This is a genomic window from Aliikangiella aequoris (genome assembly GCF_053709105.1).
The window spans coordinates 2,678,772-2,736,442 of record NZ_CM132298.1 but is presented as its reverse complement, the minus strand read 5'-3'; the positions used below and the strand labels follow the sequence as shown (position 1 = coordinate 2,736,442).

At 40.3% G+C, this 57,671-nt stretch carries 51 protein-coding genes and 1 other RNA gene (2 of these 52 cut by a window edge); 38 read left to right on the top strand and 14 right to left on the bottom strand.

Annotation, left to right across the window (positions count from 1 at the left end; all coding sequences use genetic code 11):
- The 17 genes from rnpB to lpxC form a co-directional block, all read left to right on the top strand.
- An RNA gene (rnpB, locus tag ACUR5C_RS11810) (RNase P RNA component class A) lies at positions 1-202 on the top strand; it begins 157 nt to the left of the window's first position.
- Positions 203-616: 414 nt separating this feature from the next.
- Entirely contained in the window at positions 617-1,072 is a 456-nt protein-coding gene (gene mraZ, locus ACUR5C_RS11805) for a division/cell wall cluster transcriptional repressor MraZ (RefSeq protein ID WP_454465334.1), read from the top strand.
- 10 nt (positions 1,073-1,082) lie between these two features.
- The gene (gene rsmH, locus ACUR5C_RS11800) at positions 1,083-2,006 is read left to right on the top strand and encodes a 16S rRNA (cytosine(1402)-N(4))-methyltransferase RsmH (RefSeq protein ID WP_454465333.1); all 924 of its coding nucleotides are present in this window, start codon (positions 1,083-1,085) and stop codon (positions 2,004-2,006) included.
- Between the two features lie 24 nt (positions 2,007-2,030).
- Positions 2,031-2,372 (top strand): cell division protein FtsL, encoded by a 342-nt coding sequence (gene ftsL / locus ACUR5C_RS11795; protein ID WP_454465332.1) that lies wholly within the window; start codon positions 2,031-2,033, stop codon positions 2,370-2,372.
- Complete coding sequence (locus ACUR5C_RS11790) at positions 2,369-4,105, top strand: peptidoglycan D,D-transpeptidase FtsI family protein (RefSeq protein ID WP_454465331.1); 1,737 nt, start codon at positions 2,369-2,371, stop codon at positions 4,103-4,105. The genes ftsL and ACUR5C_RS11790 overlap by 4 nt, the downstream gene beginning before the upstream one ends.
- Positions 4,098-5,609 (top strand): UDP-N-acetylmuramoyl-L-alanyl-D-glutamate--2,6-diaminopimelate ligase, encoded by a 1,512-nt coding sequence (locus ACUR5C_RS11785; protein ID WP_454465330.1) that lies wholly within the window; start codon positions 4,098-4,100, stop codon positions 5,607-5,609. Before ACUR5C_RS11790 ends, ACUR5C_RS11785 begins: the two co-directional genes overlap by 8 nt.
- Entirely contained in the window at positions 5,606-6,994 is a 1,389-nt protein-coding gene (locus tag ACUR5C_RS11780) for a UDP-N-acetylmuramoyl-tripeptide--D-alanyl-D-alanine ligase (RefSeq protein WP_454465329.1), read from the top strand. Before ACUR5C_RS11785 ends, ACUR5C_RS11780 begins: the two co-directional genes overlap by 4 nt.
- Complete coding sequence (gene mraY, locus ACUR5C_RS11775) at positions 6,994-8,076, top strand: phospho-N-acetylmuramoyl-pentapeptide-transferase (protein WP_454465328.1); 1,083 nt, start codon at positions 6,994-6,996, stop codon at positions 8,074-8,076. The genes ACUR5C_RS11780 and mraY overlap by 1 nt, the downstream gene beginning before the upstream one ends.
- A gap of 24 nt (positions 8,077-8,100) precedes the next feature.
- Positions 8,101-9,462, top strand: a complete 1,362-nt coding sequence (gene murD / locus ACUR5C_RS11770) for a UDP-N-acetylmuramoyl-L-alanine--D-glutamate ligase (protein ID WP_454465327.1) — start codon at positions 8,101-8,103, stop codon at positions 9,460-9,462.
- The gene (gene ftsW, locus ACUR5C_RS11765; RefSeq protein WP_454465326.1) at positions 9,459-10,649 is read left to right on the top strand and encodes a putative lipid II flippase FtsW; all 1,191 of its coding nucleotides are present in this window, start codon (positions 9,459-9,461) and stop codon (positions 10,647-10,649) included. The genes murD and ftsW overlap by 4 nt, the downstream gene beginning before the upstream one ends.
- Complete coding sequence (gene murG, locus ACUR5C_RS11760) at positions 10,649-11,746, top strand: undecaprenyldiphospho-muramoylpentapeptide beta-N-acetylglucosaminyltransferase (protein WP_454465325.1); 1,098 nt, start codon at positions 10,649-10,651, stop codon at positions 11,744-11,746. Before ftsW ends, murG begins: the two co-directional genes overlap by 1 nt.
- Positions 11,743-13,194: a UDP-N-acetylmuramate--L-alanine ligase gene (gene murC / locus ACUR5C_RS11755; protein WP_454465324.1), complete on the top strand. Its 1,452-nt coding sequence runs from the start codon at positions 11,743-11,745 to the stop codon at positions 13,192-13,194. Before murG ends, murC begins: the two co-directional genes overlap by 4 nt.
- 12 nt (positions 13,195-13,206) lie before the next feature.
- Positions 13,207-14,184, top strand: a complete 978-nt coding sequence (locus tag ACUR5C_RS11750) for a D-alanine--D-alanine ligase (protein ID WP_454465323.1) — start codon at positions 13,207-13,209, stop codon at positions 14,182-14,184.
- A 4-nt stretch (positions 14,185-14,188) separates the two neighbouring features.
- Positions 14,189-14,986, top strand: coding sequence for a cell division protein FtsQ/DivIB (locus tag ACUR5C_RS11745; RefSeq protein WP_454465322.1), 798 nt, complete (start codon positions 14,189-14,191; stop codon positions 14,984-14,986).
- 31 nt (positions 14,987-15,017) lie between these two features.
- Positions 15,018-16,250: a cell division protein FtsA gene (ftsA, locus tag ACUR5C_RS11740; protein ID WP_454465321.1), complete on the top strand. Its 1,233-nt coding sequence runs from the start codon at positions 15,018-15,020 to the stop codon at positions 16,248-16,250.
- A 74-nt stretch (positions 16,251-16,324) separates the two neighbouring features.
- Positions 16,325-17,464 carry a cell division protein FtsZ gene (ftsZ, locus tag ACUR5C_RS11735; protein WP_454467876.1) on the top strand — a complete coding sequence of 380 codons (1,140 nt, stop codon included), beginning with the start codon at positions 16,325-16,327 and terminating at the stop codon, positions 17,462-17,464.
- Positions 17,465-18,150: 686 nt separating this feature from the next.
- Complete coding sequence (gene lpxC / locus ACUR5C_RS11730) at positions 18,151-19,065, top strand: UDP-3-O-acyl-N-acetylglucosamine deacetylase (RefSeq protein WP_454465320.1); 915 nt, start codon at positions 18,151-18,153, stop codon at positions 19,063-19,065.
- A gap of 125 nt (positions 19,066-19,190) precedes the next feature.
- Here lpxC and ACUR5C_RS11725 read toward each other — a convergent pair whose 3' ends face one another.
- Positions 19,191-19,496 (bottom strand): DciA family protein, encoded by a 306-nt coding sequence (locus tag ACUR5C_RS11725; RefSeq protein ID WP_454465319.1) that lies wholly within the window; start codon positions 19,494-19,496, stop codon positions 19,191-19,193.
- A 192-nt stretch (positions 19,497-19,688) separates the two neighbouring features.
- Here ACUR5C_RS11725 and ACUR5C_RS11720 point away from each other — a divergent pair, with 192 nt between their 5' ends.
- The 7 genes from ACUR5C_RS11720 (at position 19,689) to ACUR5C_RS11690 (ending at position 27,210) form a co-directional block, all read left to right on the top strand.
- The gene (locus ACUR5C_RS11720) at positions 19,689-20,624 is read left to right on the top strand and encodes a M23 family metallopeptidase (RefSeq protein ID WP_454465318.1); all 936 of its coding nucleotides are present in this window, start codon (positions 19,689-19,691) and stop codon (positions 20,622-20,624) included.
- 471 nt (positions 20,625-21,095) lie between these two features.
- Positions 21,096-22,310, top strand: coding sequence for a 2-isopropylmalate synthase (locus ACUR5C_RS11715; protein WP_454465317.1), 1,215 nt, complete (start codon positions 21,096-21,098; stop codon positions 22,308-22,310).
- Positions 22,304-23,707, top strand: a complete 1,404-nt coding sequence (gene leuC, locus ACUR5C_RS11710; RefSeq protein WP_454465316.1) for a 3-isopropylmalate dehydratase large subunit — start codon at positions 22,304-22,306, stop codon at positions 23,705-23,707. Before ACUR5C_RS11715 ends, leuC begins: the two co-directional genes overlap by 7 nt.
- On the top strand, positions 23,704-24,285 hold the full coding sequence (leuD, locus tag ACUR5C_RS11705; RefSeq protein ID WP_454465315.1) for a 3-isopropylmalate dehydratase small subunit: 582 nt from the start codon (positions 23,704-23,706) through the stop codon (positions 24,283-24,285). Before leuC ends, leuD begins: the two co-directional genes overlap by 4 nt.
- Positions 24,282-25,337, top strand: a complete 1,056-nt coding sequence (leuB, locus tag ACUR5C_RS11700; RefSeq protein WP_454465314.1) for a 3-isopropylmalate dehydrogenase — start codon at positions 24,282-24,284, stop codon at positions 25,335-25,337. The genes leuD and leuB overlap by 4 nt, the downstream gene beginning before the upstream one ends.
- Before the next feature lie 74 nt (positions 25,338-25,411).
- Positions 25,412-26,206 (top strand): hypothetical protein, encoded by a 795-nt coding sequence (locus tag ACUR5C_RS11695; protein WP_454465313.1) that lies wholly within the window; start codon positions 25,412-25,414, stop codon positions 26,204-26,206.
- Positions 26,207-26,268: 62 nt separating this feature from the next.
- Positions 26,269-27,210 (top strand): hypothetical protein, encoded by a 942-nt coding sequence (locus tag ACUR5C_RS11690; RefSeq protein WP_454465312.1) that lies wholly within the window; start codon positions 26,269-26,271, stop codon positions 27,208-27,210.
- Here ACUR5C_RS11690 and ACUR5C_RS11685 read toward each other — a convergent pair.
- Positions 27,207-28,613 carry a S8 family serine peptidase gene (locus ACUR5C_RS11685; protein WP_454465311.1) on the bottom strand — a complete coding sequence of 469 codons (1,407 nt, stop codon included), beginning with the start codon at positions 28,611-28,613 and terminating at the stop codon, positions 27,207-27,209. The genes ACUR5C_RS11690 and ACUR5C_RS11685 overlap by 4 nt on opposite strands.
- Positions 28,614-28,737: 124 nt before the next feature.
- Here ACUR5C_RS11685 and ACUR5C_RS11680 point away from each other — a divergent pair, with 124 nt between their 5' ends.
- The 3 genes from ACUR5C_RS11680 to ACUR5C_RS11670 are packed head-to-tail and all read left to right on the top strand — an operon-like array spanning position 28,738 to position 30,559.
- Complete coding sequence (locus ACUR5C_RS11680) at positions 28,738-29,259, top strand: RNA polymerase sigma factor (RefSeq protein WP_454465310.1); 522 nt, start codon at positions 28,738-28,740, stop codon at positions 29,257-29,259.
- Complete coding sequence (locus ACUR5C_RS11675) at positions 29,256-29,996, top strand: anti-sigma factor family protein (protein ID WP_454465309.1); 741 nt, start codon at positions 29,256-29,258, stop codon at positions 29,994-29,996. Before ACUR5C_RS11680 ends, ACUR5C_RS11675 begins: the two co-directional genes overlap by 4 nt.
- A gap of 35 nt (positions 29,997-30,031) precedes the next feature.
- Positions 30,032-30,559 (top strand): CC0125/CC1285 family lipoprotein, encoded by a 528-nt coding sequence (locus ACUR5C_RS11670; protein WP_454465308.1) that lies wholly within the window; start codon positions 30,032-30,034, stop codon positions 30,557-30,559.
- An 823-nt stretch (positions 30,560-31,382) separates the two neighbouring features.
- On the opposite strand, the gene ACUR5C_RS11665 is transcribed toward ACUR5C_RS11670, so the two are convergent.
- A complete protein-coding gene (locus ACUR5C_RS11665; protein ID WP_454465307.1) occupies positions 31,383-32,576 on the bottom strand; it encodes an aminotransferase class V-fold PLP-dependent enzyme in 1,194 nt (397 codons plus the stop codon).
- Between the two features lie 217 nt (positions 32,577-32,793).
- Between ACUR5C_RS11665 and ACUR5C_RS11660 the strand changes: the two genes are divergently transcribed.
- The 3 genes from ACUR5C_RS11660 to mutT all read left to right on the top strand — a co-directional run bounded on the left by ACUR5C_RS11660 (position 32,794) and on the right by mutT (position 36,465).
- Positions 32,794-32,964 carry a hypothetical protein gene (locus tag ACUR5C_RS11660; protein WP_454465305.1) on the top strand — a complete coding sequence of 57 codons (171 nt, stop codon included), beginning with the start codon at positions 32,794-32,796 and terminating at the stop codon, positions 32,962-32,964.
- Between the two features lie 320 nt (positions 32,965-33,284).
- Entirely contained in the window at positions 33,285-35,990 is a 2,706-nt protein-coding gene (secA, locus tag ACUR5C_RS11655) for a preprotein translocase subunit SecA (protein ID WP_454465304.1), read from the top strand.
- 82 nt (positions 35,991-36,072) lie between these two features.
- Entirely contained in the window at positions 36,073-36,465 is a 393-nt protein-coding gene (mutT, locus tag ACUR5C_RS11650; RefSeq protein WP_454465303.1) for an 8-oxo-dGTP diphosphatase MutT, read from the top strand.
- 155 nt (positions 36,466-36,620) lie between these two features.
- Here mutT and ACUR5C_RS11645 read toward each other — a convergent pair whose 3' ends face one another.
- Positions 36,621-37,058 (bottom strand): hypothetical protein, encoded by a 438-nt coding sequence (locus ACUR5C_RS11645; protein ID WP_454465302.1) that lies wholly within the window; start codon positions 37,056-37,058, stop codon positions 36,621-36,623.
- Between the two features lie 106 nt (positions 37,059-37,164).
- Here ACUR5C_RS11645 and prfB point away from each other — a divergent pair.
- Both prfB and lysS read left to right on the top strand, forming a co-directional pair.
- A protein-coding gene (gene prfB / locus ACUR5C_RS11640; protein ID WP_454465301.1) for a peptide chain release factor 2 occupies positions 37,165-38,263 on the top strand; the annotation gives its coding sequence in 2 pieces (ribosomal slippage) (positions 37,165-37,239 and positions 37,241-38,263; 1,098 coding nt in all).
- A gap of 102 nt (positions 38,264-38,365) precedes the next feature.
- Complete coding sequence (gene lysS / locus ACUR5C_RS11635; protein WP_454465300.1) at positions 38,366-39,931, top strand: lysine--tRNA ligase; 1,566 nt, start codon at positions 38,366-38,368, stop codon at positions 39,929-39,931.
- Positions 39,932-40,000: 69 nt separating this feature from the next.
- Here the strand turns inward: lysS and ACUR5C_RS11630 are convergent, their stop codons facing one another.
- Positions 40,001-42,172 (bottom strand): choice-of-anchor X domain-containing protein, encoded by a 2,172-nt coding sequence (locus tag ACUR5C_RS11630; protein WP_454465299.1) that lies wholly within the window; start codon positions 42,170-42,172, stop codon positions 40,001-40,003.
- A gap of 370 nt (positions 42,173-42,542) precedes the next feature.
- Here ACUR5C_RS11630 and ACUR5C_RS11625 point away from each other — a divergent pair, with 370 nt between their 5' ends.
- Positions 42,543-43,043, top strand: a complete 501-nt coding sequence (locus tag ACUR5C_RS11625; protein WP_454465298.1) for a hypothetical protein — start codon at positions 42,543-42,545, stop codon at positions 43,041-43,043.
- Here the strand turns inward: ACUR5C_RS11625 and ACUR5C_RS11620 are convergent.
- The 4 genes from ACUR5C_RS11620 to ygfZ form a co-directional block, all read right to left on the bottom strand.
- Positions 43,040-43,570, bottom strand: a complete 531-nt coding sequence (locus tag ACUR5C_RS11620) for a hypothetical protein (RefSeq protein ID WP_454465297.1) — start codon at positions 43,568-43,570, stop codon at positions 43,040-43,042. The genes ACUR5C_RS11625 and ACUR5C_RS11620 overlap by 4 nt on opposite strands.
- Positions 43,571-43,715: 145 nt before the next feature.
- The gene (locus tag ACUR5C_RS11615; protein ID WP_454465296.1) at positions 43,716-47,543 is read right to left on the bottom strand and encodes a LamG-like jellyroll fold domain-containing protein; all 3,828 of its coding nucleotides are present in this window, start codon (positions 47,541-47,543) and stop codon (positions 43,716-43,718) included.
- A gap of 157 nt (positions 47,544-47,700) precedes the next feature.
- Positions 47,701-48,537: an HDOD domain-containing protein gene (locus tag ACUR5C_RS11610; protein ID WP_454465295.1), complete on the bottom strand. Its 837-nt coding sequence runs from the start codon at positions 48,535-48,537 to the stop codon at positions 47,701-47,703.
- 6 nt (positions 48,538-48,543) lie between these two features.
- On the bottom strand, positions 48,544-49,446 hold the full coding sequence (gene ygfZ, locus ACUR5C_RS11605; protein WP_454465294.1) for a CAF17-like 4Fe-4S cluster assembly/insertion protein YgfZ: 903 nt from the start codon (positions 49,444-49,446) through the stop codon (positions 48,544-48,546).
- A 181-nt stretch (positions 49,447-49,627) separates the two neighbouring features.
- On the opposite strand from ygfZ, the gene ACUR5C_RS11600 reads away from it, so the two are divergent.
- Positions 49,628-49,897: an FAD assembly factor SdhE gene (locus ACUR5C_RS11600; RefSeq protein WP_454465293.1), complete on the top strand. Its 270-nt coding sequence runs from the start codon at positions 49,628-49,630 to the stop codon at positions 49,895-49,897.
- Between the two features lie 48 nt (positions 49,898-49,945).
- The gene (locus tag ACUR5C_RS11595) at positions 49,946-50,410 is read left to right on the top strand and encodes a protein YgfX (RefSeq protein WP_454465292.1); all 465 of its coding nucleotides are present in this window, start codon (positions 49,946-49,948) and stop codon (positions 50,408-50,410) included.
- 20 nt (positions 50,411-50,430) lie between these two features.
- Here ACUR5C_RS11595 and nadB read toward each other — a convergent pair whose 3' ends face one another.
- On the bottom strand, positions 50,431-52,038 hold the full coding sequence (nadB, locus tag ACUR5C_RS11590) for an L-aspartate oxidase (RefSeq protein ID WP_454465291.1): 1,608 nt from the start codon (positions 52,036-52,038) through the stop codon (positions 50,431-50,433).
- 492 nt (positions 52,039-52,530) lie between these two features.
- Between nadB and rpoE the strand changes: the two genes are divergently transcribed.
- The 3 genes from rpoE (at position 52,531) to ACUR5C_RS11575 (ending at position 54,769) form a co-directional block, all read left to right on the top strand.
- Positions 52,531-53,112 carry an RNA polymerase sigma factor RpoE gene (rpoE, locus tag ACUR5C_RS11585; RefSeq protein ID WP_454465290.1) on the top strand — a complete coding sequence of 194 codons (582 nt, stop codon included), beginning with the start codon at positions 52,531-52,533 and terminating at the stop codon, positions 53,110-53,112.
- 271 nt (positions 53,113-53,383) lie between these two features.
- Positions 53,384-54,055: an RseA family anti-sigma factor gene (locus ACUR5C_RS11580; RefSeq protein ID WP_454465289.1), complete on the top strand. Its 672-nt coding sequence runs from the start codon at positions 53,384-53,386 to the stop codon at positions 54,053-54,055.
- Positions 54,056-54,268: 213 nt separating this feature from the next.
- The gene (locus tag ACUR5C_RS11575; protein WP_454465288.1) at positions 54,269-54,769 is read left to right on the top strand and encodes a SoxR reducing system RseC family protein; all 501 of its coding nucleotides are present in this window, start codon (positions 54,269-54,271) and stop codon (positions 54,767-54,769) included.
- A gap of 24 nt (positions 54,770-54,793) precedes the next feature.
- On the opposite strand, the gene ACUR5C_RS11570 is transcribed toward ACUR5C_RS11575, so the two are convergent.
- The 4 genes from ACUR5C_RS11570 to ACUR5C_RS11555 form a co-directional block, all read right to left on the bottom strand.
- The gene (locus ACUR5C_RS11570) at positions 54,794-55,555 is read right to left on the bottom strand and encodes an ABC transporter permease (protein WP_454465287.1); all 762 of its coding nucleotides are present in this window, start codon (positions 55,553-55,555) and stop codon (positions 54,794-54,796) included.
- A complete protein-coding gene (locus ACUR5C_RS11565) occupies positions 55,552-56,478 on the bottom strand; it encodes an ABC transporter ATP-binding protein (RefSeq protein WP_454465286.1) in 927 nt (308 codons plus the stop codon). The genes ACUR5C_RS11570 and ACUR5C_RS11565 overlap by 4 nt, the downstream gene beginning before the upstream one ends.
- Positions 56,479-56,566: 88 nt before the next feature.
- Positions 56,567-57,109, bottom strand: a complete 543-nt coding sequence (locus tag ACUR5C_RS11560; protein WP_454465285.1) for a PepSY-associated TM helix domain-containing protein — start codon at positions 57,107-57,109, stop codon at positions 56,567-56,569.
- A 69-nt stretch (positions 57,110-57,178) separates the two neighbouring features.
- Positions 57,179-57,671, bottom strand: partial view of a sensor histidine kinase gene (locus ACUR5C_RS11555; protein ID WP_454465284.1) — the 3' portion only. Its footprint extends 1,334 nt past the window's final position; the window shows 493 of its 1,827 coding nt (coding positions 1,335-1,827); its start codon lies beyond the right edge, outside the window; it ends in the stop codon at positions 57,179-57,181.

Sequence of the window (57,671 nt, the reverse complement as noted above, 5' to 3'; positions counted from 1 at the left end):
TAAGAGCGCACCGCGCTAATGGTAACATTTAGTGGCAGTGTAAACCCCACTCAAAGCAAGACCAAATAGGGTTCCACTAACTTTTTAAGTTTAAGGCGTGGCTCGCGTTGGAACCGGGTAGGTTGCATGAGCATAGTGGCAACACTATGCCAAGATGAATGATTGTCCTAGACAGAATCCGGCTTATAGGTTGACCCAAAAATCTATTGCCTCCTCCAATCTTTGAGAGGGGGCATATTTCTTGTCATGGCGTATTTCGCTCTTAAGGAGCTTGTCGCTCTAAATGAGTCGTTTGATTATCAAAAAGCTCGTTTTTCAAAAATCTTCTAAAATCCTGTTTTAAACAACCCACAAAGTGACACAACTTAAAGTAATACTTTAAGTTTGCGAGCTAAGTTGATGAATTATATTCTTATTCGAAAAACAGCTAAGTTTCAGAGGTTTTAATTCGCGCTAAGTCTTTGTGAAATAAGCATTATTTCAGCGTTTTTCTCCTGTTTTTTCCTTGACAAAAACATCTCTAAATACCTATAGTGCACTTAAGTGGAGAAAAGTGTAGTTATGTGCAATTTTGTGGTTCATCTGATCAATGAACCCCTGTACAGGAAAAATAATAGTGTTTCGTGGAGCCAACTCAATCAATTTAGACTCAAAAGGTCGTATAGCGATACCCTCAAAGTATCGTAACGGCATCGTTGAGTCTTGTGATTCTCACATGATTGTAACTTGCGATCCCTATGATAACTGCTTATTGATATTTCCCCTACAGCATTGGGAAGCAGCAGAAGCAGATTTACAATCTCTCTCCAACTCAAAACCTCTCCACAGACGTTTAAAGCGAATTATGTTAGCCCATGCCACTGAAGTTGATATGGATGGATCTGGGCGGTTACTAATTCCAAACGTACTCCGCGAAAGAGCACAACTAAATAAAGAAGTGATGTTGATTGGTCAAGGAAAGACCTTCCAGTTATGGAATGAAGCACAATGGAATAAGTTAACCGAAGAGGATTTAACCGTGCTATCAAGCGACGAACTCGATTCTGACGAATTGCCTGATTTGTACTATTAAGACGATGAACATGCAATTTTCACATACAACGGTCTTATTAAATGAGGCGGTCGACGGGCTGAATATTCAACCTAATGGTATCTACATTGATGGTACTTTTGGGCGGGGTGGACACAGTCAATTGATTTTAAGCAAGCTGTCAGAAGATGGACGTTTGCTGGCAATTGATCGCGATCCTCAAGCGGCTAAAACCGCTGAAAATTTTGCCGATGATAAACGATTTAGTTTTTTTCATCAGAATTTTGCCAGTATTTTGCCGCTATTAGAAGCGCATAATCTAGTGGGAAAAATTGATGGCATTTTGTTAGATCTCGGTGTTTCGTCGCCTCAGCTTGATGAAGCTGAAAGAGGCTTTAGTTTTATGCAGGATGGACCGCTTGATATGCGCATGGATCCAACCACAGGCATGTCGGCTGCTCAATGGTTAGCAGTTGCCGGTGTCGATGAGATTCGCCAAGTGCTAAAAGAGTATGGCGAAGAAAAATTTGCAACTCGTATTGCTCGAGCCATTGTAGAGATACGTCAAGAGCGTGCGATAGATACCACGGCAAAGCTCGCAAAGATTGTTGATGAAGCGTGTCCGGTGAAAGATAAGTTTAAGCATCCAGCAACAAGAAGCTTTCAAGCGATCCGTATTTTTATTAATAGCGAATTAAAAGAGTTAACAGAGACCTTAGAAAATACGCCTGCAATGTTAGCAAAGGGTGGACGCTTATCAGTAATTAGTTTTCACTCGCTTGAAGATAGAATCGTTAAGCGTTTTATTAAAAAGAAATCAAAAGGTGATGATTTTCCAAAAGGGCTACCTATCACCCAAAGTGAGTTAAACCAAGAATTTAAAGCAGTTGGAAAAGCGATAAAAGCGAGCAAACAAGAGGTTGATATAAACCCGCGCTCACGCAGCGCCATATTACGAGTGGCCGAACGACTTTAAGCAACAATAACTAAAAGTAACGGAATGAATAAAAATAATCAAAAATCACAAAAAACACAGCAACCGCCTTCATTATTGAAAGCGGTTTTTGTGGATCTATTTGTGCAACATTGGTTAGTTTCTTTAGTTGCGTTATTAATGGTGATTTCTGCTATGTCACTAGCTTTTACTAGCCATCAATTGCGTCGCTCTACCGCAAACTTAGAGCAGTTAAAATCTGAGTATCAAGAAAGCCAAGTAGAATGGGAGTCATTACGACTCGAGCTTACCGCGTTAACCGAACCCGATAGAATTAGTCATATTGCACGTAAAGAATTGGGCATGGTTGAAGTGACCACCAAAAATGAAAAGGTGATTTCACTATGAGTCAAGCGCGTAAGCCAAATAGTATTCCTACTAGCAATGGTCGCTACCAAGTTTTAATGTTAGTGATTGCTAGTGCATTTATCGGTTTATTGGCTCGAGCGAGTTACCTGCAAATTGATAAGTCAGAAGATCTCATCAGTAAAGCAGACTCTCGAAGTGTGAGAGAATTGCACATGCCAACTCATCGAGGCGTAATTTATGATCGCAATGGGGTAGAGTTAGCGGTAAGTGTTCCGGTTAAATCGGTATGGATTGATGTAACCAAAGTGATGGAAAAATCACCAACCTTAGCTGAAGCTGATTGGAATCGATTGGCAATTATTGCTCGCAAAACACCGCATGAATTTAAACAGTGGATTGTTGAAAGAAAAGGGCGTCAGTTTGCTTGGGTTGCACGTCATCTTGATCCTAAAAGAGCCAACCTAGTAAAAACTTTGGATCTGCCTGGTGTTTATTTGAGAGACGAGTATCGTCGATATTATCCGTCAGCTGAAATTACCGCCCATATTATAGGATTTACCGATGTAGATGATCGCGGCCGCGAAGGGTTAGAGAAAGCATTTGATCAGTTGTTAAGCGGACAAGACGGACAACAAAAAGTACGCTTAGATCTAAATCGTCGAATTATTGAGCAACAAGAAGTCATTAAGCAACCTGAAAAAGGGCAAGATCTTGTATTGAGTATTGATAGCCGTATTCAAGCCATTGCTTATAAGGCATTAAAAACTGCGGTGCTAAAACATCGTGCTCGTTCAGGTGCTTTAGTGATGCTAGATGTAGAAACTGGCGAGGTTCTCGCTTTGTTAAGCCAGCCTTCTTATAACCCCAACCGTTTTGATAGCCGTCGCTCTGAATTTACGCGCAATTCAGCATTTGTGGATAGTTTTGAGCCTGGCTCTACCGCTAAGCCGTTAACCGTAGCGAGTGCGCTTGAAGCCGGAGTCGTAAAACCAACTAGCAAAATTAACACTTCTCCTGGGCGCATGAAGTTAAATGGTTACTGGGTTATCGATGGAAAAAATCATGGCGTTTTAGATGTTAGCGGTGTGCTACAAAAATCAAGCAATGTCGGTGTGAGCAAATTGGCAAGCATGATGAGTGACGATGAGTTTTTAAGTACCTTCTATCAAGTCGGTTTTGGCATAGATACCGCAAGTGGTTTTCCTGGCGAAAGTACCGGGAAAATGGATTTTAGAGACAACTGGAGTGACATTGAGAAAGCCAATGTTTCTTTTGGATACGGATTTATGGTAACGCCAGTACAGTTAGCAAAAGCTTACTCCGTATTAGGTGCTTATGGTGTTAATCGACCATTATCATTGCTTAAACAAGAAACTCCACCGCAGGGTAAGCAAGTTATTTCGCGCCAAACCAGTCAGCAAGTTATTCGGATGATGGAAACGGTAGTAGGCGAAGGTGGAACGGCTCAAAAAGCTAAAGTATATGGGTATAGAATTGCCGGAAAAACTGGTACTGCGCGAAAAGCATCGCGAGGTTCTTATGGCGATCAGTATGCTGTTTTCTTTGCAGGACTAGCACCCGTAAGCGATCCTAAAATCGCAATGGTAGTGTTTGTTAATGAGCCAAATAGCGAAGAGTATTATGCTGGTGATGTCGCTGCACCAGTGTTCGCCAAAGTTGCAGAGGAAACGTTACGGCTTTTAAATGTGAAGCCTGACCAAACCAATGTTGTCGCCGCTAAATCTCCTGTAAAAGGAGAAAGCAATGGGTAATATTTCTCTTAATAATTTATTAGCGGGTGTTGATTCCGTTGAAGTTGATAATGAACTTCAGCTGCAAACCGTAGGACCTTTAGTAAGCGATAGCCGTCTAGTTTCAACCGGCGATACCTTTGTGGCGCTGGTCGGTTATAAGGCCGATGCTCGACAATTTATTAGCGCTGCAATACAACAGGGTGCCAAATGGGTTTTAGCTGAAGCTGAACAAGCACAACAACTTTTTCCTGAACTCATTGAACTTGAGCAGGTAATTTGGATTAACAACCTGCGCGACCAGTTAAGTTTAATTGCGTCAAACTATTTTTCTAATCCTTCTAGCCAATTAAAGACAATTGGTGTTACCGGCACGAATGGAAAAACTAGCTGTAGTTACCTGATCGCAAAAACACTACAAAAAATGCACTTTGAATGCTTTTTGTTGGGTACTTTAGGAGTTGGCCAAAGTGGTCAATTAAAACAAAGTGAAAATACGACTGTCGATGCAATTACCATGCAAAAAGTTTTGGCGCAAGCGGTCGCTTCTGGTGCGCAATTTGCGGCAATGGAAGTGTCTTCTCATGGTCTAGATCAAGCAAGAGCACAAGCTGTTCTATTTAATACGGCAGTATTCACTAATTTAACCCATGACCATCTTGATTATCACGGTGATATGGAAGCGTACGGCAATGCAAAGCGAAAGCTATTTTTGTCACCTAATTTAAAGAATGCCGTGATTAATATGGATGATAAATTTGGACGCAAACTTGCCAAAGACGAAGCTATTAGCGCAACTAAGTGGTTAGTTACTACACAGTTACCTACCTCAGGTTCTAATTTAAATCGCTGGGTATGGGCAGAAGAAGTCGTTTATTCAATGCAAGGCTTGCACGCAAAAATTTACACTCCTTGGGGAAGCGGCCGACTAGATTCCAATTTAATTGGGCAATTTAATTTATCTAACTTACTTTTGGTTATAACCGCACTAGGCAGTATTTTTAAAGATATTAACCCAGTATTACAAGCAGTAAAAAATGTTCGCTCTGCGCCTGGTCGCATGCATAAGTTTGGACATGCTAAGTCACCATTGGTTGTGGTTGATTATGCGCATACGCCTGATGCATTAAAACAAGCGCTTAACGCATTGCGTGAGCATAACGTGGGGTTAATTTGGTGCATCTTTGGATGTGGAGGCGACCGAGATAAAGAAAAGCGTGCGTTAATGGCCCGAGTGAGTGAAAAGTTAGCAAATAAAGTGATTGTCACCAATGACAACCCAAGAACCGAGTCACCTGAAAGTATTCGTGATGACATACTCGAAGGCTTTAAGAAACCTGAAAAAGTTGAATTCATTGCTGATCGAGAACAAGCAATTTTATCAACTATAGCCAAGGCTAAAGTTGGAGATGCAATATTAATCGCTGGTAAAGGGCACGAAGATTATCAAATTATTGGTACCGAAAAAATTCACTTAAGTGATCTCGAAATCGCAGCAAAAGCCATAGAGGAGTACTCCGCATGATAGATGCTTATATTTCTCAAATTGCTAAGGCGGTTAATGGACGCTTCATTGGTGAAGACGTTAAAGTGAATAATGTTTATACCGATAGTAGAAAACAAGCCGAAGACGCTTTATTTATTGCCTTAAAGGGCCCGCATTTTGACGCGCATAACTTTTTAACTAATGTTGTAGAGCAAGGCGCTAAAGCAATTTTGGTTGAATGCGAGAGCCATTTAGATATACCACAGATTATCGTTAAAAATACTCATGTAGCTCTAGCGGAACTAGCAAAATTCAATCGCCAACAAGCCAATGTAAAGTGTGTCGCTATTACCGGAAGCAGCGGTAAAACTACGGTTAAAGAAATGCTAGCAAGCATCTTTAAAGAACAAGGTGAAACCTTAGCAACCTTGGGCAATCTCAATAACGAAATTGGTGCTCCCCTAACCGTATTAAGACTAAATGAAAGCCATGAGTTTGCAGTCATTGAGTTAGGTGCAAATCACGCAGGCGAAATTGCTTATACAGCAGCGATAGCTAAACCAGACATCGCTCTGATTAATAATGTTGCGGCCGCTCACCTAGAAGGGTTCGGCGATTTACAGGGGGTGGCTAGAGCCAAAGGTGAAATATACTCTGAGCTTACTGAGTCTGGTATCGCTGTGATTAATAATGATGATGATTTTGCGAGCTATTGGAAAAAGCATATTAAGAGCCAGGTTCTAACCTTTGCCGTTGAAGCAGATGCCGATGTAACTGTCGCTAATATTAAATTAGATGAAAACCAGTGTGCGACTTACGAATTACTTTACAAGGGTCAAAAACAAAGTATTGCGTTAACGCTAGCAGGAAGACATAACGTTTATAATTCACTTGCTGCTGCGACTTGCGCCATTGCAGCTGGCATACCATTGCAGACAATTGCAAAAGGTTTAACTCAAGTTGCATTAGTGCAAGGCAGGCTAAACTTGCATAAGCTTGCAAACGGATGTCAGCTTATTGATGATACTTACAATGCTAATCTTGCATCGATGCAAGCTGCAATTCAATTGCTCGCTGGTTACGCAAATGAAAAGGTCTTGGTCATTGGAGATATGGCAGAGTTAGGTGAAGCAGGGCGAAATTGTCATCAACAGATTGGACAATTTGCTAGTGAAGCTAAAATAGACAAGCTTTATTCTTGTGGATTACTCAGTAAATTTGCTCACGGTAGCTTTAACGGATTTGGTAAACATTTTTCATCACAACAAGAACTCATACAACAATTAAAACAAGAGGCTAATGCGGATTCAACGATCCTTGTTAAAGGATCGCGGAGTGCACATATGGATCGTGTAGTTAAAGCTTTAATGGAAAACACTTTAGAACAAAATTCGAATGTTGCTTCCTCACGGGGAGAAAAATAATGCTACTTTGGCTTGCTGAATATCTTCAACAATACGCGTCTGGGTTTAATCTATTTGGGTATTTAACCATTAGAAGTATTTTTGGTGCTCTCACTGCGCTGTTAATAAGTCTTTTACTCGGGCCACTAATGATAAAGAAATTAGCAGGCAAACAGATTGGGCAAACGGTGCGTGATGATGGTCCTCAATCGCATTTAAGTAAAGCCGGCACACCCACTATGGGCGGGGCGCTAATTTTGGTTGCCGTTGCCGTTTCTACCTTGCTCTGGAGTGATTTAGGTAATCGCTACGTGTGGGTTGTGTTGTTAACCACTCTGGGCTTTGGATTTGTTGGTTGGGTCGATGACTATCGTAAATTAGTTTACAAAGACCCAAAAGGGTTGGCGTCGCGCTGGAAATATTTTTGGCAGTCCGTCATAGGTTTAGCTGCGGCCACCTATTTATATATGAGTGTTCAAGTTGACGCTGAAACCATTTTGATTATCCCATTTTTTAAGAATGTCGCGATTAATCTTGGGCTTTTTTATATTGTGTTTGCGTACTTTGTTATTGTTGGGACAAGTAATGCGGTTAACTTAACGGATGGTCTTGACGGACTTGCTATCTTACCCACCGTTTTAGTCGCCGGGGCTCTTGGTATTATTGCTTATGTAACTGGGCATGTTAATTTTTCTAATTATCTTTCCATACCTTATATTCCTGGTTCTGGTGAATTGATTATTTTTTGCGCCACATTAGCTGGTGCTGGGTTAGGGTTCTTGTGGTTTAACACTTATCCAGCACAAGTTTTTATGGGCGATGTAGGCTCTCTTGGTTTAGGCGCAGCGCTTGGAACTGTAGCGGTAATTGTACGACAAGAATTAGTACTTTTTATCATGGGCGGTGTATTTGTTATGGAGACGGTGTCTGTCATTTTACAAGTCGCTTCTTTCAAACTGACCGGCCGTCGAATTTTTAATATGGCTCCACTTCATCATCATTATGAGCTGAAGGGATGGCCAGAACCAAGAGTCATAGTGCGCTTTTGGATAATTTCAGTAGTTTTAGTTTTAATTGGCTTAGCAACGTTAAAAATACGTTAAATAAATACGGACTCAAATAAAAGAATGCAAACTAACTCGCTTAATAAACTGCCATGTATTTTCGGACTAGGAATGTCTGGATTGGCTGCTGCGCGTTATTTTGAACGAATAAAACAAAGCTTCGTGGTTATTGACACAAGAGAGAACCCACCTGGAAAAGAGAGCGTTGCTGCATTAGCTTTTTGCCAACAAGCGTTTTATAAGAATATTCCCGAGCATGCTGTAATTAATGCGAGCCGAATTATTCTAAGCCCTGGAGTCGATCCTAGCCACGAGTTGTTAGTTAAGGCACGGGAAGCTGAGATAGAGATAATTGGAGATGTAGAGCTTTTTGTTAGAGAAACTAAAAGCAAGATTGTTGCGATTACGGGTTCTAACGGAAAAAGTACGGTAACCGATTTAGTTTATCAATGTTTAATTAGTGCCAAAAAGAAAGCACTCATAGGCGGTAACTTTGGGGTACCGGTACTAGACTTTTTGCCGCAAGATGAAGCTGAAATTTATGTATTAGAACTTTCAAGCTTTCAACTTGATACAACTCGGCAGTTAAGCGCTGAAGTTGCGGTGGTACTCAATATTACTGAAGATCATATGGACAGATACAATCGGTTTGAGGATTATTGTCTTTCTAAACAAAGTATCTTTAATAACGCCAAACACTGTGTTTACAATTTAGACGACGCAGCAACCGTACCTAATCAATTGAACAGTCATCGATTATGCTTCAGTTTAGGTCAAGCAAGCGCTGATATTTATGTCGACTTTACCCAGTCACCAGTGGTAATTCGCAGCCGCGACCAAGTTTATATTAATGTTCAAGAGTTGCAATTAGTGGGCAGCCATAATTGGAATAATGTCGCAGCAGTTGTGTGTATACTGCAAGCGTTAAACATTGCAATTGATGATGCGATACTTAATACCATTAAAAAATATACTGGATTAAGTCATCGCTTTCAGAAGGTAAAATTTGTTGATCAAACTGATTGGATTAACGACTCTAAAGCAACAAACGTTGGCGCAACTCAAGCAGCACTTAATGCTATAGATAAAAACTACTATCAATGGTGTGTTTTAATAGCTGGAGGCTTGGCAAAAGACGCGGATCTTTCGCCACTTAGAGAATCATTGCGTACAACAGTTGATCATTTGATTGTCATGGGACAAGACGCGCCTCTATTAGCTGCTTACATGCCGAAAGAAAAAGTCACTTTTGTTGAAAGCATGCAGCAAGCTGTCGTTAAAGCAAAGCAGTTAGTCGCATTACAACCAATCACGAATCAACCTAATGTAGTATTGCTGTCTCCTGCGTGTGCAAGCATGGATATGTTTAAAAATTTTGAAGCCCGCGGACAGGCCTTTGTTGATGCATTGGAGGCTTGCGCATGAGTTCAGCGATTAACTATCAAACATGGTATGACAAAACGCTTTTAACTGTGGTTTTGTTATTGACTTCGATTGGTCTTATTTGGGTAACTTCAAGTTCTTTGTATTTTGCAGAAAATAACTTGAACGGTCAGGCAACTTATTTTGTGTTTAGGCATTTTGTTTATTTATTTATTGCATTTACAGCTGCCTGTATTGTGTTAACACAACCGATACAACGCTGGCAACAGTATGGACCTTATTTACTCGTTCTTGGATTGGTATTGTTGGTCGCTGTTTTATTTGTTGGCAAAAGTGTTAATGGCTCGCGTCGCTGGTTTGCTTTAGGTCCCATAACATTTCAAGTTTCCGAAGCAATTAAATTATTTGTAGTGGTTTATTTGGCAGGTTATTTAGTTCGTCGCACGGATGAGTTACAAACTCAAATTAGAGGGTTTTTAAAGCCGCTGTTAGTGTTAGCTTTAATTACTGGACTATTACTTTTAGAGCCTGATTTTGGCGCGTCGGTGGTGATATTGGCTACGTCACTTGCGATGTTGTTTTTAGGTGGTGCCCGGTTATGGCAATTTATTGGTCTCAGTGCTGCTGTTGGCGGAATTTTAGCTTTAATTGCGGTAAGTCAACCTTATCGATTAGAACGATTGATGACTTTTTTAGATCCTTGGGCCGATCCTTTTGGTAGCGGTTATCAATTGACCCAATCACTTATTGCGTTTGGACGAGGCAGTCTTTTTGGTCAAGGATTAGGAAATGGATTACAAAAGTTAAACTACTTGCCTGAAGGACATACGGATTTTATTTTTGCAATTTTTGCTGAAGAGCAAGGGTTGCTTGGGGTTGCTTTAGTACTCGTACTGTTTTTTATTTTGTTTTATCGCTCAATGAAAATTGGGCGTGAGGCCATTCTTTGTGAAAAGCCTTATGCAGGCTATTTGGCTTACGGGATTGGCTTTTGGTTAACCTTTCAAGCGCTGATTAATATGGGCGTCACCAGTGGCGCTTTGCCAACTAAAGGCTTGACTTTGCCTTTTATTAGTTACGGCGGCAACAGCCTTATTGCTTGCGCGGTAGCTATCGCAATTTTACTAAGAATTGATTACGAAAATCGTTTAAGCAAACAGCCAAAAAACACGACTAAAAAGTCAGTTAAAAAAGCGTCCAGTCAATTTGATGAAGAGGTACTAGCTTAATGAAAAGTAATGTACTGATTATGGCTGGTGGCACTGGCGGACACATTTTTCCTGGTTTGGCGGTAGCTGAGTGTTTACATGATAACGGCTGGAATATTGCGTGGTTGGGTTCAGTTGGCGGAATGGAAGAAAAGCTCGTTAAAGCAAATTATATTCAATTAAATCTTATTAGTGTGCGCGGCTTGCGTGGTAATGGATTAATTGGCTGGATCAAAGCGCCTATTGTTTTATTTAAAGCGATATTACAAGCCATTAAAGTAATAAAGCAACAGCGACCTTGCGTCGTAATTGGTTTTGGTGGTTTTGCCTCTGGTCCAGGAGCTATAGCGGCACTTTTACTTAGAAAGCCCGTTTTAATTCATGAGCAAAATGCGATAGCAGGGCTGACTAATAAAGTTATAGCAAAATTTGCTCAACAAGTTTTCCAAGGTTTTCCGGACACTTTTAATAAAACTAAAAAAATAGTGACCGTTGGTAACCCGGTAAGAAAAGAAATCCAAGCATTAAGCGTTGTAACACGACAATCTAAATCGAATGTTTCTGCTATCAAAGTATTAATTGTTGGAGGCAGTCGCGGCGCACTCGCTTTAAATCAAAATTTACCCAAGTTGTTATCAGAGCTTGTGTTGACGGGGAAAGTGTCAGTTTTACATCAAGTAGGTGCTGGGCGAGTAGAAGCGACCAAGTTAATTTGTCAGCAACATGCACTCGACTCAACTAACGGTTATCAGGTGGTTGAGTTTATTGATGATATGGCACAAGCAATGCAACAAGCCGACTTTATTATTTGCCGCTCTGGCGCGTCAACAGTGTCTGAAGTGGCCATCGTCGGGTTGCCCGCAATATTTATTCCGTTTCCTTATGCCGTGGACGATCATCAAACAGCAAACGCTAATTGGTTAGTTAAAAATAATGCTGCTTTTTGCTTTCAGGAAAGTCAAATTGATTCGCCGGAATTAAAGCAGCAAATTGTTAAGTTAGTTGACTCGCCGTCAATTTTAGATGAAATGTCGGTACGCGCAAAACAGTGTGCATTTAATCATGCAGCAGCGAAAGTTGCTGATTATTGCGAAAATTTTAAGGTGAAAGCTGCATGAAAAATAACGCCCCTATTGTAAATCCAATGCCAGAAATTCCAGAAATGCGAAGGATTCGACGAATTCACTTTATTGGAATTGGCGGTGCGGGAATGTGCGGTATTGCAGAGGTATTATTAAACCAAGGTTATAACGTCACTGGATCAGATCCTTCTTCAAGTGATACTACTAATCGATTAAAAAAACTAGGTGCAGAAATTTTTCATCAGCATACGGCGAATAATGTTTTAGGTGCTAATGTTGTCGTGGTAAGTACTGCTATACCTAAAGACAATCCAGAAATAGAAGCGGCTCGCTCACGAAGAATTCCCATTGTTCCGCGGGCTGAGATGCTTGCTGAATTAATGCGATTTAGACATGGCGTTGCTGTTGCAGGGACCCACGGTAAAACGACAACAACAAGCCTACTTGCTACTTTATACGCTGATGCTGGGTTAGATCCTACCTTTGTGATTGGCGGTTTATTAAATCGTTTAGGCGCAAATGCAAGGCTTGGAAAAAGCCGTTATTTTATTGCTGAAGCAGATGAGAGTGATGCATCGTTTCTTCATCTTCAACCCATGGTTTCAATTGTCACAAATATCGATATGGATCACATGGATACTTATGATGGTGATTTTGAAAAAGTAAAGCAAACCTATATTGAGTTTATTCATAATTTGCCATTTTATGGACTTGCAGTGCTTTGTGGTGATGATGATGGCGTAAAGCAAATTATCCCATCGTTAATGCGCCCATTTGTTACTTACGGATTTTCTGATGGGGTTGATTATCAGGCGGTAGATTTTCGTCAAGAAGGCAGTGTGAGTTACTACAAAATTAAGCGCAAAGGTAAGCCTGGTTTACTCGAAATAAAACTCAATATGCCAGGACGACACAATGTTTTAAATTCGTTAGCCGCTTTTACCGTTGCCAATGAAGATGGCGTTAGAGCACCTGCGTTGGTGGAGTCATTAAAAAGTTTTGGCGGTATAGGACGTCGTTTTCAATTTTGCGGAGAGTTTAAAACCAACAAAGGGGCGATTGAGCTGGTTGATGACTATGGGCATCACCCTACCGAAGTTTTAGCAACCGTAAATGCGGTAAGAGATGGCTGGAAAAATAAAAGATTAGTAATGGTTTTTCAGCCACATCGCTATTCGCGAACGAGAGATTTGTTCGAAGACTTTGCCGCGGTACTGTCTAAAGTTGACGTGTTAATTATGCTAGAAGTCTATGCTGCCGGAGAAGCGCCTATCGCTGGTGCCGACGGGAGAGCCTTGTGTCGCTCTATTCGTATGCGCGGAAAACTAGATCCTATTTTTGTTGAAGAGCAAGGTGACTTAGAAAATACCCTTGCAGGTGTAATGCAAGACGGCGATTTATTAGTGACCCAAGGTGCAGGAAATGTCGGTGGCATAGCTAAAGCTTGGACAAATAATCAATTAAATTTTTTAAATGAGAAGTAAGAGATATTAATCGTGTTAAAAGACTTTAACTTAACTATTCAGCCTAAAGAATTTGGAAAAGTAGCGGTGCTACTTGGAGGCAAGTCGGCTGAACGCGAAATCTCTTTACGTTCGGGTGAGGCCGTTTATCAAGCGCTAGTTAGGCAAGGGGTTAATGCGGTAAAAATAGATACCAATAAAGACCTTTATCAACAGTTAGTCGAGCACAAAATTGAGCGAGCTTTTATTGCTTTGCATGGTCGAGATGGTGAAGATGGCGTAGTACAAGGTTTTTTAAAAATGTTAGGCATTGCGTTTACTGGCTCTAATGTAGCGAGTTCCGCAATCGCTATGAACAAGCTTTTATGTAAACAGCTTTGGAGACAAAACGACATTGCCACAGCTAATTTTGATTTTGTAAAACGAGGTCAACCGTTTGCTGAAGTGGAAGCTAAAAGATTGCTTGCGAGTTTAGGTCATACGCTATTTGTTAAGCCAGTGAATGAAGGTTCGAGCGTAGGAATGAGTAAAGTAACTAGTGCTGATGAACTAGTCAAAGCTGTGGCTTATGCGCATCAGTATGACGAAGTTGCCTTAGTCGAGTCGTTTATTAACGGCAAAGAGTATACCGTGTCAATTCTTAAAGGAGTTGCATTGCCAAGCATTAGTATGCAAACGCCACGGGAGTTTTATGATTACGAGGCTAAGTATCACTCCAATACAACCGAATACTTTTGCCCTAGCGGATTAAATCAGCAAGAAGAAACTGATTTACAGAATATTGCAATAAAGGCGTTTAATGTTATTGGTTGTAGTGGTTGGGGCAGAGTTGACTTTATTCGTAGCGTGAGTGGAGAGTTTATGATTTTAGAAGCCAATACAGTGCCTGGTATGACTGAATCTAGTTTGGTGCCTAAATCGGCAAAGCAAGCGAATTTAACTTTTGATGAGTTGGTGTTGCACATTCTTGAAACAAGCGTTGACGCGTTAAATACTAGTGACAGGAGCTAATAAAGTGGCACGCGCTAAGATGGCAGTTAGGAAAAAACGAAGTGAAAAAAAATCGCTTTCGTTTGATATTTCTGGGCGTGTTAAACAAATTGGCCGAGTGTTAGTAAGGTATAGCTTGTTAGCTTTAATTGTTGGGGGAGTTTACTCTGGTCAGCGAATATGGCAGCAAGTTTGGCCGGTAGAAAACCTAGTATTGCAAGGTGATGTTCAAAACCTTAATGAAGCTAAGCTAATTGAGTTAGTGGCTGATTTAGAAGTTAAAGGAATGTTAGCGATTGATTTAGAATCGTTACGCAACCAGCTTGAAGAGCTAGCTTGGGTTCAGCATGTTGAAGTTAAAAAGGTTTGGCCTAATAGTATCGTGGTTGCAGTAAGAGAACATCAGCCTGTCGCGATTTTTAACAATGCTATTTTAACGGCTAGCCATACACAAATTGAAGTAAGCGAAGCGCAAGCTAAACTATTTAACTTGCCAAGAATTGAAGTGAAAAAGCAAAAGACAATTGATACTGAAACTTTGGTAAAAATTTGGACTGAGTTTAAGCAAATAAAAACTTCTTTAGAGTTAATATCGCTCGAACTAGTCAGTGTTGAGATCGACTTAGTAAATAATTGGCACTTACATTTTTCGAGAGATTTAGTGATGAATTTAGGGCGAAAAGATAGAGAGGCACGTATCGCTCGGTTAGTTGAAGTTTATCGCGCGATAGAAAATAAAGACGCCATTAGCTCGATTGATTTGCGATACCACAATGGTATTGCGGTTCAGTGGGCTGAAAATAAAAATAGTTTACAGGGATAGTGCTTAATTTTTGAAAGAGAGCCAATAGAATATGTCAAAAATACAAGATAAAAAATTAATTGTTGGTTTAGATATTGGTACGTCTAAAGTGGTCGCCATTGTTGGAGAGATCGGTGCAGAAGGTAGAACCGATATTATTGGTATAGGAAGTCACCCATCAACAGGGCTTAAGAAAGGCGTTGTGGTCAATATTGAATCGACGGTTCAGTCAATACAGCGTGCTGTTGAAGAAGCTGAATTAATGGCAGGCTGTCAAATTCACTCAGTATTTGCAGGTATTGCTGGCAGCCATATTCGCAGCTTGAACTCGCACGGCATTGTAGCCATAAGAGATAGCGAAGTTAACTCAAGTGATGTTGAAAGAGTCATTGACGCAGCAAAAGCTGTTGCTATTCCTGCTGATCAAAGAATTCTGCATATTTTGCCGCAAGAATTTATTATTGATAACCAAGAAGGTATTCGCGAGCCCATCGGCATGTCTGGGGTAAGACTGGAAGCTAAAGTTCATATGGTAACCGGTGCAGTGAGTGCAGCGCAAAATATTGTGAAATGCATTAAGCGATGTGGGTTAGAAGTCGACGACATTATTTTAGAGCAGTTAGCGTCTTCTTATTCTGTACTTACTGAAGATGAGAAAGAGTTAGGTGTTTGTATTGTTGATATTGGCGGCGGAACGACTGATATTGCTATCTTCACAGAAGGCGCAATTCGACACACTGCGGTTATTCCTATTGCTGGTGATCAAGTGACTAACGACATTGCCGTGGCTTTAAGAACGCCAACGCAGCATGCAGAAGATATCAAAATTAAGTATGCCTGTGCCTTACGTCAACTGACTTCGTTAGAAGACACGATAGAAGTTCCTGGCGTAGGTGAGCGTGACTCTAGAAAAATGTCGCGCCAAACTTTAGCTGAAGTTGTAGAGCCTAGGTATGAAGAATTGTTTACCTTAATTCAAGCGGAATTAAGGCGTAGTGGTTTTGAAGAAATTATTCCTGCCGGAATCGTTTTGACTGGCGGATCTTCAAAAATGGAAGGTTTAATCGAATTGGCTGAAGAAGTTTTTCATATGCCTGTAAGGTTGGGATTACCACAAGGTGTTCATGGATTAGTTGATGTAGTACGAAACCCAATTCATGCCACTGGTGTTGGACTCTTGTTATATGGCCAACAACAAAATGTTCAAACCAACAATTACGATGATACCGAAACTGGTTTTAGTCAACTGCTGAAAAAAATGAAACATTGGTTCAGCGGTTTTTAAAAGTTTAATACATTGATTTTTAATTTTTATTTAGCAACAAGCAAGTAAAACGAAGGGGAAATATTATGCCAAACATGTTTGAGTTAGTTGATAGCTGTCGTGAAAATGCGGTGATCAAAGTAGTAGGAGTCGGCGGTGGCGGCGGCAATGCTGTAGAGCATATGTTAAAAGCAAATGTCGATGGAGTTGAGTTTATTTGTGCTAATACCGACGCACAAGCATTAAATCGCTCATTAGCAAGAACTACCATTCAACTTGGTAGTTCTATTACTAAAGGCTTAGGCGCAGGAGCTAATCCAGAAGTCGGACGTGAAGCTGCGATTGAAGACCGAGAGCGAATAGCAGAAATTCTACGTGATACCGACATGGTATTTATTACTGCGGGTATGGGAGGCGGCACCGGAACGGGAGCTGCACCGGTTATTGCTGAAATTGCCAAAGAAATGGGTGTATTAACGGTTGCTGTTGTGACTAAGCCATTTTTCTTTGAAATGAAAAAGCGTATGCAAGTTGCCGAGGCTGGTATTGAAGAGTTGCGCCAGCATGTGGACTCATTAATTATTGTGCCTAATGATAAAGTACTTAATGTAATGAAAGGCAAGAAACTTACTGAAGCTTTTAAAGCGGCTAATGATGTATTGCATGGCGCAGTTCAAGGCATTGCCGAGTTAATGACGTGTCCTGGCCTAATTAATGTGGATTTTGCAGACGTTAGAACCGTTATGTCAGAAAAAGGCACATCTATGATGGGTAACGGTATTGGTAGCGGTGAAGATCGTGCTAAGCGCGCGGCAGAGCTCGCTGTTTCTAGCCCATTACTGGAAGATGTTGATTTAGCCGGTGCTAAAGGTATTTTGGTTAATATCACTTCAGGTGAAGATATGAGCATCGACGAATTCTCTGACGTAGGTAGTGTGATTCAAGAATTTGCGGCAGATGATGCTACTGTCGTCATTGGAACGGCTATTGACCCAGAGCTGACTGATGAAATTAGAGTTACAGTAGTGGCAACAGGTATTGGTCAGCAAGCCGCGGCAGTTCAAGCGCCGACTATGAAAATAGACAATACGAAAAAATCTGATGGAAGCAATAATTATCCAGAGCTAGACAGACCAACGATTATTCGCCAGCAAGCAGCTCAACCAAAGCAAGCGGTTGGTAGTGATATGGATTACTTAGATATTCCAGCGTTTTTACGTAAACAAGCAGATTAGGACTATTAGGCTAATTTAAGCTTTTAACTCTTTTGAAAATCTGGCGGCTTATAAAGGTTTAGCATTTAAACTGCTACCCAATTTAGCGTTAGATTAATAAAATGCGCAATAAAACTGGGCTGGCAAGTCTGGGTAGTTGCTTTGAGTTAGAGTGATGGACTAGAGCTGATGGACTAGAGCTGATGGACTAGAGCTGTTGGGTAAAACCTGTTGGAATAGCCGGTCGTTGCTTGGTTAGTTTAAAGACGAAAGTATTTGGTTTTTTTTAGCTGCATACCAGAAAGTTGAACTGTGGGAATCCCCCTTCAATTTTCACGGTGATTTTTTCTGTTTTGGCAGAGGAAAGGAGTCATTTACTTTCGTTAACTGATAATGAACAACTTAAAGTGAATTTTAAAATTTAAATATAGGATTTAAATTCAAGGGTAAAATTACCGCTAACGCCTATATTTTGAGATATTTATCCCAATTTAACAGGTTTTAGTGACAAATTTGTTACATTGTGGGCATATTTTAGCCACAATTAGCACTTAAACTGCTTTAATTAGAGGTTTAGCGTACCGCGAAGCAAATCTTTATGGTAAGATGCGGCAGTTTTTTATGTAGCTCATCCGATGAGTACAAAATTTGTCCAGCTTGTTTTAGAAAGCTAGGGCATCATTATTAAGTTGGAGAATTAATCGATTATGATTAAACAACGTACTTTAAAAACCGCAATTAGAGCGACAGGTGTTGGTTTACATACCGGTGATAAAGTTTACTTGACGTTAAGACCTGCTCCTGTAGATTCAGGAATTGTTTTCCGTCGAGTTGACCTTGATCCTGTTGTCGAAATTTGTGCGGCGCCAGAAAATGTGGGCGATACCACGCTTTCTACGTGTTTAGTCAAGGATGGTGTCAGAATTTCAACCGTAGAGCATTTATTAGCAGCAATGGCAGGCTTAGGTATTGATAATGCATTTATCGATGTATCGGCTCCAGAAGTGCCAATAATGGACGGTAGTGCAGGGCCTTTTGTATTTTTAATCCAGTCTGCAGGGGTTGAAGAGCAAGAAAAAGCCAAGCGTTTTATTCGCATTAAGAAGCGCATTGAGTTAACTGAAGGCGATAAAAAAGCAATATTTGAACCATTTGACGGTTTTAAAGTGTCATTTGGTATTGATTTTGACCACCCAGTCTTCTCGAATAGTTCCAAGTTTTCAGAAATAGACTTTTCTGCTACTTCGTTTGTAAAAGAAGTTAGTAGAGCACGAACTTTTGGTTTTATGAATGATATTGAGCATTTGCGTTCTAAAAACCTAGTTCAAGGCGGTAGCATGGACAATGCGATTGTATTAGATGAATATCGTGTGTTAAATGAAGATGGTTTGCGTTACGACGATGAATTCGTTAAGCATAAAATCTTAGATGCTATTGGAGATCTGTATTTGCTAGGAAATAGCTTAGTGGGTGCATTTACTGGTATAAAATCAGGCCATTCATTGAATAACAAGCTTTTAAGAGCGCTTGTTGCTGATGAAAGCGCTTGGGAAGTTGTTACTTTCGAAGATGCTTCCGCGGCGCCTATTTCATATATTATGAAACCAGGCTTAGCTATTTAAGTCTACATAGCTTCAAAAAAAACCGAGCAACGCTCGGTTTTTTTGTACTCCAAATTCTAGTTTTGCAGCGTTTTTTTAGCTAAATTGTTAATTTTACGGCAGTTTTTACTAAATTTGCTAAAGAACTAGCGGGGCTGGACGATAACTTCAATGTTAGCAAGGCCTAAATAGCCTTCTTGGCGAAACGCTGAGAGTAGCTCATTGGTTTGGAATCTGAGTTTATTGGCCCAAATAGAGCTGTTACAAGCAATAACTAAAGTGCTTTTTCTCAAATTTATTACTCGGCAATGCTTTGAAAGTGTTGCATTAAGTTTGCTTTGTAAGGTATTGTTTAGCGTTTGAATTTTGGCTAACTTGTCGAGTAAGTTTTTTACTTCGCCATTAGGAGCCGAAACAAGATTATTAATATTATGGGTAGATGGACGTCTCATAATTAAAATATTAGGTTTATTGGGTTTAAAAGCTCAATTGGTATCAAAGTTGAACATAGCAAATAGAAAATAACTTGCTGCTATTGTGACACTTAAAGGTGCTGATGGGAAAGGAAATTTAGTCTGTAATGCGCTTCAAACGGGCGTGGCAGAGATACCCAAAGTCTAAAATTAAATATTAAAGAGTTATCCATGAGTATTACAATTTTACAACGTTCACCACAGGGCATGCGGACCATTAAGCTAAAAAACCGCTACCTTTATAGTTTAGTTGGATTGTTATTTGTTTTGCCTATTACCGCTGGAGTAAGCGGTTACTTCTTTGCAATGCAGCGAAGTGACTTGGCGAAGGTAGAACAAGTGACTATCGACAATTGGAAAAAAGAGTTATCTAATCAATGGCACCAGCTTGAGTTAGCTAAGCGTTCTTCACAGCAACAACTCAATGCGCTTACCGCTAAAATGGGAATGATGCAAGCCCACATTACCCGGCTAGATGCTGCGGGTGAAAGAATAGTTAATGTAGCAGGTCTAGATGCCAAAGAGTTTAATTTTGGTGAACCGCCTGCTATAGGGGGTCCTGAAAACGCTTCTAACGCTGAAACCACTGATATACCGCAATTACTCGCGTCGCTTAACGAAATCGACCAACAACTTAATTCTCGCAGTCAACAGCTGAATGTGCTTGAGTCTTTATTAATGGATAAGCACATGGGGGTAGAGCGTTATATATCCGGTCGTCCTATTAAGAAAGGTTGGATGTCGTCATTTTACGGAGAAAGAAACGATCCTTTTACTGGTAAGCCTGCCTGGCATGGTGGTGTAGACTTTGCGGGTAAAGAGGGAGATAAAATATATTCAACGGCGGCCGGTGTCGTTTCTTGGGTAGGTGACCGATATGGTTATGGATTGCTGGTTGAGATCAATCACGGTGATGGTTTAATCACTCGTTATGCGCACAATAAAAGCGCGCTAGTCAAAAAAGGCGATGTGGTTTCTAAAGGGCAAGCCATTTCAATTATGGGTAATTCGGGTCGGTCTACGGGTGCTCATGTTCATTATGAAGTGTTAAAAAATGGCAAAAATGTTAATCCACAACACTATGTTAATCGCCGCCCTAAAAGTTAAATTTTAATTCGCTTTTTTGCGCTAGATTAGCTTAGCGCAATGCGTCACCTTAAAGAGCCTCAATTTTATATTGGGGCTTTTTGTTTTTTAGCCTTAGGTTTTGTTGACCACAGCTCAATAGCTTCCAGATTATTGCTAGCCGCGTGTTCTACTCGTTTTAGATGTTTTAGTTATACTCTGTTGACGCTACGGAATACTTGCTTTAATTTTATCTGACTTTAATCACTAAACAGCGGTGATATGAGTTAGTTTTAACGCTCATAACCAGTGCTGGACTCGCTGATATAATTACTCTGCTAACGGCACACAGTAATAAGGTTTGTATAAAAATGAAATTAGATATTTGCTTACTAAATGCACTCTTACTCTTGCTAACTAAAACTTGGCGGGAAGTTTTGTGTTGAATATTTTTTAGATTTTAAAAACCCGCTAATTCAGCGGGTTTTTTTTTGCCTAACATAGGAGAAAATTGTGGCGTTTACAGATGACAAAATTATCGTATTTGACACTACCTTGCGTGACGGAGAGCAGTCTCCCGGTGGAAGTATGAATATTAACGAAAAGTTAGCTATTGCCACACAACTCCAGCAGTTAGGTGTTGACGTGGTTGAGGCTGGCTTTCCTGTGATATCTCGCGGTGATTTTAATGCTGTTGAGCTTATTGCACAAAAGATTAGGGGGCCAATTATTTGTGCATTAGCAAGAGCCGTTGATAGAGATATTGAAGTTGCCGCTCAAGCATTAAAAGCTGCTGATAAAAAACGTATCCATGTATTTATCGCTACCAGTGAAATACATATGAAATACAAACTAAAACTTACTCCTACTCAGGTATTGCTAAAAGCGGTTAGCGCGGTTAAAAAAGCGAAACGCTATGTGAATGATGTTGAATTTTCAGCCGAAGATGCTGCACGGAGTGACTTAGGTTTTTTAGTTCGAGTCATTGAAGCTGTGATTGATGCTGGAGCAACTACCGTCAATATTCCAGACACAGTTGGTTATAGTACACCCGCTGAGTTTGGACATTTAATAAAAACAATTAGAACTCAAGTCAGCAATATTAGTAAAGCGACGCTCAGTGTTCACTGTCATAATGATTTAGGCTTAGCAACGGCTAATAGTTTGGCGGCGATAGAAAGTGGTGCAAGACAAGTTGAATGCACCATTAATGGAATTGGAGAGCGTTCCGGTAATTGCGCACTCGAAGAATTAACTATGGCGCTAAAAACTCGTCAAAATCACTTTAAAGTCACATCGCAAATAAAGACCCAGCAACTTTTAAAGTCGAGCCGACTGGTTGAGTCTATAACAGGCATTTTAGTGCAGCCCAACAAAGCGGTAGTCGGGCGAAATTCATTTGCCCATGAAGCGGGTATTCACCAACATGGCGTGATTCAAAACCGTGAAACTTACGAAATCATGCGTGCCGAAGATGTCGGCTTTTCTGGTAATCAAATTGTTTTAGGTAAACATAGCGGCAAACATGCATTAAAACAATGGCTGCTGACTAACCAGTTTATATTTAGCGAAAAACAAGTTGCCGTATTATTTGAAGCGATGAAAGCGCTGTGTGATAAGCAAAAGCGTCTTGATGATTTTGATCTGTTTCAGCTAGTTAGTCAAACTGGATTTGCAACCCAATTACCACAAGAATCAACCAGCTTTTTAAGGACCAAACGATGGTAAGAACACTATTTGAAAAAATATGGGATAGTCACTTGGTTGAGCCAGAACAAGAAGATTTCCCCGCAATTATTTATGTAGACACTCACTATATTCATGAGGTGACGTCGCCGCAGGCGTTCAACCTTTTAAAACAAAGAAAGCTCAAAGTACGTTGTCCTGAGCGAACATTTGCAACAATGGATCATGCGACTCCCACAAGCCCTCCTTTAAAAAATGGGGATTATGTTTTTAATGGTGAAAGAGAAAAAGCACAGGTTATTGCATTACAAAAAAACTGCCAAGAAAACGCTATTAGGCTGTTTGAACTGGGCAACAAACGACAGGGAATTGTTCACGTAATTGGGCCTGAGTTAGGCATTACTTTGCCAGGAAATATTATTGTTTGTGGCGACAGTCATACCAGCACTCACGGCGCTTTTGGAGCACTGGCATTTGGTATTGGTACGAGTGAAGTAGGACATGTGTTAGCCACTCAGTGTTTGTTACAAGTAAAGCCTAAATCAATGGGAATAAAGGTAATCGGCAAGCTTAATGCTGGAGTGTCGGCAAAAGATCTTATCCTACATATTATATCTAAATTAGGCGTTGCCGGAGCAACTGGTCATGTAATTGAATATTTTGGAGAGGCCATTAGCGAATTGTCGATGGAGCAAAGAATGACGGTTTGTAATATGTCTATTGAAGCAGGTGCTCGTGCTGGCCTAATTGCTCCTGACGATAAAACAATCGCTTACCTTAAGGGTAAAGAGTTTACTCCGAAAGATCACGATTGGGATTTATTAGTAAAACGTTGTCGAACTCTATATACAGACAAAGAAGCACAGTACGACCGCTTTGTTTGTTTTGATGCAACCAAAGTAAAACCAATGATTACTTGGGGGACCAATCCTGCTATGGCTATACCGATTAGAGAAACCATACCCTTAAACGCTAATCAGCAAGCGGTTGATTATATGCGCTTTGCTGCTGGCGAGCAGTTAATAGGAAAGAAAGTTAACGTGGTATTTATTGGAAGCTGCACTAATTCGAGGCTAAGTGATCTAAGTGCCGTTGCAAAAATAATGAAAGGGCAGAAAGTCGCAAAAAATGTCGTTGCGTATATTGTTCCAGGCTCTATGCAGGTAAAAAAAGCGGCAGAACAGCTTGGCTTAGACAAAATCTTTCGAGACGCAGGCGCGCACTGGCGAGAGCCGGGGTGCTCAATGTGTTTAGGGTTGAATGGCGATGTCGTCGGGCAGGGCGAGTTATGTGTTAGTACTAGCAATCGTAACTTTGAAGGCCGCCAAGGACGTAATGCACGGACCTTGTTAGTTAGTCCAGAAACTGCAGCGCACTGCGCCATTCTAGGTGAAATTGCCGATCCTCAGCAGTCATTTAAAAAAGGAGCGTCAGTATGAGCAGCATTCAACATTGCATAAAGGGAATTGCTGCGGTAATTCAATTTGATAACATTGATACAGACCAAATTATTCCCGCTGACTCGCTAAAAACCACGCAAAAGTTAGGCCTAGGGAAATACCTTTTTGCCAATTGGCGCTACCAAAGTAACGGCAGCAAGAACAAAAACTTTGTTTTAAATTTAGCAGAAACTAAAGCGGCAAAAATTTTGATTACCGGTGACAATTTTGGTTGTGGTTCTTCTAGAGAGCACGCCGCCTGGGCACTAACAGACTTTGGAATTAAAGTAATTATTAGTAGCAGAATTGCTGATATTTTTAAAAACAATGCAATTAAAAACGGATTATTGCCAATTGAAGTTTCAAATGACGAGCTAAGGCAACTATTTTTACTAAATGGAAATGAACTTGAAATTAATTTAGAGCGCCAACTGATTCTAAGTAAAAATATGAAATTGGAATTTAAACTAGCTGCTTTTACCAAATATTGTTTTCTTAACCGACTAGACGAGCTTGACTACTTATTAGACAAAACCAATTTAATTGATCGGTATGAGCAAAGGAAAAATGTGTTATGACGAGAACTACAAAAATCGCTTGGCTTGCCGGAGATGGTATTGGACCCGAAGTGACTCTGTCCGCTAAAAGTGTTGTTAAAGCAGTAAGTAAAATTCATGGTGTTAATTTTCAGTTATTCGATTATTACATAGGCGGAGCTGCAATAGAGCACAGTGGCAAACCACTACCTGAACAAACCTTACAAGGATGTATTGATGCTGATGCCGTATTTTTAGGTGCGATCGGCGGTCCAAAGTGGGACGCTTTGCCAACTTATTTACGACCTGAACAGGGGCTATTAAAACTGCGTAAAGCGTTAAACGTTTTTGCCAATATCAGACCAATAAAAATTCACCCTAACTTAATTAACTGCTCTCCGTTAAAACCCAGCAAATTAGAATCGGTTGATTTTGTGATTGTTAGAGAACTTACCGGTGGTATTTATTTTGGAAATAAATACCGAGAAGGAGACTCTGCATTTGATCAATGTAGTTATAGTGTAACCGAAATTGAGCGAGTGGCACGAGTTGCTTGTGAATTAGCGATGCAGCGTAACAAAATTATTACATCTGTCGACAAAGCCAATGTATTAGAAACGTCAAGGCTATGGCGTGAAGTGACGAGCCGGTTTGTTAAAAATAATTATCCTGAGATTACGCTTGAGCATCAGCTCGTTGATTCTTGTGCAATGAAACTTATACAAAACCCATCTCAGTTTGATGTAATTCTTACTGAAAATATGTTTGGCGATATTTTATCTGATGAAGCTAGCGTGCTAGTTGGTTCATTGGGAATGCTTGCATCTACTTCTGTAGGCACCCAACATGGAATTTTTGAGCCAGCCCATGGGAGTGCCCCTGACATTGCGGGCAGTAATTTAGCTAACCCTTATGCGGCAATTTTAAGTTGTGCAATGATGCTTCGGTGGCTAAATCATGAAGTGCTTGCGGTTTCTATTGAAGCGGCTGTCGCAATAGCTCTTGATGCGAAAATATTTACCCAAGACTTAAACCAGTCAAGTAGTTTGTTAACCACTGAGGTTACTCAAGCGGTCATTAGCTATTTAAAATAATCAATATTTTTGAGAATAAAACTCGCTTCGTTCCCGTCAACTTTATGAAACTAACGTAAAACGAGGAGAGTAAAATGATAAATAACTTAAATAAGAGTGCGTTGATTATTGCTTTAGGTTTGGCGACCAATTACAGCTTTGCTAGTGAAGCCTCACTTAATGCAACGGTTTCAAGCGAGAGCCGCACTGAAGTTCAATACAAGCGCTCTAATGAAAGTCAGCTGCGTGCTGAAAATGAAACCCAGTCTAGCGCTACAATAAATGCTAAGCAAAGCAGTGACGCTAATCCAACACAGGAAAAGCCCAAGCAAGCCGCTTCAGATTTTAGCGGAGTGACTGCGAGTAGTGCTTCATTAGTGAACAAAGGCGAGTCACAAACAAGCAATACGCTTGATACAAGTGCGCTTATCCAAAGTACTTCTAGTACATTGGTAAAAAGAGAAAAGCCAACAGCAACTGAGCCAGAAGTTTCTGGCGTAGAACAGCCATCGAACAAGCAATTTTCTGGATCAGAAATCAATGTGCTGACCGCTGCAGGTTCAAAAATGATAGCTAACGGCACGGGTCTAGCTTCAGCTACTGGCCACGCGACCAGCCAAGTGAGCTCCAATCTTGAGCAAGCGAGTAATGTCGATAACCAGGCGGCGTCAGAGATTATTGCTAACCAAAGCGCACAACTTTTAGAGAGTGCGTCAGCTAATACTATGCAAGTTGTTAGTGCTCAAACAGAAGTGTTGTTACAGCAAACTTTGGCAAGCAATTTAGATGCTGCAGTTGCAGAGCAAGTCACCTCATCCGTAGACGCTACATTAGCAACTGCGATTGAAGCTACAACAGAAGCTAGTATCTTAAATTCAATCGAACTATAACCCACTTAAGCGCTGGCTTGCCCAGCGCTTTTTTTAGCCTTATAAATCTTTGGGAGGATTCTATGCGTTATGTTATATCCAAAATTTCATGGTGTTGCTTTGTTTTTGTGCTTACTTTTAGTCTAAGTAGTTCACAGCTTTTTGCTCAGGTAGAGCCTAAATTTTCTGCACAGGTTGAAGCTGGATTGCAAAGTAGTAGTCAACAATATCTTAATGAAATAGAAAAAACATCTGAATCTGGTGACACGGCTAAACTAATTCAGTTTAAACTAAAAGGTGGTTTAGAGCCTATTGATAAGCTTAGCTTTAAAGGATTCTATAGCAAAAAACTAATTAACTATAATCGTAATGATGAGTTTGATCAGGCGACACAGATTTTCTATGTTGATGGCGCTTATAAATTTGATTGGGTTAAGCTTGGTTTAGACCAAAGTATGGCTAACGTAAAGCTAGATCAGCAAGGCTTTATGTCTCTAAATCAGCGTAGTATTTACTTGTCAAAATTATTTAGCAATCAATGGTTTTTTAGAGTTAACAAAAGCCAGCAAGAAAAAAAATTTAAAAACTTAACCGAGCGAGACTCAGAAAATCATAGTTTGGCTATCAATACTTATCGCTTTTTTGATTTAGGGCAGTCGTTTATTGCGTTTGGGATAGAGGACCAAACGGAAGAATCTGTGACGCCAGAGTTTGACTTCGCTGCAAAATCTTACTGGGTTAAATATTCAAAAAGTTTTAATGCTTGGCAGCTTGATAATAATATTCAGCTTAGTTGGCGCAAGTTAAATAAAAGTTTTACACAAGCAAGCCAAAATTTGCTTGAAGCTGCCAATGAAAATCCTAGGGAAGATAGCAGTAGTTTTATGAGTCTTCGTTGGGAGTTAGGCCTTACATCTAACTTTTTCTTAATTACTCAGTTTGAACTCGCTAGTAATGATTCTAATTTAGAAGATGCTGAGTTTGATACTAATAAAATGGGTATTTCTGTTAAAGCAAAGTTTTAGTTATTATGACTTTTTATAAGGCCATGTCCAAAAATTGGGTCGTGGCCAGTCTCCCCTAAATCAATGGCATTCTCTTGTAACCGTTTTAATGTCTTTTTAGCGCTTGAGTGATGTAATTCGCAAACTAAAGTTGCAGCTACAACAGGAACAGCTAAAGATGTTCCGCTTTCTAAACTATATTTTCCATTGGCATGTAAGCTGGTTTGATTAACACCGTAAGCACTAAAGTCTATATGCTCTCCTTGGTTTGCCCAACGATAAACTTCGAGATTATGATCAACTGCTGTAACTGCAATAACAGAGGGGTAAGCCGCAGGATAAAGTGGAGGTGAAGCCGGCCCCTGATTACCTGCTGCTGCAACAATTATAATTTCTTTTTCGCTTAGTCTTTTGATAAATCTTTCCAGAATGTTATTTTTTGGTCCAGTAAGACTCATATTAATAACAGTTACTTGGTTGCTACTTAGCCAGTCCAACGCGCTTACAATCGACATTAAGTTAGCGCCTTGGGTATAGTCATTGCGACTATAAAACGCAGATGCAGCAAATAGCTGAGCGTTTGGTAGCAGCCCGGTAACGTGATTTGAATTCGCTTTTAGAACTCCCGCGATGATTGTTCCATGCCCAATCGGTACAGTAATGTTGCTGTTAACAAAATTCTTCAAGATTATTCTTTGGTTAACTAGCGCAGAGTGCTGTAGATTAATGCTGGTGTCTATCATGCCAATTTTGACTGGAGAAGCGCAGCCAACGGCTAGTTGAGAATGGTTACTCGTTCGATTTTTGGCAGAGTGACTAGTCCGCTGGTCGTTGTTGTTAGTTTTTTGAGGCTCATAAATATGATTTCTGTCAAGTCTTGCTAATAGGTGCTGAGGTAAGACTTGTTTTAGTGCTTGCCAAGAATCAAGAGCTAAGGGCACTTTAAACTGAATCAGCTGTAAATCTGAGTTGAAATATTGTTTGCTTTTTATAACTTCTATATTAAGACTTTTAAGAAATTTAAGTTCTGTTGGATTTAAAAGTATTAACCATTCTTGGGCGACGGCTCGATGATTATTTTCGACCAATACTTCATTGAAAGCAACATTACCCAGGCTATCTAATATAGGCATAACTTGACTCTTTATATTCAAAGGATCATCGGCAATAGACTTTAGCTCAAGCTGCTGTAAAGTTGCCTTATCGGTTATTGCTGGAACGGCAGTGCTTTGAGTCGTTTTTAAAGGAACTTTAGGCTGTGGCATTGTGAGCGGGGGTGTCGTTATTTGACCGCTAGTATTGAGCTTTGTTATATCTGCTGCAACAGCTAACTTGAAAGGTGACAGCGCAATTAAGATTAAAGCGGTAGAAAGCGCTAGAAAGGTTGAAAATTTCTTTAAGTGACTCAATTTAACTAACTTCATGAAAAATCTCTAAATTTTTGATAGTGTTTTATAATAAAAACGTTTCAAAACATATAAAATTCCAATTCAAGCGGATTAAAACTGTTTTAGAGCCGTCAACTCTATAAAACAGAGGAAATACTCGATGAAAAATGAATTAACCCAAATGTTACCAATGATAAGGCGGTTTGCCTATTCTTTAACCGGCAATATGCCTGACGCAGACGATTTAGTTCAAAATACATTAGAGCGAGTTTTAAGTAGGAATTTGCCGAAAGATGTAAACTTGACTAAATGGGTCTTTAGAGTTTGTCGTAACATTTGGATTGACGAATTTCGAGCTCGAAAAGTTAGGCAGAAAGCTGCTGAAAAGCCAGAGCTACAACAAAACCAAGTTATTGATGGCGAAAATCAAATGACTAATCAATTAACTTTAGCTAAAGTTAAACAAGCTATGCAGTCATTACCCGATGAGCAGCGTTCAATTCTTGCCTTAATCGCGGTGCAAGGAATGAGTTATAAGGAAACCGCGGAAACATTAAGCATTCCAATTGGTACTGTCATGAGCAGGTTAGCAAGAGCAAGAGCGACTATTGCCAATTGGCTAAATGGAGCACCACATTCAAGCGGGCCCACAAGTGCAGGTATTGAAGGAGGCCAGGCATGAACATTAACGATGAAAAACTATCTGCATTTTTAGATTCAGAGCTTAGCGAAAAAGAAATGCAGGCTGTAAGAGACAGCATCGCAAACTCAGAAAAAGTCGCCGATAGATTAGCTGAATTAGCTCAGGTTGATAGTTTGGTCTACGCAAGTTATGCTGAAATTGACGATAAGGTTATTCCGCACTCAATTAATCAGTTGTTGTCGGAGGACAATGAGTTAGAGACTCGCGCCAAGGTGATTGAGTTTCCGCGTTGGAAAAAAATTAGCCGCAACTTAACCAAATATTCTGCAACCAAATACTCTGCAGTTGCGGCTTGTGCATTGGTCGTGTTGGGCTTGAGTTTAGCTAATTTTGAAACTACAAAAAGTGATACTGAATCGTTAATTGTTGCTGCTGAAGTTTCTCAAGTATTGTTTGATAAAACAAGTGGCACTGAAGTGTCGCTTGCAAACGGAAAGCTTGTGTTACCCAAAGCGTCATTTAAAAATAAAGCCGGTGAGTCATGTCGTTTGTATAACGTTACTAGTAATGCTAAAGGATCAGAAAACATTGCTTGCTTAAAGCAAGGCCAGTGGAAAATTGCAGCATCATTTACCACTGAATTCGTTAGCAACAATAGCGAATATCAAACGGCAAGCCGAAAAGCAGAGCTAGACCAAGCTTTAGATAAAATATTACAGGGTAGTTTCTATAATCGAAATCAGGAAGAAGCGTCGATAGAGCAACGTTGGAAGTAATTATTTGGAAGAAACGATAAAACCAAGAGAGGTGTATGATGAAAAATTTTAAAATATTGAGTTTAGTTGTATTCAGTTTGTTTATTTTAATGTCTTGTACTTCATTACCCAAATACCGACAAGCTAGTGGGAATGGATATGGTTATAGTGAAAGCAAGCTTAGCGAAAACCACTATCGTATTCATTTTAAACTCAAGGGAAGAGATACATCTGCTGCGATGGATTATGCGATGTTAAGGGCTGCCGAAATTAGTTTGCTCAATGGTTATGATTGGTTTGTAGTTGTATCTAGAGAGACCATGGCTGAGAATAACGACGACTCAGGTTTTAGCCTTGGCGCATCGACCACTTTTCAACGTAGGACCCAATGTGGACTTGTCGCTTGTAAAACCACAAGTGAGCCGGTTACTACCTATGGCGCAAATGTAAGAGCTGGAGATACTTCAAGCCAAGTTGAAAGTATTTTAGAAGTTCGTTTAGGTAAAGGTGTTAAACCGAGCTCAGAGAATAGTTTTTCTGCTTTAGAGGTTAAGCAAAATTTACAGGCGAGAATTCAGCAATAGCAAGGAATTTTATAAAAGTTAAAATGGTGACAAGCAAAACGCTTGTCACTATTGATTCAAAATTTAAAAACCACACATAATTAAGTATCGCCTGAAGATAGGCATGTGTATTATTGCCTTGGCTGAGTTTTAGTAAGATTTACTCCATTCTATTATCTTTAAGGTGAACTAAGAAATAAGCACCTACTTGTAAAACTGAAATGATTAAAAATAGATAGTCCAGACTGGATCGTAAAATATTCGACTGGCATGGGTTTCAATATAAACTATGGAAATGAGAATTACCGTTGTGCAGTCGACTTTGACCGGGAAGGTGAAATCAAACAAGGCCAAACTTTAGAGTGTGAGTTTTTTCTGACGCATGAACCCCATGTCGGAAAGCTAGCGAAAGGAATGGAGTTTAAACTGTTTACTGGGAATGTGGTTTTCTCGCATGGAGAGATTCAGCTTCTATCCGAATGAAGCACATAACCAGAAATTTTAAAAAATTCAGGATAAACAGCAACCTAATTGTTAAATTATGCGTACATACCTATTCAGAACCAATTGAAAATTTTGATTCTGAAAAATGCAATAATGAAATTTTTGCGGCCCTATGGCTTCGATTTAAAAATCAAAGTTCTAAAGCTCTTAGACGCATTGTTGCGTTTTAACGACAGACCGTTAAGTTAGCGAGTCTCTCTAATGTTTAGGCAATTGATATGCAGAACCCAAAGCGACTTAGCGATTTTGCAAAGACAGCATAGTTTGTTAAGAAATAGTTTACTTGATGTGCTTGAGAACAACGCCCGTTTTCATCAAGACGCTTATTAAAAAATAAATTTTATCCTAAAATATTTTTAATTTTAAGTAGTCCAGCTAGCAGCCTGTCAATATCTTGTCTAGTGCTGTAAATACCTAAAGAAATACGAACGCAATGTTTTAGCCCTAAAGCACTGAGCAAAGGTTGTGCACAGTGATGGCCTGCTCTCACTGCAACCTGTTCGTTTGCTAGTACACCGGCTATATCATGGGAGTGAAACTCTTGGCTATAAATTGAAATAATGGCTTGACTGTTAGGATGAGAAACTAAACGCATGCTTTGGTCTAAACCTAGTTTAATAAATTGTGATTTAAAGGTTTCTATTAGCATTGCGTGATGAGTGTTTACTGCTTTCCAGTCAACTTTTTCTAGATAATTTAGTGCAGCGTTAAATGCGACAATCGAGGCCATGTTAGGACTACCAGCTTCAAATCGTCTTATTGATGATGACAGCGTATAGTTAAAAGGGGTTACTTGATTAACGATTCCGCCGCCTAGAAGCATAGGCTCAAAATCTTCTGGAGACTTTATGTAGAGAACGCCTAAACCGCTTATTGAGTATCGTTTATGTGCCGAGAAAACATAAAAGTCAGGATCTAAATCTTGAATATTGACACTGTTATGAGCTAGGTATTGCGCACCATCAACTAAGGTTTTGACGCCACTTTTTTTGGCTAGGTTGATTAGTTTTCTTACCGGCGGTTCATATCCGGTTACATTGCTGCACTGAGTGATAGCCAATAAAGCGCAGTTGTCATTTAACACTTCTTGTGCGGCTTGCAGGTCTATCTCTCCATTCGAATCCAGCTTTAAAATTTTTATTTTAGTGCCAGTTTGTTGGGCTAATCGTTGCCACGGGAGAAAATTAGCATGATGCTCAAACACACTAATACAAATAGATTGACCATGGTGAATTTTGTTCGAAAAATGATAGCTCACCATGTTAATCGATTCGGTAGCGCTTTTGCTAAAAACTAATTTGTTCGGCGTTGTGCTTAATACATTTGCTATTGCAACGCGGCACTCGCGGTAACGATCTTCTGCGTTATCACTCCATGAGTATTGCCCTCTGTATGGATTGGCATGGCCAGATTGGTAATATTCACATACTGCGTCTAGGACGCACTGAGGCACCTGAGTAGTAGCCGCAGAGTCAAGATAACTGAACCTTTGTTGGTTAAGTGCTGGAAAATCATTAATATAATCTTGAGGCATAAGTGAGTTTTAACGATCGAGAAATTAATTCGATACTAACACTTGCATAAATTAATAGTAAATATTTCAGATCGTTACAAAATGAAACAGATATCTATTTGATTTTTACGCGCAAAACTATTTAGAATCCAGTTGCTAAAAATTAGTGATTAAATACGCCAAGAATTGTTTTGTGTTTAGTTAAGTTGTAATCAAATAATGCTTTAAGGACCTTATTATGTTAAGGAAAATACTATTAATTGTTACCATTTTAACGCTTAGTGCTTGCGCCTCAACCGAGGTTGGAGATACTAAAGTAGCCAAAAGCGAAGAAGCTAAGTCTGCTGAAAAGCCTCAAGCACGAGCTTGCAATAAAAGGTCAACAGGATTTAGAACAAGACGCTGCTAGTTGAATAGCGTTACCCACTAATTCGCGTTAGTGGGTAAATTTCCAAAAAACGACTCTTTTCTTCTGTGTTTGCAGTGATCAGCCCAGAGCTTCACTAATTCTTAAGAACCGTGTCATAAATCAAGTTCAAATCTTGTAATTTGACAAAATGTCCCCATCTTTCTGATACATTATATAAAGCGGTAGTTTTAGTCTCGCTAAAGAGGTACAATTCCGCGGTTAAAATTATCAATAAATCTCGATTTAAGTGCCAAATGTAAAAGCATTATCCGTTTGCTCAAAGTCGAAATAAACCAATAAAAATTAGGAAAACTGTATTCATGTTTGGGAATATCCTGACCAAAATATTTGGTAGTCGAAATCAAAGAGTCGTTAAGCAGCTTTTCAAAAAAGTCTCTCAAATCAATGCATTAGAGCCAGAAGTGCAAAAGCTGACCGATCAAGAGTTAGCAGAATCAACGGTTAAATTTCGTGAAAGGCTCGCCCAAGGCGAAACCATTGAAGACTTAATGATTGAAGCATTTGCTGTTGTAAGAGAAGCCGGTAAAAGAACCCTTAATATGCGCCATTTTGACGTGCAATTAATCGGTGGGATGGTGCTCAACCAGGGCAAAATAGCAGAAATGAGAACTGGTGAAGGTAAAACACTGGTGGCGACTTTGTCTGCTTACCTAAATGCTTTAACGGGCGAAGGCGTGCATATTATTACAGTTAATGACTACCTAGCTGAGCGAGATGCACAGTGGATGGCCCCTTTATATGAAGCTTTAGGGTTAACCGTAGGGGTAATTCTTTCTGGTCAAGATACAGAAACAAAGCGCGCGGCATATGCTTGTGATATCACGTTTGGCACTAATAATGAGTTTGGCTTTGATTATCTACGCGACAATATGGCTTTTTCTACAGAAGATAAAGTTCAACGAGAACTTAACTATGCCATTATCGATGAAGTAGATTCTATATTAATTGATGAGGCGAGAACGCCACTTATTATTTCGGGCGCTGTAGAAGATAGCTCAGAAATGTACCGTCAAATCGATAAACTAATTCCTAAGTTAGAGCCGCTAAAAGATCCGGAAGATCAGCTCAGTGGTGACTTTTTAGTTGATGAAAAATCAAAACAGGTCTACCTCAGCGAGCAAGGCCAAGAAAAAGTCGAAAAATTGCTAATTGAGTCGAAGCTATTAGAAGAGTCTCAGTCTCTTTATAGCGCGGCCTCTATATCGCTTCTACACCATGTAAATGCGGGTCTAAGAGCGCATACTCTGTTTAAGAAAGATGTTGATTACATTGTTCGTGACAACGAAGTGATTATTGTCGACGAGCATACGGGCCGTACGATGCCTGGACGTCGTTGGTCAGATGGTTTGCATCAAGCGGTAGAAGCTAAAGAAGGCGTCAACATTCAAAATGAAAACCAAACGCTTGCTTCTATTACTTTCCAAAACTTGTTCCGCTTATACGACAAGTTGTCTGGAATGACCGGAACCGCCGATACTGAAGCCTTTGAATTAAACCAAATATACGGTTTAGAGGTTATCGTGATCCCTACGAATAAACCGATGCAGCGAAAAGATTTAGGCGATTTAATTTTTCTTACTAAACAAGAGAAATATGCCGCTATTATAGAAGAAATTTTAGAGCGCCAAGCTAATGGTCAACCCATACTCGTTGGTACCACTTCAGTTGAGTCTTCTGAAATACTTGCTAAAGAGTTAAAAGCCAAAAAAATTAAGCACCAAGTACTTAACGCAAAGTTCCACGCCAAAGAAGCCGATATTATAACTCAGGCAGGCCGTCCTGGAACGGTAACAATTGCGACAAATATGGCAGGGCGAGGAACCGACATTGTGTTAGGTGGGGCTCTTCAAGCGGATTTAGATGCGCTCAAGAATCCAACGCCAGAGCAAGAACAAGAAGTTAGAAAAGAATGGGAGAAAAGACACCAACAAGTACTAGATGCTGGTGGATTAGCTATTATTGGCACTGAGCGACATGAGTCTAGACGAATTGATAACCAGTTAAGAGGTCGAGCTGGACGTCAGGGCGATCCGGGAAGCTCGCGTTTTTACCTTTCATTAGAAGACGACCTGATGCGTATTTTCGCCTCAGAGCGAATGGCAGCCATGATGAAAAAAATGGGCTGGGAAAAGGGCGAAGCGATTGAACATAAGTGGGTTTCTAGAGCCATAGAAAACGCGCAGCGCAAAGTAGAAGGTCGCAACTTCGATATCCGTAAAAACTTACTTGAATATGACGATGTAGCTAATGACCAACGTAAAGTTATTTACGAGCAGCGTGCAGAACTTATGTCTACTGACGATGTTTCGGAAACCATTAAGTCACTCCGCTTTGATGTGGTAAATAGTGTGTTTTCACAGCATATTCCGCCGCAAAGTATCGAAAACATGTGGGATGTTAGTGGGTTAGAAGATCGCTTAAAAGCTGATTTTGCAATCGAGCTACCAATTCAAAAGTGGCTAGATGAAAACGATGACTTGCACGAAGAAAACTTGCGTGAAAAAGTTCTCGCCGCTTTAGACGAAGAATACGCGAAAAAAGAAACCCAAGTTGGAGAGCAGATTATTCGCCACTTTGAAAAATCTGTTATGTTACAAAACCTCGATAGCCATTGGAAAGAGCATTTAGCTGCAATGGATCATTTACGTCAAGGTATTGGGCTGCGCAGCTATGCACAGAAAAACCCTAAGCAAGAATATAAGCGTGAAGCTTTTGAATTGTTTGCGGAAATGTTAGATAACATTAAGTTTGATGTGATTTCTATTTTGTCTAAAGTGCAAGTAAAAGATGAAGAAGATGTGCAAGCGGTTGAAGCACAACGTAAACGTGAAGCAGAGGCTAGTGCGGTTGAATATCAACATGAGAAAGGTTCGGCTTTACCTCAGTCTGAGCAAGCGGAACAGCAAGCACCATTTAAGCGCGAAGGACAGAAAGTTGGCCGTAATGAGCCATGTCCGTGCGGCTCTGGTAAAAAATATAAACAGTGTCACGGTAGATTAAACTAGCTACGCGATAGTGCTAGAAATGAAAGGCAGATTAATTAATCTGCCTTTTTTTTAACTAACTTTTCTAAAGAGCAATATTCTTATGCCGGTCATTCAAGTTGTGGCAGCAGTCATAATACAAAACAACCATGTACTACTCGCCAAGCGTCCACTAGATAAACACAAAGGTGGATACTGGGAATTTCCAGGTGGAAAAGTTGATCCAGGGGAAACTTTAATACAAGCACTAAAACGCGAAGTAAAAGAAGAAATAGACCTTGAATTTTCTCAAAGTGAGCTTTTTAGTCAGCTTGTATTTGATTACCCAGAAAAAAGTGTGGATCTCTCTTTTTTTGTAGTTAAAGATTTTACTGGAACGCCTACGGGGCTTGAAGGGCAGCCTTTAAAGTGGGTTAAGATAAGCGAGCTAAGTCGTTATCAATTACCTGAAGCGAACCTAACTGTAGCCGAAAAGCTATTTGTAGAGTTAGGTTAAAATAAATGTATATTCCTTACGCTACCGCCGCTAAAAAATTAGTCACTTGACTAGCGAAAGCTTTTTCTGATGGTGCGACTAAAACAAGTTATCTTTAGGTTGTACCAGACAACAGATTTTACCAGGCAACAGATTTTACCAGACAATATTTCTGGTTAGTCATTAGCATTGTTTTTAATTGTTGCTAGCTCCGGGGTCATTTTATGACAAAAAGCATGATCGCCGCGCCAAATGATTTCTAATACTTTACCATTCGCGTCAGCACTAATTTGTCGCAAACAATGCTTTTCGCCGCCACCTAAGTTAAATAGAGTGAAACCTAAGCCAATGCTAGTACTTCGAGAGCTACGCCCGCTGCCAATTGAAATAGCGGAGTTGCCTTCTTCTGAGAGTTGGTTTTTCCATTCCGCGTATTCTAAGTCATTCAGTTGATATTGCTTGCTAGGCAAGCCCCAATACTTCACTATTTCTGTTAAGTTTTGGCTTTTCCATGCTTGAATTCGCTGTTCAACTTGAGCTTTCGGCAGGCTAGTGCAACCCAGTAGAATGCCGCTCATTGCGATACAAGCGAGTTTTAATTGAGTATTTAACATGATCGTTATGCCTGTAAATTATGCCTGCAAACTTTAACTGGGATAAATGCAGGAGTTTTAGTAGAATAGCGCACTTTAAGCATAGCAAACGGCTGCAGTTTTTACGATGATAGAAGTCACTTCAATTAAAGAGCGTATTAAAGAGCTCCAAGCGCGCAAAAGCTCGCTTAGGGGGTATCTTTGACTATGACACCAAAAAAGAACGCCTAACAGAAGTAGAGCGAGAGCTAGAACTACCAGAAATTTGGAATGAGCCAGAAAGAGCGCAAGCTCTAGGGAAAGAAAGGTCTAGCCTAGAGGTGGTAGTTGCAACGATTGATAAGCTTGATGCCGGTTTAGATGATGCAGGTGACCTTCTTGAAATGGCGGTTGAAGAAGACGACGCAGATACCGTAGAAGAGCTTGTTCTAGATTTAGATGAGCTAGACAAAGACTTAGCAAAACTCGAGTTTAGAAGAATGTTTAGCGGTGAAATGGACACTGAAAATGCCTATATCGACATTCAGTCTGGCTCTGGTGGAACCGAAGCGCAGGATTGGGCGGATATGTTATTGCGAATGTATTTGCGTTGGTGTGAGAGCCGAGGTTTTCAGGCTGAGTTGATCGAAAAGTCTGACGGTGACGTGGCAGGTATAAAAAGTGCCACAATACAAGTTAAAGGTGACTATGCTTTTGGCTGGGTTAGGACTGAAACAGGGGTGCATCGTCTGGTACGAAAGTCACCTTTTGACTCGGGGAGTCGGCGACACACTTCATTTGCGAGCGTGTTTTGCTATCCGGAAGTAAAAGACGATATTGAAATTGATGTAAACCCTGCGGACTTACGCATTGATACTTATAGAGCCAGTGGTGCCGGAGGGCAGCATGTAAATAAAACTGACTCTGCTGTACGTATTACCCATTTACCGACAAATACTGTAGTGCAGTGTCAAAATGATCGCTCTCAACATAAAAATAAAGATCAAGCAATGAAGCTGTTAAAGGCTAAACTTTATGAGTTAGAAATTCAAAAACAAAACTCAGAAAAGCAGCAAATGGAAGAGTCTAAGTCTGATATTGGGTGGGGAAGTCAAATTCGTTCGTATGTGTTAGATCAATCGCGAATAAAAGATTTACGTACTGGGTATGAGTCTACCAACACTCAAGCGGTTCTCGACGGCGATTTAGATGGATTTATTGAAGAAAGCTTAAAGGCTGGACTGTAAGCGTTAAAAATACATACTAAGTTTGGCGCTTTGCAACGCAGCCTTACAAGCACAAAAATTAGTGGTATTAAATTTATTTATAAACTAAAAGTAGCGACTATTATGAGCAAGCAAGAAAACAATTTAGATAGTAATTTAGAAACTTCGGCAGAAGACAATAAACTGATAGCTGAACGTCGAGCTAAGTTAGAGAGTATTCGACAAAATTGTGATTCAAATGGTCACCCAAACCAATTTAAACCCAGTGACTACGCTAAAGATCTTCAAAATGAATTTGCTGAAATGGACAAGGAAAGTGTATTAGCTGCTGAAAAAATTGTCAGTATTGCGGGCAGAGTCATGGCTAAACGTGGACCATTTTTCGTGGTTCAAGATATGACTGGGCGTATTCAAGCTTATGCCGATAAAGAGACCCAAAAATCAATGAAAGACAATTGGGGCGGTCTAGACATTGGCGATATTATTGGCGTTAAAGGGCAGCTAAAGTTATCGGGTAAGGGCGACTTATTTGTTGGTATGCAAGAAGTTCAGTTGTTAACTAAATCTTTACGACCATTACCAGAAAAGTTTCATGGACTTGCTGATCAAGAAACAAAATATCGCCAACGTTATGTTGATTTAATTATCAACGAAGAAACGCGAAATGACTTTTTAGTGCGGAGTAAAGTTGTCGAGGGAATCCGCCGATTTTTGGTTGAACGTAATTTTATGGAAGTAGAAACGCCCATGTTACAAGTTATTCCTGGTGGTGCCGTGGCGCGTCCTTTTGTTACTCATCATAACGCGATGGATATTGATATGTATCTTAGAATTGCACCAGAGCTTTACTTAAAGCGACTTGTTGTTGGTGGATTTGATCGTGTTTTTGAAATTAACCGAAACTTTAGAAATGAAGGGCTTTCGACTCGCCATAATCCAGAGTTTACCATGCTTGAGTTTTACCAAGCTTATGCTGACTATAATGACCTTATGGATTTAACTGAAGATATGCTGCGTACTGTTGCTCAGGATGTGTTAGGGACTACAACTGTTGTCAACACAGTTAAAGACAGCGAAGGTAATATCACTGATACTATTGAGTATAATTTTGGTGAAAAATTTGCTCGGCTTTCAATGGTCGATGCGATTCTCAAATATAATCCTGAATTTGACGAAGCAGTATTTAGAAATCCAGAAGAAAACTTCGAACAGATAAAAGCTTATGCAAAACAAGTTCATGTTAAACCGCCAGCGGTGGAAGGAATTTGGGGGCCAGGTAAATATATTTGTGAAATATTTGAAGAAACCGCCGAGCATTTATTAATTCAGCCCACTTTTATTACCGAGTACCCTTGGGAAGTTTCGCCATTGGCGCGACGTAATGATAAAAACGCTTTTATTACCGATCGTTTTGAGTTTTTTGTTGGTGGCCGTGAATTAGCTAATGGTTTCTCAGAGCTTAATGACGCCGAAGATCAGGCCGCTCGATTTAAAAAACAAGTGGAAGAAAAAGATGCTGGTGATGATGAAGCTATGCACTTTGATGCTGACTATATTAACGCTTTGGAATATGGGTTACCACCTACCGCCGGAGAGGGCATAGGGATTGACCGCTTAGTTATGCTGTTTACAGACTCGCCGACAATTAAAGATGTTATTTTGTTTCCGCATATGAAACCGCAAAGCTAATTTTTTGAGTTAAGCATGAAAAAATGCCCGTATTGCGCGGGCATTTTTATTTAACCAATTAAAAGAACTTTATCTCGCAGCGCGCGAGTTCATATAAGAATTACGGCTAGCGTCTAAATACTGAGCAGGATCTCGCATTCCACTGGTGTGACACCAACCTTTTTTGTGACCTCGGTTAATAGCGCCAGACAGCTGTCCCGACCACTTTTCTGTGGTGCCGTCTTCTGGATCTGATAACAGTAAGTCTGAGCCTAAATGGCAATAATCATACGCCCACCATCGAGTCTTAAATGAAGTCGTATGATAGTCGACTTTACTTCGTGCCCAACTAGGAACTGTTGCTAGCCAGTTAGACGCGCCGCTATAAGTTAAATTAGTGTTTTTACCACAGCCAACGCCAAAAATACTTCCAAGAGCGGCTAAATTGCCCGCTAACGAAGTGCCCTGGTAGGGCGTTCCTACGGATTGGATTAATTGACCACCAGTGGCATTGTCTAGCCCGCTCCAGTACTTAGTGTAAAGCTCTAGTGCGGCTGCGCCGCCTTGACTATGCGCTACAATGCCATAAGAATTATAAGCGCTTCCAAAGCTCAAAATACGCTGTGCAAAATCATTATGGCTGCGGTTTTGCTTATAGTCTTTAAACTCAACTGCGTTACTAAAATAGCCGGTATTCCAAACACTCCCAGAGCAATAACCATGCACCAATAGAAGTTTGCTGCCACTCGCATTTTTTTCAATCAAGTCTTTTTTGCTGAGTTGATTTTGGCTTGACTTGTTAGTGACAAAACGTTTTGACAAAAAGCTTGCTGGAAGTTCTGAGCTTTTAATTTGCGCAAGCTGTTGACTTGCTTGTGCAATTGCAGGGCTATTTATCTTTGCTAAAGCGGCTGGACTAGCGATAAGTGCTAATTTTTCAATTGATTGTGTTGGCACGTTACTATCGATAGTCTGCACACGTAGGTTACGAATTTCGAAGGGGGCGGTAAGTTGTGACTTAGCTAGCCATCTTAAATCGAAATAAAGACTCAACTGTTGCTTTTTGTCGGCTTGGGTGTTTCCACCTATCCAAGTGGCTGGCTGCATTTTTCCTTGCGAGTTAGTACCCCAAAGTTCTGCACCTAAAAAGGTTTCATTAGAGCCACCCAAATGTTGGCTAAAAACTTTTACCACACCGTCATTGCCGTCTAATATGAGCTCTGCTGGTCGTTCTTTCAATTCGAAATTAGGACTTACCACAGGATATAAGTCCATCGTAGTACGAGTGAACTTTAAGCCGTCTGAACGAATACCGTTAACTTGTACCTGGCTTGAGTAAACTCCAACTTCGTCACTGGGAACTTGGCGGCTATAAATCCCGTCGCCAGCGACCAGATCACCATCGAGTCCGGCATCGTTAAGTTGTAGTTGCAGTGTTTTACCCGACGGTGAAGTAATAATGGCGCTAGCTCGGCTAATGAGTCCAGCCATTGGAGGAAGCTCTAGCAATGCTTTGCGGTGGGCTTGCGGGTTGTTATCTGCACTATATTTTTGGTTTGCGCTTTGGGTCGCCGCAATATAGGCGGTGATATTAATCTTGTTATTAAGAGTCGTTACTTGAGTATCTAAGTGAGAAACCAGCTGATAGCCAGGATCGCCTTTAAACATTAAATAGCCGATTGGTTTGTTGGTATCAACGGGTTTTTGCTCACTGCCCGAAGCGAGCTGATGTAGTTTGACTTGCCAACTACCGTTGGTTGCATTCGGCAGCATAATGGTTTTACCGCTATATGATTGACTGCCAATTTGAATATTATTTAAGGGTGATTGATCTTTTTGGTTAGCTTGAATTAGCTGACCATTAGGATCTATCGCCGATACAGACCACTGATCAGCAAAAGGGCTCACAAAAAGCAGGGGAGAGTCTTGCTGAGAGTCTAAATGAATATCCATTGCAATTGCTGCTTTTTTGCTAGTAAGTGCATTGGATCGGTTAGTGGGCGCGTAAACCGGCAGCATACTAGAGTGGCTGAAGATGCTACCAGCTTGCGGAGACTTTATCGATTGCTCGTGCAAGTTTTGGGGATCGACAGCATTGTGTTTGTAATTGCTTGCGGCGGTGGTCAAAGTAAATGGTAAGCAGACAATAAGTGCGGTTAAGCATTTTTGCTTAATGCGCTTTGAAGTCCGCTGACCAGGGTTAGATTGAGTTGATAATTTGATATATTGGGAATTAAATAGTGTCTTATATTTGAGTTTCATTTTCTAAGCCATCCTATAAATCTTATTAGTTATTGTCTTACGAGAGGCTGAAAAAGGTTTTCAAGAAATAGTATCGCTTATTTCTAATTATCTTGGAAAAGCCAGATTTTAGACTAAAGCGTTAATATGAAGCGACCTTAAAAATCATTTCAGTTTAGAGATATTGGTAGACAGGTCTGTGGTCTGTCCAGAGTGGCGCGGTGAAATCGCTATAATTGTGAACTGCGTCACATTAATAACGCGGTATAATTTCTATAAAGCCATAAATTGATGTTATGAAAAGCCTAATTCTAGTGTTATTGTGTAGGTTAAGTACTTACGTTGATTATAAGCTAGCGCACTGAATATATGTTTCACAGAGTATTTGATAATGCCGATTGTTGATTTATGCAAAAAATTTCTAAATCGAGTTTCGTTGTTTAAACGAGGGCAAAACCAACAGTTAGACTCTCAAAATAAACCAATTGACAATTATGATGTTCGTTTAAAAGTTGAAGAAGGGTTACTTCGCTATTATATCAGCGGGCAGCGTAATTACGACGCTGCAATTCAAATGTGGGAAAGGATTTATCAAGACTGTCGAGTCACCGGCATTAATAAAATTCATGCTACCGTGCTGTTAAGTGGTCAAATTGAAAAAATGAAGATCCCACAGTTAATTAACCGGTTAATTGAGCTTAATAATCAAACCCCAATTTTGTGTGCATGGGTGGATCATAATTCGCAGTCTTATGTTGATAATTTAGTTGGGGAGCGCTTACCAAGACCTAGCCAGATGAATGTACGAATTTTTAATAATGATGATGACGCCAAAGCGTGGTTAGAAAAAAATAGCGCAAACCATCATCGTTCGCGCCAAACCGGAGGTTAAACTTCGTAAATCTTTTTCACTCTGCCATTACGGCGGTCGTGCTTAACTCTAAATTCACGGTACTGATTGCGGCTCACTTTAAATACTAGAGTGTACTTAAACGTTTTAAAGCCTGGGTCGATATTTTCAGAGTCAACTACCCGTGCGTTGTATAAGTTGTATTTACGCTCTATTTTGCGAACGGCAGATTGAACGTCATCTAAGTCAAAGTTGTGTCGAATAATTGGCTCAAATACGCTGTATCTTTGTCGTCTAGGGCTTATTTTCCGGCAACTACCGCCACCTAGTTGAATAAAGTATTGTTGCTCAGAGCTAAACTTTCCTCTTAAACTGTGCCCCCAAGAGTCAACACAACGATACAGTTCAACGTTTCTTTGATAGCTAGGCTGGTGCCACTCTCTATCATGTTGCTTATTTAATTTTGCTTGGCTTGATTTCGACTTTAGTTGAATTCGAGATTCTGGGCTTTGTGCGGCTACGCCAAAAGCAAATGTTGCTAATAATCCGAATACCGTTAATCTTTTCATAATAAGCCACCTCTTTATTGTTTGCTTAAGACTTATTATGCTGATTGAGCCTGAATTCAAAATGAATCAGAAAAAAAAATTTCAGCTTTTTTTAAAAGGGGCTTACCAAAGATTAACACTGTGGCGTTTTGTATTGCCTTTTTGACTAAATTTCCCGCCAAAAAATCATTCGGTCGCTTCCGCGGTAAGAGCCAAAATTTAAAGAAGTTGACTCATTTTCATTATTGTTATCGCCGTCCCAGTCAAATAAAAGCCAAGGCTGACTGGATAAATCAATGTTGACGTTAACGCTGCCATAATTACCATCTCCAGGCGCACTAAACCAAAGACCATTGCCTAAACTGCTTTCGCCATTAACAAGCGCTGCAGGCGTCCCAGTGGGTGAAAAAATAGCAGTTTCGCCTGGGTTTAAGTTATCTGTATAGCTGCCTGCGGCAAAAGAAATATTAGTATCAATATAAGTTGAACAACTATCTTCAGTATTGAGTGCCCAGCTGCTGCCATCAAAATATTCGCTTTTAAGTTTTATTTCTATGTCTGAGTTTTCGGGGCCGTAAGCGTCAATCAGTAGCATTCGTCCAAGTCGCATTTCAACGCTATTGCTACTTACTACGCCGCTAGAAACTGTATCTGAGTCTATTGCTGTAATATCGGCTCTAAAGTCAAATGGCGCTGCTAAAGAGTCATACTGGTAATGATTGTTTGTCGCACTAAAACTACTTACCCCTTGATTAAAGGTAGCTAAAACTGGGTTAAAGTTGAAAGTGCCAGTAGCGTTTGCGCCAGCTGAAACATTATAAGCAGTGGCTTGAATGTTATTACTCGTTAACATGGCAAATACGCCATGATAATTTAACGTAGTATTGTTTGCTAAGTTACGCGCGGTGATATTAGCACTCATATTAAACATTTGGCCGTCTTTATCTAGCCCAGGGTTGGAGCCGTCAGCAAATCCTGCATAGCTAAAACTGCCACATTGTGCAGCAATACTCGGGGGGGTTAGTAAAAAGTTGGCTGGAATAAAACGGCCTAGGTTAATTCTTCTGCCAGTAACATCCTCTCCACCACCCATAAAGTCAGTGGTTAAGGCATCGATATTAACAATGCCAACTTCGCTCCAACTTTGGCTAAAAGTATTAGTGCCGGAAGTAAAGCTTGCGGTTGATAAACTTGCTGTAGATAGTGCTCCATTTGACTCAGTAACTACACTCGCAGTGGGTGTTAGCGCGACTGTTTGATTGATTTGAGCTAGGTTTGGTGTGACTGCGTTGTTACTTAAATCACCGCCACTATCAGGTACGCCGTCTCCGTTGGTGTCAATAAATGGATCTGGGATACCGTCTGAGCCCGCAGTGTTGGTCGCGTTAATGATTTGGTCGTCGGCAGCTTCCCATAAAACGCTACGTAGGGTCATAGAAAAACTTGCACCAGCGACAGCAAAAACTGGATCGCTGGCATCATTTGCGTAAGGATCTCCGGCAATTTGAATGTCGTATCCAAAAGGGCGAACCACAAAGTCATTAACGCCGCCAATAATTTCATCGAGGTTACCATTAGGCGGCTCTCCCACGTCTATTTCATCTTTTGCGGCTAAACTAATAATGCCAGCATCGTCATAGCTTACCGATAACGTGCTGACCCCGTTGGCAAATGTGACACTCTGTGGAGCTGAGCTGGCTTCACTAGTAGCGATTAAAGTTCCGTTTACGTCAACTTGAGTTGGGCTGGTGGTTGGTGTGGAATAACTGGACCATAAGTTAAGCGACTTTACCCCAGTGTATTCCTCGATTACACCACATTGTGGTTGCGAAGGTGTTTGCCCAGCGGCTGTAAGCGTTAAATCAAAAGGTTTTGCAGCAACTTGAGTGGGTACCGGCGAAGGTGAAAAAACAAAGCCAAATGGTCTAAAGGTGATATTACCTTCAGTATTATCGTCGGTTACACCGCTATCGTCCACGCCAATGTTGGTGGTTTCAGCGACTGTGTCTTGTAAATATAACAGGACACTGCCGTTATCAGCGTTGGCAAATTGGTAAGTGGCAAAGCCGTCGTTGTCGCCTGGGGTATCATTTAAAACGCCTTGCGCTGGAGAACTACTATTACCGTTTTGGTCAACAACAGACCAGTTGCCATTGTTAGTGGAAAGTGAAAGATCGACGGTGCCTGTATAATCCGTGACTAAGTTTCCAGAGCTGTCTTCCGCACGAATGGTTATGGCCTCTGGTAAACAATTGATACCGTTACCATCATGAATAATTCTAAAATGATCCGGTCCACAGTCTTGGGTCGTCGCAATACTCAGGTTGTCGATGAAAATAAACTCGTCACTAGAACGATAGCCTTGGGTAATTTGAAACCTTATTCGAGTGTTCGCGCTGGCGAAAGGCAGCAGGTCATAGGTGAAAGTATTATTCATATCGTTGGAAAAAGCACCACCGGGCAGAAGCGTCCAATTCGTGCCGCCATCACTCGAAGCTGCTACCTCAAACCTGTCTCCGTTATCAAGATTGACCGAAGATAAATCAACTTTCATTATCGCGCTGGTGGCACCTAAAAGGTTGGCTTCGCGCTCTATGCTAGGCGATGTATTGGAGCCAACACTATTGCGCATGACTAGCTCACCGCCAGAAATGTAAATACGTTGAGAGGTATTGGTTGCTGAGCCATCGTCATTGGTTTCAATCCAGTTGCCAGACCATGGCGCTGTTCCTTCGCTATTTGCGTAACTGGCAACATTAAAACGGTCGATAAAATTTTGAGCACAAACGCCACTGGTTACGCAGGGGTGAGTTTCGTTCATCACAAAGTTGACTTGGCTTTGGCTAAGTACATTTTCGTAAATTCTAACTTCATCGATATATCCATCAAAAAATCTTTGAGGAATATCTAAGTCTTGACCTATTTGCAAGGGATCATTATTGAGATCGAGTGTACCGGTTACGTTGTCTCTTGCTCTTTCAATGCCGTCGACATAAATAACTTGCTCTCCACTACGCCAAGTGATGGCAATGTGGTGCCACTGACCAATTTGTAAGTTAGCTCCCGAAGTTGTCAAAGTACTCCAGCGCCACCACCAATAAATTTCTCCAGAGGGGTTAATATGAAACTCGTAATTTTCATCTTTTGAAAGAATTGACTTTAATCCTGATGACGGAATGACGTTGGTATTAATCCAAGTTGTTATGGTAAGTGTATTAGGAATATCCAGTAATGAGTTTGCCGTAGACGTATCATCGTCGCGCTGAATGAATGAAACATTACCGTTAAAAACACCATAGCTACAAGTGCCAGGATCGCCTAGAATTGCAGAGTTTACATTAGATGTTGCTGCGCTAAATGCAGTTAAGTGCAGGTTATTACCAGAGACGTCGAGCACTTCATCATTATTGCCGTTCCAAACGAGCTCTTCAAATTGCCACTCACCAATTAACCCCGGAATATCGCGCTCGGTCACGATAACGTCGTCAACATGCCAGAAGTCAAAGTTGTTACCACTACCCCCGGTGGTTCTAATGCGTATCCGTAAATTGGAATGCAGTGCATTGGCGGGCAGGGTATAGGTTCGATTAAAGATCTCGCCTTGCGTACCATTACCAATAAAAGTTTCGATAAAATTCCAAGCGTTTGTAGAGTCTAAATACTCTACTACAAGATCTTCGCCATTATCGGGGTTTTCGCTAAAACTATCGCTACCGCGACGGATCCATATGTCTAAATCTGCCATAGGAACATTGGCATTGATGGGGTCACTATATATGTTTTCAGCACTACAACATAAATATAAAGAGCGCGAGCCAGAATTGCTGGTTACATTGGCGGTATTAACTCGGCTATTTGAACTGCGAGTCCACTGCGCAAGGCTGCCTTCAAAATCTTCACTGAAAAGCACATCTCCCGGTGCCGCTTGAAGTGTTACAGGCATAGAAAAGCAAAGTAAACTGAAAATTAAGGAAGCAAATAGCTTATTTGGCATAGTAAACTTCTTTAGCAAAAATATTCTTCTAGTGTACTGTTTTTTATAAAGATTATAAATCTATATCAGGAGAAATAGACCAATGGCAATAAAATAAGACCAAACAAATAATTCAACAAAATTGCTATAAGAGTGCTGAGCAACCGCTAATAACCGTTTAGGTAAAGGCGGCTTTGGCTTCTTCAACTTCTATGGCGAGTTCTTCTACATGGTGTACGTCAACTTCAGGGGAAAGGCCAAGCTTTCTAAAAGCGGGAACCGTTGCCGGATCAATGTGAGAAAAAGGGTTGTTATCTTCTGGATAAGACTGCAATTTAGCGACGGTGACAACATCGGCGTAGTCAGCTTCACCCTCACTTTCTCTGCTAAAATCGGTGCAGGCGTGAGGGATAATGACCATTTCAGGGGGAAACTCCCAAGCTTTTAAAATAGCTCGTCCTACTTTACCTTGGAGGCGGTTAATGATTTTGTCTAAAACTGCTTCATGCTCCAAAATTTGCGGGTTTTCTTCGGCCAAGGTTAAAATTGGTAAAATACCAATTTGATGAATAAGCCCTGCTAAAGTGGCTTGGTCTGGCTTGAGCCGGGTAAAGTTGCTCGCCAACACATGGCTAATCGAGGCAACTTCGATAGTATGCTCCCAAGATGCACGTAACCGAGAATCAACCGCGTCACTGGTTGCTTGGAACATTTGCTCCATTGCCAGACCCGTGGCTAAGTTTCTGACAAAGTTTATACCCATTCGAGTGATTGCAAGTTGCAAGTTATCGACTACAACAGTACCGCGCATCAACGGGCTGTTGGCGACTTTGATTATACGCGCTGCTAATGCTGCATCTTGGCCGATAACGCTGGCCAATTCAGCTGCATTGACGTCTTCGTCATTAGCGGTTTCTCGTATTTTTAAGGCGACCTCTGGCAACGTAGGCAGGGTAAGCCGGTCATTGGTAATTGCGTCGATTAATTCTGCAAGAAACTCTTTTTCTAGGCTCATCTGATACTATTCTAATTCTTGGGTGGTTGATAACCTTAGTATAGGAGAGTTTTCAGGGCTTGACTGAAAAACTTTGTGATCAAGTGCACTATCTTTTAATAAAGCTAAAATATAGGTTTCGTTTAAGCTAGGAGAGATATGGCAAATCACCTCTCCAACACTTTTATCTTGATAATATATTTTATCTCCAGGAGAGAGTTTTAGTGCTGTGTCTGCCTCCAATAGCTGCATGTGAGATTTTAATTTGCCTTTATAGTGCATTCTGGCAATGACTTCTTGTCCGGTAAAACAGCCCTTTTTAAAATCAACCGCACCTAACTCAGGTAAATTAAGGTTATGTGGTAAAAACATTACCTGAGCGCCTTTAGTTAGCCACGGAATATGATTTTGTCCGAGCTTAGTCAAAAACTGCGAATCATTGTAAAATTGATTGGCTCCAAACAATTGAATAAATTCGTTTAGCGATGACTTTTCTACTAAACTCAACTTAAATTGAAATTGGTTTATTGTGGATACGGCGGTGACTTTAGAGTGAGGCTCACCTTGAAGCTCCTCAGGCGCATTTGGCTCAGCCAACACTGAGTGGCAAAAAATATCTGCTCGTGAACTAATATTGTCGATTGCTACCTTAAAAAAGACACTGTACTTTTTTAAGGTAGCGATGGTCTCGTCAATGGTTTCTGCGAGTTGAAAGAAGTAGACCGATTCAGTGTCTGTGGTAATAAAAGCTAAGGCTATGCAGCGCCCTTGGGGGTTACAAACCGCGCCTAGGCAGAGCTGGTTTGGTTTTAAATGTTGTGGATTTATAGTGAGCTGGCCTTGTAAAAACTTAGTTACATCTTGGCCGCTAAATTTAATACAGCCCCATTGAGCTAGGTGAGTCATTGGAGTATCTGGGTTTAATTGCATAACGATTTAAGTGCTCATGAATGGTTGATTGGAAGCAATTGGGCGTAACTTGTTATTTGTATGGCCGTGTTGCTTTACCGCCGAAATTAACCCAGTTATCATAACGCGTCTGATTGGGTTAAGTAAATTATTTGCCGCCTTGAAAGCAGATTAACAAAAGCTTATTTTATTAGAGTATTTTATGACTGATACAATGCTGCAACAACAAAAACAGTTAGCTTGGCAATGTCGGCGGGGCATGCTAGAGCTAGACGTTGTGCTAATCCCTTTTTTAGAACGACATTTTCTCGATTTAAATGAGTCACAGCAAGCCTTATTCAAAACGCTTTTAGGTGAATCTGACCCTGATTTATACAGTTGGCTGATGGGCTTTGCTAAGCCAAGCAATACCGAATACCTTGCCATGATCCAGTTAATCCAAACTAAAATGAAAATCGCAACTCGCTTGTAATCATTTGCCCGTTAGCAAAGCAAACAGCAAACCAAGGAATGGTAAGTCATGAAAGTTGCTGCCCGGTTCCCAATAAAACCTTATAAGCCACTATTTTGGGGCATATTAATGTTGTATATCTTAACCGCTGTATTGGCGGCATTTAGCCTTCAATCGCGTTTATTGCTGGGGTTTTATCCGGTTTTAATGGTATGCGCTATTTTTACCATTAAACATTACCGGCGCTTAACTTCGGCCTCAGACGATTTGTGTTGGAATGGCGACAGCTGGCTATTTCAAGACGCAAACCAGCAAACAATTTATTTGGAACTGCAAGCCACTAGTTGGCTAAGTCGATATTTCACTTTGTTGCATTTTAAAGCGCAACCAGCCTTGTTATCACTTGAGCCAAATACGCCTAAAACTCGAGAGTTTTTTTGGCTATTTAGTTTGCGTTATTTAGGAGAAAGAAGCTATCGAGAGCTGTGTTACTTGGTAAAACAAAATATTCGCCATCAAGTTAGCAAAAGCTAGTCAAATGTGTGCACTGCCAATTAATCAAACTTAGATACAATGGTATCTTTCGCCTGTTGCGAAGGCTCCGGGTAGTCTAAAGTATAATGCAGGCCGCGGCTTTCTTTGCGTCGCATGGCGCATTCAATTATGAGCTCTGCAACGGTAATTAAATTACGTAACTCCAGTAAGTTACTATTGACCTTAAAGTTAGAATAGTATTCTTTAACCTCTTGTTTAAGTAACTCGATTCGACGCCTTGCTCTCTCTAAGCGTTTAGTGGTTCTAACTATTCCAACATAGTTCCACATTAAATGGCGTAGTTCGTGCCAGTTATGAGAAACAACCACTTCTTCATCAGAATTTGATACTTGGCTTTCATCCCATAAAGGTATGCTAACTTCGTAGTCTTTTAGTTGGCTCGCTTGTTTAAAAATATTAATAGCCGCCGCCCGCGCATAAACCAAGCATTCTAAAAGCGAGTTACTTGCCATTCTATTGGCACCATGAAGCCCAGTGAATGCGACTTCACCTATTGCATACAGGCCTGCTAAATCAGAGTGTGCATTTTTGTCTGTAACTACACCTCCACAGGTGTAATGTGCTGCCGGGACAACCGGAATTGGCTGTTGTGTTATGTCAATTCCTAGTTTCATTAAGCGTTCATAAATGGTTGGAAAATGCGCTTTAATAAACTGCGGCTCTTTATGGCTAATGTCTAAATACACACAGTCAATCCCTAAGCGTTTAATCTCGTGGTCAATAGCTCTCGCAACAATATCTCTGGGAGCTAGCTCTGCACGAGAGTCAAAGCGAGGCATAAACCTTTCACCGTCGGGTAGTTTTAAATAAGCGCCTTCACCGCGCAAAGCTTCGGTAATTAAAAAAGAATGGGCTTTACTGTGAAACAAACAGGTGGGATGAAATTGATTGAACTCCATATTGGCAATACGACAACCGCTACGCCAAGCCATTGCAATTCCGTCGCCAGAGGAAATGTCTGGATTGCTAGTGTATAAATAAACTTTACTTGCTCCGCCGGTGGCTAGAACTACAAATTTGGCTTCAAATACTTCAACTTGATCTTTTTCTCGGTTAAGTGCATAAGCGCCGTGACAGCGGTTTGGTTTACCAATAAGGCCCAATTTGTGTGAGGTAATTAAATCAACCGCGTTGTAGTTTTCAAAAGTGCTGATGTTTGAGCGAGCTTGAACTTGCTCAGATAAACTTGAGTGTACTGCTTTGCCTGTGGCATCAGCGGCATGAATTATCCGTCGGTGGCTATGGCCGCCTTCTTGCGTTAAATGAAATGACTGAGTTCCTTGAGCCGCTTCTTTTTGACTAAAGTTTACGCCGTTTTCAATCAGCCAATCGATAGCTTGCTTGCTATTTTCAACGGTAAATTGAACAGCATCTTTGTGGCATAATCCTGCTCCTGCTACCAAAGTATCTTCTACATGAGATTCGACACTATCGGTGCTATCGAGAACAGCCGCTATACCGCCTTGAGCGTAGTAGGTTGAGCCTTCATTAAAGTCACTTTTACAAAGTAAATTGACTGATAACTTTGAGTCGAGGTTGAGGGCGCAGGTTAATCCTGCTGCACCACTGCCAATAATCAAAACGTCGGAACGGTGATGTACTGCCATTTTATGTGCTTTGTTGGCTAAATTTGGCGTATTGTGCTGAATTTTGTTGTTAAAATCCAATTTTATCTAGTTATTTAACAAAGAATTTTTATCCTGAGCGCGTTTGCATGCCGTATTTTTAAATTGGATAACAGGCTATAAGTTAAATGCCAGAGGCTGAACTAGAATCGATTTAAAAGAAAACTTATTTCTATTCTCGGAACTAATGCTTCGCACTTGTTGTCAACATCAGCCATAATTAAGACTTTATAAATTAAAACTTTATAATTTTTAATCATTTGTTTTGCGAATATTAGTGGCCTTTCGAACATTAAGTTATTATTTTTATTGAAAAATGACTAACTGCAACCCACTAATAGTTAATGTTTATCAGCTTTAGCGTTTTATTGCTAAAGATAAGAAGGACTTAACTGATACTTATTTTCGCGGTTTATTATGCTGTATAGCTAAAACCGGAATTTAGCTAAATACTCTTGGAAAATAACAAAAAATATGACAACAACAACCGATGCAGAGCTAGTAGAACGCGTTCAGAGAGGTGATAAGCGCGCTTTTGACCTTTTAGTATCTAAATATCAAAGTAAAATATTTGCCATCATTAGCCGCTTTGTTAGCGATCAAGCTGAGGTTTATGATGTGGCTCAGGAAACTTTTATAAAAGCTTATCGGGCGTTGCCCAATTTTAGAGGCGATAGCGCGTTTTACACGTGGATTTATCGAATAGCAATTAATACCGCTAAGAACTATTTAACCGCTAAAGGTAGAAGGCCACCAGCTTCAGATATTGACTCTCAAGAAGCCGAAGGATATGGCGTTGGGGTTGCATTGCGAGAAAACGCCTCGCCCGAACAATTACTTATGCGAGATCAATTGCAGCAGGTTATATTTGATACGATTGAAGGGTTGCCGGAAGATTTAAAAGTGGCCATTACTTTGCGAGAAATTGAAGGAATGAGCTACGAAGAAATTGCGGAATCAATGGATTGCCCTGTAGGAACGGTAAGATCGCGTATTTTTAGGGCTCGTGAAGCAATTGACGAGCAGGTTAAGCCATTACTTGAAAAACAGGGTTAATTTATTTTTTAATAATCGTAAGTTTTTGTGAACTTTTAGATTGTAACCCGGTCATAGGTTGCAGTAATAAGATTTGTCAGTGCAGTAATAAGATTTGTCAGTGCAGTAACAAGATTTGTCAGTGCAGTAACAAGATTTGTCAGTGCAGTAACAAGCATTGCCACTATTGACAATGTGTATTGATTAAGCTCAAATTTAGTCGCTAAAGATTGAACGAGAGTTTAGTTGTTAGTTTGAACCAAGTGTTATCAGGGTAGAGAGAAGTTATTTTATGTCAAATGAACATATATCTGAATTGCTAGACGATTGCGTTTCTGCAGAGTCGATTGAAAAACTGCTCAATTCTACTCAAGATCAAGAATCTTGGTATCGATATAATCTAGTGCGCTCAGCGATTAATAATGAAACAACCCGCTACAGCTCAATAGAGTTTACTCAGTCTATTTCAGCGATTATTCAAGACGAGCCTGCAATTATTGCAGTACCTAAAGTTGCTGACGGTGAAGCGCCTAAAATTGAAATTCATAAGAAAAGTAATGTGACTTTTCTAAAGCGCTTTGGTGGCGGTTTAGCGGTCGCAGCGACCGTGGCTTATGCAACCGTTTTTTCAGTGCAAATGATGACACCAAGCATACCAGCAGAAGATGTAGCGCTACAATCTGTAGATAATAACTCTGCATCAGTTTCGCAAAATAATGTAACCCAACTTGCTTTAACCACAGAGCAACCGTCTGCAAACTTATTAAATGTTGCCAGAGAACAAGCTGACTTAGACTATTTGCAAGCAATTATCGACAATGTGAATCGAAATAATATGCAAGCAAATGAAGAGTATGTAGGTGGTGAAGCTGTGTTTTCTTGGAAAGTAAAAGCGAATCAGCTAGATGAGCTTCAAAAACAAGTTAGCGACATGAAAAAGCCTTTAAAGGCAGCTTCTAATTAACCACATTGTTTTAGTATTAGGATTGTAAAATGCAGCTTAGGCTGCATTTTTACGTTTTGGGCTGATTTAAATAGAGCAAGCAAGAGATTAAATACTTTAAACCTTAGCGATAATCACCGTATTTAGCATTAAACTCAAATTTAGCGGTATAATTGTGCTCCATAGAAAATGTAGCACTGCTACTTCACCACAGAGTGACTTTAAAACAAAGCCATGACTAACCCAACTGACAGCTTGACTGAAACAGCCTTGGTCATCAAACAGCAAGACAATAATGTATGGGTGGCTACTCAGTCGAAGCTCGCTTGTCGCTCTTGTAAAGTTTCTAGCTCCTGTGGGTCGGGGATTATTGAGCAATACTTTTCTGGCAAAGTTTTTGAGACCCTATTAGAGAACAGAGTAAACGCACAAGTTGGCGACTTGGTTGAAATATCGATTCCAAAATCTAGTCTAACCACGGCATCATTATTATTATATATTGTGCCATTAGTCGGCTTAATAATAGGGGCACTAGTAGGCCATCAGCTAGCATTAGCTGAACTAAGCGTGATTTTATTGAGCTTTTTATGTATGTCGACAGCGATGTTAATTAGTCGCTTTTGGTCAAAAAAGTTATTGAGTCGAACCGAGTTTCAGCCGCTGTTAAAAAAAATCATTCAAAAAGCACGCGCAAGCACTCTAGAGCAATCTATTTCAATTTCAAACCGCAACTAACATGGGTTTTATGCCAAGCTTTAATTATTGGCGCAACTTATAACCACTTTTAAATACCCAGTTAATAATGATTAAACAGGTCAACATAAATCCAAAGGTCATGCTTACGCTGATACCTATATGGACATCAGAAACACCATAGAAGCTCCACCGAAAACCACTAATTAAATAAACAATGGGGTTAAATAAGGTAATAGTTTGCCAAATTGGAGGCAACATACTAATAGAGTAGAAACTACCACCTAAAAAAGTTAAAGGGGTAATAACTAACAAGGGAATTACTTGTAGTTTTTGAAAATTATCGGCCCAAATTCCTATGATAAAACCAAATAAACTAAATGTGATTGCCGTTAAAACAAGAAATGAAAACATCCACACGGGGTGCGCAATTTCATAATCAACGAAAAATCTTGCGGTGATTAAGATTAACCCACCTAACACTACTGATTTTGTGGCTGCAGCGCCTACATAACCACAAACAATTTCTACATAAGAGATAGGTGCAGATAGAACTTCGTAAATAGTGCCGGAAAACTTAGGAAAAAATATTCCAAAGGACGCATTGGAAATGCTTTCACTTAACAGAGCCAGCATAAGTAAACCGGGAATAATAAAAGCGCCGTAACTTACGCCATCAATACTGCCCATGCGACTACCAATAGCCGCACCAAATACAATAAAGTAGAGTGATGTAGATAGAACGGGGGAAGCAATACTTTGCATAAGGGTTCTGAAGGTTCGCGCCATTTCAAATTTATAGATTGCTCTTATCGCATAATAGTTCATGACTTTTCTCTAACTAAATTAACAAAAATATCTTCAAGCGAGTTTTGGGAAGAATTGAGATCTTTAAAATCGATCCCTAGCTTGCTGAGTTGCCTTAAAAGTGCAGCAATGCCAGTATCTTCACTATTGGTGTCGAATGTATATATCAGTTCATTTCCTTCATTGCTAAGTTCAAGAGGTAAGTGCTCAAGACTTTCGGGTACTGAGGGGATTGGTGATTGCAAGTGTAGCGTTAATTGTCGCTTTCCCAGTTGGCGCATTAGTTTTTGTTTTTCTTCAACTAATATTATTTGGCCTTTATTGATGACACCAATACGATCGGCCATTTCTTCTGCTTCTTCAATGTAGTGAGTCGTCAAAATGATAGTGGTACCCCGATCTCTAAGTTCTCTAACCATATTCCACATATCTCTACGTAATTCGACGTCTACTCCAGCGGTAGGCTCATCTAGAAATAGAATATCTGGCTCATGAGAAAGCGCTTTTGCAATCATTACTCGGCGCTTCATTCCACCAGAAAGCGCCATCATTTTTGCGTCCTTCTTATCCCATAGAGAAAGCTGCTTTAGTGTTTTCTCAATAAAAGCGGGATCGTCAGGTTTACCAAATAATCCTCGACTGAAGCTTACGGTTGCAATAACTGATTCAAAGGCCTCAGTGGTCAACTCTTGCGGAACTAGACCTATTTTTTGTCGAGCAGCTCTAAAATCAGAGACCACATTGTGTCCATCAGCTTCAATGGTTCCACTGGTTAAATTAACAATTCCGCAAATACAGCTAATTAAAGTCGTTTTCCCCGCTCCGTTAGGCCCTAGCAAGGCAAATATTTCGCCCCGCTTTATTTCTAAATCAATATCTTTTAGCGCCGAATGTCCGGAATCATACTTTTTATTTAGGTTTTTAATTTTAATTACAGACGTCACAAATAATCTCTCATTAATGCTCTAAATTTAGCAATTTTTGTAGCTACTTTTATGGTCGTTTTTTATTTTCTCGACAGGCATTTGTCGATTAACTAATAGCGAGTAACACAAAAATCAATAGCCCCGCAGCGCTAATGCTTAGGGTTTTTATTTTTAATTGAGCAGAGGTAACACCGAGAATAAAGCCACTGATTAAAATAAAAATAAGACCGAGCGCGGTGAATTTTTGAAACAGTTTAAATAAGCTAGGTCCATGTCCTTTGTGTAGTTCCACTAAACTTTTGATAAAGTCTGGATTTTGCTCGGTAATCGTTAAGTTGTCTTTTTCTATCCGTAACACCAAATGAGTTTTCGAAGTAGGCCGCGTATATTGAACATTGCTATTACCCTTTAAATATTCAAATTGGTAACTTAATTTATTATCGGACAAGAATGTTCTAATATCGTCTTCTAAGGTGCTGCTGTTAAAGTCAATTAAATTTGCAGCGCCCTGAAAAACCGGCGTTGCTTTTATTTCACCTTTAATACCCAGTAAGTAGAGTCCCCCAGAGATTGCCATGACTAATACTACAGGAGTAAAAAGTGCTGCTAAGTATAAATGAATTGTAATCAGTGACTTTCTAGAAAACATGCTAGTACCTATTTATTTTTAAATGACTTAGAATGGTTGTTGTTGTTGAGAAAATGCCATACAAAAAGACTATTCTACCAAAGGCTCTGGGTGTTCTAATATAGACCGCGCCGTTGGGATAATAACACTAAACTCAACTCCGTCAATATTTAGCGGTTTAAACTTAATTTTGTGGTGGTTTTTTACCGGGCTTATCGCTAATTGCCACTGAGGAAGTCTTTTTTCTGAGGGTTCTATAAAGATTGTTTTTTCGTTGGCGACAATTGGTAATACCGTCATTCTAGCTAAGTAATCTTTTGAGTGTTGAGCACTGTCGGCTACTTGAGCGTGAACGCCAGTTTTCGTTGCGCCAAGAGTCGGTTGGTAGTCAACAGTTATGGACTCAACAAAGGTTTCTGTTGATAGGGTTGCTTCTGGTTGCCAATTATCTTCTTGTAATGTGGAGATCAACAATTCAGTTTTAGTATTTTTTCTGGTAACCCGAGAAACAAATTCAAACTCTTTGGTTTCGCCATTAATTAAGTTAAGTTTTAATTTAAAGTTAAGCGCTTGTGAAATGCTA

Bases quoted from the DNA above. Each gene is read 5' to 3' on its own strand.
- rsmH (WP_454465333.1), top strand. From the start codon at position 1,083: ATGCAATTTTCACATACAACGGTCTTATTAAATGAGGCGGTCGACGGG.
- ftsL (WP_454465332.1), top strand. From the start codon at position 2,031: ATGAATAAAAATAATCAAAAATCACAAAAAACACAGCAACCGCCTTCA.
- ACUR5C_RS11790 (WP_454465331.1), top strand. From the start codon at position 2,369: ATGAGTCAAGCGCGTAAGCCAAATAGTATTCCTACTAGCAATGGTCGC.
- ACUR5C_RS11785 (WP_454465330.1), top strand. From the start codon at position 4,098: ATGGGTAATATTTCTCTTAATAATTTATTAGCGGGTGTTGATTCCGTT.
- ACUR5C_RS11780 (WP_454465329.1), top strand. From the start codon at position 5,606: ATGATAGATGCTTATATTTCTCAAATTGCTAAGGCGGTTAATGGACGC.
- mraY (WP_454465328.1), top strand. From the start codon at position 6,994: ATGCTACTTTGGCTTGCTGAATATCTTCAACAATACGCGTCTGGGTTT.
- murD (WP_454465327.1), top strand. From the start codon at position 8,101: ATGCAAACTAACTCGCTTAATAAACTGCCATGTATTTTCGGACTAGGA.
- ftsW (WP_454465326.1), top strand. From the start codon at position 9,459: ATGAGTTCAGCGATTAACTATCAAACATGGTATGACAAAACGCTTTTA.
- murG (WP_454465325.1), top strand. From the start codon at position 10,649: ATGAAAAGTAATGTACTGATTATGGCTGGTGGCACTGGCGGACACATT.
- murC (WP_454465324.1), top strand. From the start codon at position 11,743: ATGAAAAATAACGCCCCTATTGTAAATCCAATGCCAGAAATTCCAGAA.
- ftsA (WP_454465321.1), top strand. From the start codon at position 15,018: ATGTCAAAAATACAAGATAAAAAATTAATTGTTGGTTTAGATATTGGT.
- ftsZ (WP_454467876.1), top strand. From the start codon at position 16,325: ATGTTTGAGTTAGTTGATAGCTGTCGTGAAAATGCGGTGATCAAAGTA.
- lpxC (WP_454465320.1), top strand. From the start codon at position 18,151: ATGATTAAACAACGTACTTTAAAAACCGCAATTAGAGCGACAGGTGTT.
- ACUR5C_RS11725 (WP_454465319.1), bottom strand. From the start codon at position 19,496: ATGAGACGTCCATCTACCCATAATATTAATAATCTTGTTTCGGCTCCT.
- ACUR5C_RS11720 (WP_454465318.1), top strand. From the start codon at position 19,689: ATGAGTATTACAATTTTACAACGTTCACCACAGGGCATGCGGACCATT.
- leuC (WP_454465316.1), top strand. From the start codon at position 22,304: ATGGTAAGAACACTATTTGAAAAAATATGGGATAGTCACTTGGTTGAG.
- leuD (WP_454465315.1), top strand. From the start codon at position 23,704: ATGAGCAGCATTCAACATTGCATAAAGGGAATTGCTGCGGTAATTCAA.
- leuB (WP_454465314.1), top strand. From the start codon at position 24,282: ATGACGAGAACTACAAAAATCGCTTGGCTTGCCGGAGATGGTATTGGA.
- ACUR5C_RS11695 (WP_454465313.1), top strand. From the start codon at position 25,412: ATGATAAATAACTTAAATAAGAGTGCGTTGATTATTGCTTTAGGTTTG.
- ACUR5C_RS11690 (WP_454465312.1), top strand. From the start codon at position 26,269: ATGCGTTATGTTATATCCAAAATTTCATGGTGTTGCTTTGTTTTTGTG.
- ACUR5C_RS11685 (WP_454465311.1), bottom strand. From the start codon at position 28,613: ATGAAGTTAGTTAAATTGAGTCACTTAAAGAAATTTTCAACCTTTCTA.
- ACUR5C_RS11680 (WP_454465310.1), top strand. From the start codon at position 28,738: ATGAAAAATGAATTAACCCAAATGTTACCAATGATAAGGCGGTTTGCC.
- ACUR5C_RS11675 (WP_454465309.1), top strand. From the start codon at position 29,256: ATGAACATTAACGATGAAAAACTATCTGCATTTTTAGATTCAGAGCTT.
- ACUR5C_RS11670 (WP_454465308.1), top strand. From the start codon at position 30,032: ATGATGAAAAATTTTAAAATATTGAGTTTAGTTGTATTCAGTTTGTTT.
- ACUR5C_RS11665 (WP_454465307.1), bottom strand. From the start codon at position 32,576: ATGCCTCAAGATTATATTAATGATTTTCCAGCACTTAACCAACAAAGG.
- ACUR5C_RS11660 (WP_454465305.1), top strand. From the start codon at position 32,794: ATGTTAAGGAAAATACTATTAATTGTTACCATTTTAACGCTTAGTGCT.
- secA (WP_454465304.1), top strand. From the start codon at position 33,285: ATGTTTGGGAATATCCTGACCAAAATATTTGGTAGTCGAAATCAAAGA.
- mutT (WP_454465303.1), top strand. From the start codon at position 36,073: ATGCCGGTCATTCAAGTTGTGGCAGCAGTCATAATACAAAACAACCAT.
- ACUR5C_RS11645 (WP_454465302.1), bottom strand. From the start codon at position 37,058: ATGTTAAATACTCAATTAAAACTCGCTTGTATCGCAATGAGCGGCATT.
- lysS (WP_454465300.1), top strand. From the start codon at position 38,366: ATGAGCAAGCAAGAAAACAATTTAGATAGTAATTTAGAAACTTCGGCA.
- ACUR5C_RS11630 (WP_454465299.1), bottom strand. From the start codon at position 42,172: ATGAAACTCAAATATAAGACACTATTTAATTCCCAATATATCAAATTA.
- ACUR5C_RS11625 (WP_454465298.1), top strand. From the start codon at position 42,543: ATGCCGATTGTTGATTTATGCAAAAAATTTCTAAATCGAGTTTCGTTG.
- ACUR5C_RS11620 (WP_454465297.1), bottom strand. From the start codon at position 43,570: ATGAAAAGATTAACGGTATTCGGATTATTAGCAACATTTGCTTTTGGC.
- ACUR5C_RS11615 (WP_454465296.1), bottom strand. From the start codon at position 47,543: ATGCCAAATAAGCTATTTGCTTCCTTAATTTTCAGTTTACTTTGCTTT.
- ACUR5C_RS11610 (WP_454465295.1), bottom strand. From the start codon at position 48,537: ATGAGCCTAGAAAAAGAGTTTCTTGCAGAATTAATCGACGCAATTACC.
- ygfZ (WP_454465294.1), bottom strand. From the start codon at position 49,446: ATGCAATTAAACCCAGATACTCCAATGACTCACCTAGCTCAATGGGGC.
- ACUR5C_RS11600 (WP_454465293.1), top strand. From the start codon at position 49,628: ATGACTGATACAATGCTGCAACAACAAAAACAGTTAGCTTGGCAATGT.
- ACUR5C_RS11595 (WP_454465292.1), top strand. From the start codon at position 49,946: ATGAAAGTTGCTGCCCGGTTCCCAATAAAACCTTATAAGCCACTATTT.
- nadB (WP_454465291.1), bottom strand. From the start codon at position 52,038: ATGGCAGTACATCACCGTTCCGACGTTTTGATTATTGGCAGTGGTGCA.
- rpoE (WP_454465290.1), top strand. From the start codon at position 52,531: ATGACAACAACAACCGATGCAGAGCTAGTAGAACGCGTTCAGAGAGGT.
- ACUR5C_RS11580 (WP_454465289.1), top strand. From the start codon at position 53,384: ATGTCAAATGAACATATATCTGAATTGCTAGACGATTGCGTTTCTGCA.
- ACUR5C_RS11575 (WP_454465288.1), top strand. From the start codon at position 54,269: ATGACTAACCCAACTGACAGCTTGACTGAAACAGCCTTGGTCATCAAA.
- ACUR5C_RS11570 (WP_454465287.1), bottom strand. From the start codon at position 55,555: ATGAACTATTATGCGATAAGAGCAATCTATAAATTTGAAATGGCGCGA.
- ACUR5C_RS11560 (WP_454465285.1), bottom strand. From the start codon at position 57,109: ATGTTTTCTAGAAAGTCACTGATTACAATTCATTTATACTTAGCAGCA.